Raw genomic sequence first — 45073 nt, 5'->3', positions numbered from 1 at the left:
GCGCCGGCGCCCCCGGCCGGCCCCCCCGCGGGGGGGGCGGGGGGGCCCTTCCCGCGGTTTGCGGGGAGTGGGCCGGGTGGGAGGGCGGCGCAGGGGACGCCGTGAATACGTCCCTGTAGGCTCGGGCGCGCCATCCATGGCGCTTACGCCCCTGCGCAGCCCACCCACCCGGCCACGGACAGGTTCCTGCGGCTGCCAGCCACGAAAGACAGAACAAAATCAAAAGCAAGAGCCGGTCGCTTCGCTCTTCATTCGGCCGGCACTGCCGCGGAGCATCCGCGCATGGCGTGGATCCACTGCAGATCGCGGAAATCCGTCGAAGGCGGGGTGGGTCCGGTGGCGGGGGTGTCCGCGGCATGGATGCCGCGGCCAAGCCCTCAGGGACGGGTTCACGGCGTCCCCCGCCACCGGACCCACCCCGCCAACCTGCAGGAAACCGGCTTTTGACGTTGCAGTTGCTTCGGCTGTTGCTTCGGCTGTTGCTTCGGCGGGTGCCGGGCGCAGCCCGGCCCAAGCCCATCCCCCGCTTCCGGTACAATATCGGGCCCGTTTCCCAACTACGGTTCCCCGGACATGATGGTCCTCGAGGGCGCGCCCGCCCTGTCGCCGTTCCGCCGCGAACGTCTTGAATCCCGCCTGCAGTCCATCGCTCCCTCCCTGCGCATCAGTGGTGCCTGGCACGTCTACTTCGTGCAGCCGGAAGGCTCGGCCGTGCCCGATCAGGCCACCCTGTGCCGCATCCTGGAAGCACAGCCGCAGGCCGGGACGGTCGCCGAAGGGGCCGTGAGCCGCATCGTGGTGCCGCGTCTGGGAACGTTGTCGCCGTGGTCGAGCAAGGCCACCGAACTGGTCCGCGGGGCCGGTCAGCCGGTCAGCCGGGTCGAGCGCGGCCTGCGTATCGACGTGCTGGGCTGGCCGGACGATGCCGCCACCCAGCAGTCGCTGGTGAAGGTGCTGCACGACCCGATGACGCAATCGGTGCTGGACCGCGTCGAGCAGGGCCAGGCCCTGTTCTCGGCGCCGGCCCGCGGTGAACTGGAGCGCGTTCCGGTGGCGCAGCTGGAAGCCGCCAACCAGCGCCTTGGCCTGGCCATGGCCCAGGACGAGATCGACTACCTGCGCGAGCGCTTCACCGCACTGGGGCGCTCCCCGTCTGACGTGGAACTGATGATGTTCGCGCAGGCCAATTCCGAACACTGCCGGCACAAGATCTTCAACGCCAGCTGGACCATCGACGGACAGGCGCAGGAACGCTCGCTGTTCCGCATGATCAAGAACACCCACCAGCAGACGCCGCAGCACACCCTGAGCGCGTACAGCGACAACGCTGCGGTGATCGAAGGCCATCCGGCGTCGCGTTACCGTCCGGACCCGGCCAGTGGCGAGTACCGCCGCGAGCCGCAGGTGCCCAGCGCCTTCCAGATTAAGGTCGAAACCCACAATCACCCGACCGCGATCGCGCCGTTCCCGGGGGCTTCCACCGGTGCCGGTGGCGAAATCCGCGACGAAGGCGCAACCGGCCGCGGCGGCAAGCCGAAGGCCGGCCTGACCGGCTTCTCGGTCTCGCACCTGCGCATCCCCGAGCTGCCGCAGCCGTGGGAAGCGCCGCGCGCGCTGAATCCGCGGATGGCGCCGGCGCTGGAGATCATGACCGACGGCCCGCTCGGCGGCGCTGCGTTCAACAATGAGTTCGGCCGCCCGAACCTGCTCGGTTACTTCCGCAGCTTCGAGCTGCCTGAAGGCGCTGACCTGGTCCGTGCATACGACAAGCCGATCATGCTGGCCGGCGGCCTCGGTGCGATCGACCGTATCCAGGTCGACAAGATCCCGCTGCAGGCCGGTGACGCGGTCATCGTGCTCGGCGGTCCGGCGATGCTGATCGGCCTGGGGGGCGGTGCGGCCAGCTCGGTGGCCTCCGGTGAAAGCGCCGAAGACCTGGATTTCGCCAGCGTGCAGCGCGACAACCCGGAGATGGAGCGCCGCTGCCAGGAGGTCATCGACCGCTGCGTGGCCATGGGCGCCGACAACCCGATCAAGTTCTTCCATGACGTCGGTGCCGGTGGTCTGTCCAACGCGATTCCCGAGCTGCTGCATGATTCGAACGTGGGCGGCATCATCGACCTGGGCAAGGTGCCCACCGACGATCCGTCGTTGTCGCCGATGCAGCTGTGGTGCAACGAATCGCAGGAGCGCTACGTGCTTGGCGTCGCGCAGGAGCGGCTGGCCGAGTTTGCCGCGCTGTGTGCGCGCGAGCGCTGCCCGTTCGCCGCCGTGGGCGTGGCGACCGCCGAGGAGCATCTGGTGGTGGCGTACGGCGCGGTGCCGGGCCATGTTCCCGCCGACGCACCGATCGACCTGCCGATGGACGTGCTGTTCGGCAAGCCGCCGAAAATGCACCGCGACACGGCGCACCCGCCGGCACCGCGCTGGCCGGCGCTGAACACCGGTGGCCTGGATCTGCAGGAAGCGGGCCTGCGCGTGCTGGCGCACCCGACCGTCGCCTCGAAGAACTTCCTGGTCACCATCGGTGACCGCAGCGTCGGCGGCCTGACCGCACGCGAGCAGATGGTCGGTCCGTGGCAGCTGCCGGTGGCCGACGTGGCCATCACCCTGGCGGATTTCGATGGCGTGGCCGGTGAGGCGATGTCGATCGGCGAGCGCACCCCGCTGGCCCTGCTCGACGCCGCGGCGTCGGCGCGCATGGCCGTGGGTGAAGCGCTGACCAACCTGTGCGCGGCTCCGGTGGATGCGCTGGATGGCATCAAGCTGTCGGCGAACTGGATGGCCGCTGCCGGCCATCCGGGCGAAGACGCGCTGCTGTACGACGCAGTGAAGGCCGTGGGCATGGAACTGTGCCCGCAGCTGGACATCAGCATCCCGGTCGGCAAGGACTCGCTGTCCATGCAGGCGCAGTGGCATGACCAGGGCGAGGCACACAAGAGCGTGTCGCCGGTGTCGCTGGTGATCTCGGCGTTCGCGCCGGTTGCCGATGTGCGCCAGCAGCTGACGCCTCTGCTTGATCGCGACGTCGACAGCGAGCTGTGGCTGATCGGTCTCGGTGCCGGCAAGCAGCGCCTGGGCGGCTCGATCCTGGCGCAGGTGCACGCCGACCACGGCGAGCTGCCGGCCTTCGCCGGTGCCGCGCCGGACCTGGACGACCCGCAGCGCCTGCGTGCCTTCTTCGAACTGATCCGGGATGCGCGCCAGTCCGGCCTGCTGCGTGCGTACCATGACCGCAGCGACGGCGGCGCGTTCGCCGCGCTGTGCGAAATGGCGTTCACCTCGCGCCTGGGCCTGGATATCGCCCTCGACGCGTGGGGCGATGACCCGTTCCGCAGCCTGTTCAATGAGGAGCTGGGCGCGGTGGTGCAGATCGCCCGCGAAGATCGCGCCGCTTTTGCCGATCTGGTCGAGCGCCACGCCCTTACCGAATGCGCGCAGCGCATCGCCAGGCCGACCACCGCACCGGTGGTGCGCGTATCGCTGGCAGGCGAGAACCTGGCCGAGTGGCGCTGGGAGCAGCTGTTCGATGCGTGGTGGTCGGTCACCCACGCCATGCAGAAGCGTCGCGACAATCCGGCCAGCGCCGATGCCGAGCGCGATGTCGCCCGCGCGTTCAACGCACCGGGCCTGAAGCCGAAGCTGAGCTTCGATCTCAACGAGGATGTGGCGGCGCCGTTCATTAGCACCGGTGCGCGTCCGCGCGTGGCGGTACTGCGCGAACAGGGTGTCAACGGCCAGATCGAGATGGCCAATGCCTTCGAACGTGCAGGCTTCCGCGCGTTCGACGTGCACATGAGCGACCTGATCGAGGGCCGCGTGGCCCTGCAGGACTTCACCGGCCTGGTCGCCTGTGGCGGCTTCAGCTACGGCGATGTGCTGGGTGCCGGCCGTGGCTGGGCGACCTCGATCCTGGAACGCAGCGCGCTGCGCGATGCCTTTGCCGCGTTCTTCGAGCGCCAGGACAGCTTTGCCCTCGGCGTATGCAACGGTTGCCAGATGATGAGCCAGCTGAAGGACATCATCCCCGGCGCCGAACACTGGCCGCAGTTCCGCCGCAATGCCAGCGAGCAGTTCGAGGCCCGCACCGCACTGCTGGAAGTAGTGGAATCGCCGTCGATCCTGCTGCGTGGCATGGCCGGTTCCCGCCTGCAGGTGGCGGTGGCGCACGGCGAAGGCCAGGCGGTGTTCGACAACGCCGTCGACCAGGCCGCTGCGCGCGTGTCGCTGCGCTACATCGATGGCAACGGTGCCATCGCCCAGCAGTATCCGCTCAATCCGAACGGCTCACCGGATGGCATCACTGGCCTGACCAGCACGGACGGCCGCGTCACCATCATGATGCCGCATCCGGAACGCACCCCGCGCGCACTCAATCTGAGCTGGGCGCCGGCCGAATGGCAGGGTGATTCACCGTGGATGCGGATGTTCCGCAATGCCCGGGTGTGGTGCGGCTGATCGCGCACCACTTCGCGCAGGCGTCGATGCCGATGCGTATGGAAAAACCCGCCGCATTGTCGGCGGGTTTTTCTTTGCGCGGATGAAACTCCTGTCGCCACCATGAGTTACATGCATTTCCATGCGCCAGACAATCGTCACGTGCAACTAACAAAATGGATTGATAAAGGCGTGAAAGAGTGAACTGCTTCACGGCAATGTGATTTGCTGTGTCAAAGTCTTGACGATATGGAAAGTTGCCGTTAACACTTGAACCCCGTTTCAGAACCATTCATCCCGCAGTAACCGCTTGGCGCACGCGCTCGGTTTTCTGTCGCTGCGCGCCGTTCGGCAATACCCCGCAGTAAATCACGCGAATAAACGCCCCCAGGGGACGTTGGACCAGAAGGTCCGGCGGTGGCGTTGCTTTGCCCAAAACCAGTCCAATCAGGAGCCGTACCGATGAATCGGATTTATCGCAAGGTCTGGAACAAAGCACTGGGTCAGTTGGTCGTGGCCTCGGAACTGGCCTCGTCCGACAGTTGCGGCGGGGTCGTCGACCAACGCCGCGATGCGACACAGGCCAGGCCCTTTGTACTGGCTGCCGCACTGGCGCTGGCACTGGGATTGGGCATGACCGGCGTCGCCTCTGCACAGTCGGTGGAGATCGGCGGCAACACCAACTGCGTGGTGCTCAACAGCTCGATCGTCGACAAGTGCCTGGTGGATGGCAGCGCCTCGGCCACCGGCACCAATGCGGTCGCCGTGGGCACCGGCAGCCGTGCAACCGGTGCCAACAGCGTGGCGCTGGGCGCCGGCTCGAAAGCAACGCGTGCCAATACCGTTGCCGTCGGTGATGCGGGCAAGGAACGGCAGGTGACCCACGTCGCCGCTGGCACCGAAGCAACCGATGCGGTGAACAAGGCGCAGCTGGATGCACAGGCGCGGGCCACGCAGGCGGCGTTGGCCGAAGCGACAGCCCAGAGCAGTCGCTACTTCAAGGCCGACGGCGCCGGTGATGACAGCGACGCGGCGAAGATCGAAGGGCAGGGCGCGATTGCGGTCGGCAGCGGCAGCCAGTCGCTGGCCAACGCCACCACGGCCGTCGGCACACAGGCCGTGGCCGCCGGTCTGGGCGCCAGTGCGTTCGGCCAGAACGCGTTGGCCATCGGTGATGCCAGCGTCGTCGTCGGCCAGAGTGCCGTTGCGCTCGGACTGGGAGATACCGCCGTCGGTGCCAGCGCTGTTGCGGCCAGCGAGAACGGCGCAGCGACCGCACTGGGCGCGTTGTCCGAGGCCAGTGCGGACGGCGCAACGGCGGTCGGTGGCGGAGCCGTGGCCATGGGCCCGGGCAGTACCGCCGTGGGTCGTGGCGCAACGGCCGCCAATGAAGCATCGATCGCGGTCGGTGCGTTCAGCACCGCCGTGGGTGAATACAGCACCGCGCTGGGTTCGAACTCGGCGGCGGTTGCCACCGGCAGTGTGGCGCTGGGCGCCGGCTCGCTGGCCGACCGGGTCGATACGGTATCGGTGGGCGCGGCCGAGTACGGTCTGACACGGCAGATCACCAGTGTCGCGGCGGGTACCGAAGACACCGATGCGGCCAATGTCGGCCAACTCCGGGACGTCGCGGCCGTGGCCGATGCCACGGCCAAGCGGTTCCAGGCCACCGGCAGCAGCAACAGCGACGCCGGTGCGCTGGCCGCAGGCGATGACGCGCTGGCTGCCGGTGAAGCGGCCAACGCGCTCGGCGATGGCACCACCGCAGTCGGCGCCGGCGCCACCGCGGTTGCGCAGAACGCCACGGCGGTCGGCAACAACGCCCTGGCCGCCGGACAGAACAGCGCCGCGTTCGGCAACAACGCGCAGGCTGCAGGACCCGGCAGCGTCGCGGTGGGTGGCGCCGCCGTGGACGAGAACGGCAATCCGCTTATCACCAACGGCGGCGTGCCGGTGGAGACCGGTGCGACGAGTGCCGGCGTCGGCGGCACTGCGGTCGGTGCCAGCGCAGAGGCGGCTGGCTTCGCTGCGTCCGCCTATGGCGTGGGTGCCTATGCGGCCGGCGCGCAGTCCTCCGCGTTCGGCGCGGTGGCCAACGCCATCGGCGACTACGCCACCGCAGTCGGCACCCAGAGCAATGCGACCGGCACCAGCAGCGTGGCCGTGGGTGGCCCGGCTGACCTGATTCCCGGTCTGGGCTTCTTCGTGCAGACCCAGGCCAGCGGCGAAGCCGCCACCGCTGTGGGTGCCGGCGCGATCGCCAGCGGTGACCGGGCCGTGGCCAACGGCAGCCTGACCGAAGCCTCCGGCGCCGAAGCCACGGCCATCGGCTACTTCGCCTACGCACCCGGAGAAGGGGCCAGCGCGCTGGGCGCGCAGACCTGGGCCAGCGGCGCGCAGAGCACGGCGGTCGGCTACTACGCCACGGCGCGCGGCGCCAACAGTGTCGCCCTGGGCGCGAACTCTGAAGCCATCCGTGACAACAGCGTCGCCGTGGGCAGTGCCGGCAACGAGCGGCAGATCACCGGCGTCGCTGCCGGCAGTGAAGCCACCGATGCAGTGAACAAGGCGCAGCTGGACGCCGTGGCCAGCACCGCGGATACCACCGCCCATTACTTCCAGGCCCAGCCGGAAGCCGGCAGCGATGCCGGTGCGTTTGCCGAGGGGGAGGGTGCGGTGGCCGCCGGTTCGTCCAGCAACGCGATCGGCGCCGGTGCCATCGCCCAGGGCGCTGGCGCTTCCGCCGTGGGCGATGACAGCGTCGCCATCGGTCGCAACAGCAGTGCCAGTGGCAACGGCGGGGTCGCCATCGGTGGACTGGGCCAGGCCTACGACCAGTACAACCAGCCGATCATCGGCGATGACGGTCAACCAGAACGTGTCGGCACCACCGCCGGCGCCGATGCCACCGCCGTCGGCAATGGTGCGCAGGCAACGGGTGCGTCGGGCAATGCGTTCGGCAGCGCGGCCAAGGCCACCGGCGACAACAGCGTGGCTGCCGGTGGCAAGTCGCGTGCGACCGGCAGCTACGCGGTCGCCGTGGGCGACAGTGCGTTCGCCAGCAGCGACGACAGCACCGCCGTCGGCGGCTACAGCTGGGCCACCGCCAGTGGCGCCAGCGCATTCGGTTCGGGCGCATGGGCCACCGCCACCAACGCATCCGCCTTCGGCAATGCAGCGTGGGCCAGCGGCAGTGGCGCCACCTCCATCGGCTACAACAGCTGGGCCAACGGCACCAGCGCCACCGCCGTCGGTCGCGGTGCCTTCGGCTACGGCGACTACAGCGTGGCGTTGGGCTACCAGGCGCTGGGCAACACCGTCAACAGCATCGCCATCGGCACCAATACGGTGGCCGGCGGTGAAAGCGCGATCGCGCTGGGCGCCGGCAGCAACGCCAACGGCAACAACGCGGTCGCGTTGGGTGCAGGCTCGGTGGCGGATCGTGACCGCAGCGTGGCGGTTGGCGCTGCCGGCAACGAACGCCAGGTGACCCATGTGGCCGCAGGTACGCAGGCCACCGATGCGGTGAACAAGGCACAGCTGGATGCCGTCGCGGCCGAAGCATCCACCACCGGCAAGTACTTCCAGGCCAGCGGCAGTGCTGACAGCGATGCCGGCGCTTACGTGGAAGGTGACAATGCACTGGCTGCCGGCGAGGCATCCAACGCCATCGGCGACGGCGCCATCGCCCTGGGCAGCGGTGCCAATGCACTGGCCAGCAACGCGCAGGCGCTGGGCTTCAATGCCGTGGCCACCGCGGCCAACGCCAGCGCGATCGGTGCCAACGCACAGGCGACCGGCGAGTACGCCACCGCGCATGGCGCGGAAAGCGAAGCCAGCGGTGAACAGAGCGCGGCCTTCGGTGCTGCCTCGATCGCCAGTGGCGCCGGCAGCACCGCCAGCGGCGTGCTGTCCGAAGCCTCCGCGGAAGAGGCGACGGCGGTGGGCTACTTCAGCACTGCCAGTGGTGAAGCGGCCACGGCGGTTGGCAGCGAGAGCGTGGCCAGCGGCACGGCCTCGGCTGCGTTCGGCATCGGTGCGGAAGCCACGGGTGGCTACAGCACCGCCATCGGCGGTTTCGCCAGCGCCTCGGCGTTCAACGCCACCGCGTTCGGCAATTTTGCCAATGCCTCCGGCTCCAACAGCGTGGCGCTGGGCGGCGACTCGGAAGCCTCCGGCGACTACAGCACGGCCACCGGTCAGGGCAGCTTGGCCACCGGTACGAACAGTGTCGCTGTCGGCGGCTCGTTGTTCGGCATTCTCGCCACCGAGGCGTCCGGCAACTACTCCACGGCCGTCGGTGGTGGCGCATGGTCGCCGGGCATCAACAGCACCGCGCTCGGCAATGCGGCCGAGTCGCGCGGCGCCAACAGCGTCGCGCTGGGCGCCGATTCGATTGCGGACCGCGACAACACGGTATCGGTCGGTGGTGGTGGCAACACCCGCCAGGTGACCAACGTGGCGGCAGGTACCGAAGGCACCGATGCGGTCAACAAGAACCAGCTGGACGCCGTGGCGTCGGTGGCCGAGAACACCCGCCGCTACTTCCAGGCCAGTGGCAGTGCCGACAGCGACGCCGGCGCCTATGTGGAAGGTGACAACGCGCTGGCCGCCGGCGAAGCGGCCAACGCGATCGGCAACGGTGCCACCGCACTGGGCGGTGGCGCGACGGCGGTCGCCGCCAGTGCCACCGCGGTGGGCCTGGACAGCCTGGCCAGCGGCAGCAATGCCGCAGCGGTGGGCAGCAATGCACAGGCCACGGGTGAAAACAGTGCGGCACTGGGCAGCGGTGCGGTTGCCAGCGAGATCGGCAGCACGGCGACCGGCGCGGGTGCACAGGCCACGGCGGTGTACAGCACCGCCAACGGCTCGGAAGCGCTGGCCAGCGGTGCGCAGTCGCTGGCCAGTGGCTTCCGCAGCGCGGCATCGGCCGATGGCACCACGGCGGTCGGTGGCTACAGCGAAGCCAGTGGTCGTCTCGGTTCTGCACTGGGTTACGGCACGATCGCCAGCGGGGCCAACAGCACCGCGACGGGCGTGTTTGCCACGGCCAGCGGCGCCAGCGCGGTGGCCATGGGTGATTCCAGTGAAGCCAGTGGCGATGAAAGCGTCGCCATCGGCGGCAGCACCTTCTTCGGTCTGATCCCGGCCCGCGCCAGCGGCTACGGCGCTGCGGCGTTCGGCGCGGGCGCCTGGGCCACCGACGACTACGCGACCGCCATCGGCTGGAACTCGTGGGCCGACGCGGCTGATTCCACCGCACTCGGTGCCAGCGCCACCGCCAATGCTGAGAACAGCGTGGCACTGGGTGCGGGTTCCGTTGCCGACCGCGCCAACAGCGTGGCCGTCGGCAGCACGGGCAGCGAACGTCAGGTCACCCATGTCGCCGCGGGTACCGAAGGCACCGATGCGGTCAACAAGAACCAGCTGGACGCCGTGGCGTCGGTGGCTGAGAACACCAGCCGCTACTTCCAGGCCAGTGGCAGTGCCGACAGCGATGCCGGCGCCTATGTGGAAGGCGACAACGCGCTGGCCGCCGGCGAAGCGGCCAACGCGATCGGCAACGGTGCCACCGCCCTGGGCAGTGGCGCGACGGCGGTCGCTGCCAGTGCCACCGCCGTAGGCCTGGACAGCCTGGCCAGCGGCAGCAATGCCGCAGCGGTGGGCAGCAATGCACAGGCCATGGGTGAAAACAGTGCGGCACTGGGCAGCGGTGCGGTTGCCAGCGAGATCGGCAGCACAGCGACCGGCGCGGGTGCACAGGCCACGGCGGTGTACAGCACCGCCAACGGCTCGGAAGCGCTGGCCAGCGGTGCGCAGTCGCTGGCCAGCGGCTTCCGCAGCGCGGCATCGGCCGATGGCACCACGGCGGTCGGTGGCTACAGCGAGGCAACGGGTCGCCTCGGCACCGCGCTCGGCTATGGCACCGCCGCGACCGGCGCCAACACCACGGCCGTCGGCTTCGGTGCGGCCGCGGCCGGTACCGGAGCCGTGGCGGTGGGCCAGTCCAGCGAAGCCAGTGGCGAGGAGAGCGTCGCCATCGGTGGCAGCACTTTCTTCGGCCTGATTCCCTCCCGGGCCAGCGGTACCGGTGCGTCGGCGTTCGGCGCCGGCGCCTGGGCCACCGACGACTACGCGACCGCCATCGGCTGGAACTCCTGGGCCGACGCAGCTGATTCCACCGCACTGGGCGCCAATGCCACCGCCAACGGCATCAACAGCGTGGCCCTCGGTGCTGCCTCGAAGGCAGACCGGGACAATACGGTGGCGGTCGGCAGCACGGGCAGCGAACGTCAGGTCACCCATGTCGCCGCGGGTACCGAAGGCACCGATGCGGTCAACAAGAACCAGCTGGACGCCGTGGCGTCGGTGGCCGAGAACACCCGCCGCTACTTCCAGGCCAGTGGCAGTGCCGACAGCGACGCCGGCGCCTATGTGGAAGGTGACAACGCGCTGGCCGCCGGCGAAGCGGCCAACGCGATCGGCAACGGTGCCACCGCACTGGGCAGTGGTGCGACGGCGGTCGCCGCCAATGCCGCTGCCGTGGGCTTCAACGCGGTGGCGACGGGTGAGGATGGCGTGGCCATCGGCAACAGCGCCAGCAGTACCGCTGGCGGCGCAATCGCCCTCGGTGCGCAGAGCAGCAGCGCCGGGCCGGCCAGCGTCGCCCTGGGCGCGCAGTCGGAAGCGGAGGGCATCGGTGCCGTTGCGGTAGGTGGCATCGCCCAGGCCACTGGCCTGGCCGCTACCGCCGTCGGCTACGGGGCCACGGCCGACGGTCGCGAAGCGACTGCGGTCGGCAACTTCGCCTATGCCAATGGCTGGCAGTCCACAGCCTACGGTGCGGGTGCCACGTCCAGCTTCTTCGGCACGGCCCTGGGCAGTGGCGCGCAGGCGGCCGACGTCGCCACGGCGGTCGGCCAGGGCACCACCGCGCAGATCGCCGGTGCGGGTTTCGGCGTTCAGGCACGCGCCGGCGAGTACGGTACCGCGCTCGGCAACAACGCGGCCACCGGCCTCAATGGCGTGGCTGTGGGCTTCAACGCACTGGCCGGACAGGATGCCAACAGCGTCGGCAGCGGTCAGTACACCACCGCCATCGGCAGCGAGGCGTGGGCGACCGAGGACGGGGCCACCGTGGTCGGCTACAACAGTTACGCGCAGGCAACCAATGCCACGGTGCTGGGCAGCAATACCTGGACGACCAAGGCCGCCGACAACAGCGTCGCGCTGGGTGCCGGATCGCTGGCGGATCGTGCCAACGCGGTTTCGGTCGGCGCGGCGCAGGACTGGGTTGATGCGGCGGGTGTTACCCACAGCGCGATCAACCGCCAGGTCACCAATGTCGCGGCCGGTACCCAGGCGACCGATGCGGTGAACAAGGGCCAGCTGGATGTGGTGGCGGCCACCGCCGACGCCACCGGCCGCCACTTCCGTGCGACCGGGACCGGGACCGCCAGCGCCACGGGCAGCAACGCGGTCGCCGTCGGTTCCGGTGCCAGTGCCAGCGGCAACCGCAGCAATGCGCTGGGCAGCAGTGCCAGCGCCATCGGCAATGCGGCGCTGGCCGTCGGCGCCAACGCCGGCGCGACCGGTGCGAACTCGGTGGCGCTGGGCAGCGGCGCGCGCGCGCTGGACGCCAATGTGGTGTCCGTCGGCGGTGGCAACGGTACCGATGGTCCGGCGACGCGCCGCATCGTCAACGTCGCCGACGGTCGCATCGCCGCAGGCAGCAGCGACGCGGTCACCGGTTCGCAGCTCAACGTCACCAACCAGCGCGTTGGTGCGGTGGAAACCCGGGTCGGCGATTTCGATTCGCGTATCGCGACCGTGGAAACGTCCACTGCCAATGCGGTCGGTTATGACGACGCCAGCCGCGACCGGCTGACCCTGGCCGGCATCGAGGGCACCACGATCGACAATGTCGGCGCCGGCAGCATCGCCGCCGGCAGTCGCCAGGCGATCAATGGCGGCCAGCTGTTCCAGTCGCTCAGCGATGCCGCCAGCTTCCTCGGCGGTGGCGCCAGTGTCGGCATGCAGGGCGTGTTCGTCGCGCCGAACTACGTGATCCAGGGCGCCAGCTACAGCAATGTCGGCGATGCCCTTGGCGCACTGGACCGCAAGGTCAGCGAGATCGACCAGCGCACCGGGGGGGCGAACCGCTCCCGCACCGCCAGCCTGCGTTCGACCAGCACGCCGCTGGAGGGGGGCGCCGGCAGCCTGGCCGCGGAGACGGCCAGCGCCGATGCCGTCCCCACCGTGGCCACTGCCAGCACTGCCCGGGTACAGGGCGCGCCGACCGCCGCCGCAGCGGGCTCGGGCATCCCGGTCGCCACACCGGCAGCGGGTTTCAACGCGGTCACCGTGGGAGAGGGCGCCGTTGCCAGCGGCGCGTCGTCCACGGCCATCGGCCAGGGGGCCAGTGCGACGGCCGCCAACGCCGTGGCGCTGGGCCAGGGCTCGGTTGCCGATCGTGCCAACACCGTCTCTGTTGGCAGCGAAGGCAACGAGCGCCAGGTCACCAATGTCGCGGCCGGCAGCGCTGCCACCGACGCGGTCAACAAGGGTCAGCTGGACCGTGGTGTCGCCACGGCCAACAGCTACACCGATGGCCAGGTGAAGGCCGTGACCGACAGCTTCGATGTGTTCAAGGGTGAAGTCGATGGCCGCCTGCGTCACATGGACCGTCGCATCGATCGCCAGGGCGCGATGAGCGCGGCGATGCTCAACATGGCCACCAGCGCCGCCGGCATCCGTACCCAGAACCGGGTCGGCGTCGGTGTCGGCTTCCAGGGCGGCGAGTCGGCGTTGTCGCTGGGTTACCAGCGTGCAATCAGCGACCGCGCCACGGTCACCTTCGGCGGTGCCTTCAGCAGCGACGACAGCTCGGTCGGCGTTGGCGCCGGCTTCGGCTGGTAAGCCACTCCATCGCGCCGGCGGCCACCCACGCCGGCGCCACACCCGCAACGAGGGCCTGGGGGGAGGTCACGGCAATCCCGGCTGGGCCGGCCGGGAGTCGTCAAGGAATGATGGCCGCAGTGTTGGTTCGATCCATGACCCAGAAGAGGAATTTCGACGTGATCAAGAAGCAGAACCTTCGCATCAACGTGCTTGCCGCCGCCGTGCTGTCGATGACCGCGGTCGGTGCCGTCCATGCCGCCGGGTTGCCGACGCAGGAACCGGCACGCCAGGCGGGCACCGCACAGCCGGGCACCGACCGCATCATCGTCAAGTACCGCGCCGGCACGGCCGCTGCGCTGGATCGTTCGGCCAAGCTGTCCATGGTGCAGTCGGCGCTGACCCGCGCCAGCCTGTCCGGCGGCACTGCGCGCGCCAGTACCCTGGGCCCGCAGGTCGTGCGCAAGCTCGGCGTCGGCGCCGATGTGATCCGCCTGCAGGGCCGCCTGGCCCCGGCTGAACTGCAGCGCGTGCTGAAGGAGCTGAAGGCTGATCCGGCGGTGCAGTACGCCGAGGCAGACGTGAAGCTGCGCCGCAGCGAACTGCGTGCGGGCGATGTGCAGCCGGCGCTGGTGCCGAACGACCAGTACTACCAGCAGTACCAGTGGCACCTGCACAACGCGACCGGCGGCATCAACGCGCCGGCAGCCTGGGATGTTTCGCAGGGCGAGGGCGTGGTGGTGGCGGTGCTCGACACCGGCATCCTGCCGCAGCACCCGGATCTGGTCGGCAACCTGCTGGAAGGCTACGACTTCATCAGCGATGCCGAGACCTCGCGCCGCCCCACCAACGAGCGGGTACCCGGTGCGCTGGACTATGGCGACTGGGTCGAGAACGACAACGAGTGCTACACCGGCTCGCTGGCTGAAGACAGCTCCTGGCACGGCACGCACGTTGCCGGCACCGTGGCCGAGCAGACCAACAACGGTGTCGGCATGGCCGGTGTCGCGCACAAGGCCAAGGTGCTGCCGGTCCGCGTGCTCGGCAAGTGCGGTGGCTACCTTTCCGATATCGCCGATGCCATTACCTGGGCCTCCGGCGGCACCGTGGCCGGCATTCCGGCCAATGCCAACCCGGCCGAGATCATCAACATGAGCCTGGGCGGCAGCGGCAGCTGCGGCGGCACCTACCAGGATGCGATCAATGGCGCGATCTCGCGCGGCACCACGGTCGTGGTGGCCGCCGGCAACGAGACGGACAACGCGTCCAACTACCGCCCTGCCAGCTGCGATGGCGTGGTGACGGTGGGAGCCACCCGTATCACCGGCGGCATCACCTACTACTCCAACTACGGCACCCGCGTCGATCTTTCCGGCCCCGGTGGTGGCGGCAGCGTGGACGGCAATCCAGGTGGCTATGTCTGGCAGGCCGGTTCCGACGCGGCCACCACGCCGGATTCGGGCAGCTACAGCTACATGGGCATGGGCGGTACCTCGATGGCCTCGCCGCACGTGGCCGCTGTTGCCGCGCTGGTGCAGAGCGCGCTGATCGCCGATGGCAAGGAGCCGCTGGCTCCGGCAGCCATGCGTACCCTGCTCAAGGAAACCGCACGCCCGTTCCCGGTGGCCATCCCGTCGGCGACCCCGATCGGTACCGGCATCGTCGACGCCAAGGCAGCGCTGGCCAAGGCGCTGGAAGGACCGTGCACCGAGGACTGCGGCCCGGTAGCCACGCCGCTGACCAACAAGGTCGCTGTCGGCGGCCTGTCCGGTGCGACCGGCGGCAGTGCCCTGTACAGCTTCGAAGCGGTGGCGGGCAAATCGCTGAGCGTGATCACCTACGGTGGCAGTGGCAACGTGTCGGTGTACCTGGCCCAGGGCCGCGAGCCCAGCGCGAGCGACAACGATGCCAAGTCCACACGTGCGGGCAACGCCGAAACCGTGCGCGTCAACAAGCCGGTGGCCGGCACGTACTACGTCAAGGTGGTGGGTGAAGCCGCCTACAGCGGGGTGACCATCCTCGCCACGCAGTAATGCCATCGCACTGTCGTAGATGAACTGGCGACGCCCGTCACCCCGCGGTGGCGGGCGTTGTCATTTTTCGAAAGGCGGCGCGATGGCGGCGGAAACCACGGCTTAACTGCTAAAGTCGGGCCGATTGACAGGAGAGTCACGTGAACGCGCTCGCTGCAACCACTGCCGACGACGCCGAGAGCCGCATTCTGGATGCGCTGCTGGCGCGTGGGCGGCTCAAGGAAGGAGACCTGGCCCGGGCGCGGCCGCTGCATGCCGAGGCCGGCGGCAGCCTGCTCGGCCTGCTGGTGCGCCTGGGACTGGTGTCCGAGCGGGACCAGGCGCAGGCCAGCGCGGATGTGCTGGGCCTGCCGCTGCTGGAAGGCAAGCAGGTGCCCGAGACGCCGCCGCAGTCCCTCGCCGAAGGCCTGCCGCTGTCGCTGCGCTTCCTCAAGCAGTTCCACGTCTGTCCGCTGGCGCTGGATGAACACGGCGTACGGCTGTGGTTGGCCGATGCCCACGACGTCTACCCGCAGCAGGCCGTGCAGCTGGCACTGGGCGTGCCGGTCACGCCGGTGCTGGGCATGCGGGCGGAGATCGACGATCTGGTCGAGCGCTGGTTCGGCCAGGGCCGCAGCGCCATGGGGGCGATCGTGGAAACCGCCGATGGTGAAGGCGGCGCGGTGGACGACATCGAACATCTGCGTGACCTGGCCTCGGAAGCGCCGGTGATCCGCCTGGTCAACCTGGTGATCCAGCGCGCGGTGGAACTGCGTGCCTCGGACATCCATGTCGAGCCCTTCGAAAGCCGGCTGAAGGTCCGTTACCGCGTCGACGGCGTGCTGGTGGAGGGCGAGAGCCCCCCCGCCAACCTGACCGCCGCGGTCATCAGCCGCATCAAGATCATGGCCCGGCTCAACATCGCCGAGCGCCGCCTGCCGCAGGACGGCCGCATCATGCTGCGCGTGCAGGGCAAGGAGCTGGACCTGCGTGTCAGCACGGTACCGACCGCACACGGCGAGAGCGTGGTGATGCGCCTGCTTGACCGCGAAACCGTGGTGTTCGATTTCCATCGGCTTGGTTTCACCGATGCATTCCTGCCGCAGTTCCGCAAGGTCCTGGAGCAGCCGCACGGCATCCTGCTGGTGACCGGCCCGACCGGTTCGGGCAAGACCACGACGCTGTACACCGCGTTGAGCCAGCTCAATACCGCCGACGTCAAGATCATCACGGTCGAAGACCCGGTCGAGTACCAGATCGAAGGCATCAACCAGATCCAGGCCAAGCCGCAGATCGGCCTGGACTTCGCCAATGCGCTGCGCAGCATCGTGCGCCAGGATCCGGACATCATCATGATCGGCGAAATGCGCGATCTGGAGACCGCGCGCATCGCGATCCAGTCGGCGCTGACCGGCCATCTGGTGCTGTCCACCCTGCACACCAACAATGCCGCCGGTGGCATCACCCGGCTGCTCGACATGGGGGTGGAGGACTATCTGCTGACCTCCACCATCAACGGCATCCTCGCGCAGCGTCTGGTGCGCCGTCTGGAACCGACCCACGCCGAGCGCTACCCGGCGTCGCCGGAAGAGATCGATCGTTTCGAGCTGCGCCGCCTGCAGCCGGAGGGACTGATTCATCTGTACCGGCCGCGCCCCTCGGCACTGGCACCGACCGGCTACCTGGGCCGCACCACCATCATGGAATTCCTGGTGATGAACGACGCGCTGCGGCGCGCGGTGATGCGCCGCGATGGCATGGGCGAGCTTGAGCGCATCGCGCGCGAAGGCGGCATGCGCACCATGTACGAGGATGGCCTGGCCAAGGCCCTTGCCGGGCAGACGACCATCGAGGAAGTCCTGCGCGTGACGGAGGAGAGCTGATGCGCGCCGGAGCCCGGGGCTGACATGCCGAACTACCGCTACAAGGCCCTCAATCCGCATGGCGAGATCTTCGACGGGCAGATGGAAGCGGCCAGCGAGGCCGACCTGATCGCGCGCCTGCAGGACCAGGGGCATCTGCCGATGGAAACCCAGCTGGCCGATGCGGGCTCCATCGGCGGGGGCAGCTGGCGCAATCTGTTCCACCAGCGCCCGCTGCAGGGCCCGGCGCTGCTGCAGTTCACCCAGCAGCTGGCGACCCTGCTCGGTGCCGGCCAGCCGCTGGATCGCGCGCTGTCGATCCTGCTGGGCCTGCCCGAGGACGAGCGCTCGCGTCGTGCGATCACCGACATCCGCGACGTGGTGCGCGGTGGTGCGCCGCTGTCGACCGCACTGGAGCGTCAACATGGCCTGTTCTCGCGCCTGTACGTGAACATGGTGCGTGCCGGCGAGGCCGGCGGCAGCCTGCATGAGACCCTGCAGCGGCTGGCCGATTATCTTGAACGCGCGCGTGCGCTGCAGGGCAAGGTGATCAATGCGCTGGTCTACCCGGCCATCCTGCTGGTGGTGGTGGGCGGCGCGCTGCTGTTCCTGCTGGGTTACGTCGTGCCGCAGTTCGCGCAGATGTACGAGAGCCTGGACGTGGCGCTGCCGTGGTTCACCAACGCCGTGCTGCAGCTGGGCCTGTTCGTGCGCGACTGGTGGATCCTGCTGCTGGTGGTACCGGGCGTGCTGGCCCTGCTGTTCGAGCGCAAGCTGCGGCAGCCGGCCTTCCGCCTGGCCCTCGACGGCTGGCTGCTGCAACGGCGCAGCATCGGCCGCCTGCTCGGCGAGCTGGAAACCGCACGGCTGGCGCGCACGCTGGGGACGCTGCTGCGTAACGGTGTGCCGCTGCTGGGTGCGCTGGGCATCGCCCGCAACGTACTGGGCAACCGCGCGCTGGCAGCCGACGTGGATACCGCCGCCGACGAGGTCAAGAACGGTGCGGGCCTGTCGCTGGCACTGTCGCGCGGCAAGCGCTTTCCGCGGCTTGCCCTGCAGATGATCCAGGTCGGCGAGGAATCCGGCGCGCTGGACACCATGCTGCTGAAGGCGGCGGATACCTTCGAGCAGGACAGCGCCCGGCGCATCGATCGCCTGCTGGCGGCGATGGTCCCGGCGATCACCCTGGTGCTGGCTTCGGTGGTCGGTGCGGTCATCGTCGCCGTGCTGGTCCCGCTGTACGACCTGACCAATGCCATCGGTTGACGATGGACTCTTCCGCACTTCGACCCAACGCAACCGAAAGGACCGATCATGATCGCTAACCGTCGACCCATCCGCCTGTCCTTCACCGCCGCGCGGCACCAGTCGGGCATGAGCCTGCTGGAGATCATCATCGTCATCGTGTTGATCGGCGCGGTGCTGACCCTGGTGGCCAGCCGCGTGCTGGGCGGTGCCGACCGCGGCAAGGCCAACATCGCCAAGGCGCAGGTGCAGACCGTGGCATCCAAGATCGACAACTACCAGATCGATACCGGCAAGCTGCCGGGCGCGCTCACCGATCTGGTGACCGCACCGGCCGGCGTTGGCGGTTGGCTCGGCCCGTATGCCAAGCCGGCCGACCTCAACGATCCGTGGGGGCACGCGCTGGAGTACCGCGCACCCGGCGAAGGCCAGCCGTATGAGCTGATCAGCCTGGGCAAGGACGGCAAGGCCGGCGGCAGCAGCGTCGACGCCGACATCCGCTACCAGCCGTAAGCACGCATGACGTATTTCCTGCCGCGCCGGTTGCCCCGACCGCGCCTGCACGGCAGGCGCCCGGCGGGGCTGTCGCTGCTGGAGATGCTGCTGGTGATCGCGCTGATCGCGGCCATCGGCCTGATCACCGCGGCGGGACTGTCGCGTGGCTTCGCCGGCATGCAGCTGCGCAGCGCCGGCAAGGACATCGCCAACCAGCTGCGCATGGTGCGTGCACAGGCGATCGCGCGCGGCGAACCGCAGCGGTTCGTGATCGAGCCGGCACGGCATCGCTGGCAGGGGGCGAACCAGCGCCAGGGTGAACTGCCGGCACAGTTGACGGTGCGTTTCGAAGGTGCGGCGCAGCTGGCCACTGCACCCGGGCAGGGCGTGATCGAGTTCCATCCCGATGGCGGTTCCAGTGGCGGCCGCATCCGCCTGCAGCGTGATGCCGCCGAATGGCGCATCGATGTCGGCTGGTTGACCGGTGAAGTCCGCTCCGGCCCATGGCAGGCGCAGTGATGCGGCGGGCGCGCGGTTTCACGCTGCTGGAGGTGATCGTGGCCTTCGCTCTGCTTGGGCTGGCGCTGACCCTGCTGTTGGGCAGCCTGTCCGGCGGTGCCAGGCAGGTGCGCGAGGCCGAACTGCGCACCCGCGCCGTCCTGCATGCGCAATCGCTGCTGGCTGCGGCGGGCGTGGATGCGCCGCTGCAGGTGGGGCAGCAGCAGGGCGACTGGGAAAACGGGCGCTATCGCTGGGAGCTGCAGGTGCAGCCCTGGACCGAGCCACGCGCCGGCAACGTCGCGGCCACGCAGTCGCCGGGTGGCCCGTGGCTGGCCGAACTGCAGTTGCAGGTGCGGTGGGGCGACGGCGAGCGGGAACAGCTGCGCTGGCGCAGCCTGCGCCTGCTGCCACCGGACCTGGAGCGCGCGCGATGAAGCGGAGCGCTGCGGGATTCACCCTGGTTGAGGTGATGCTGGCGACCGTGCTGCTTGCCGGTGGCCTGGCGCTGGCGTTCGCCAGCGTGCGCTCGGCAATGGCGGTCAGCCAGCGGGGTGAACAGATCGCTGCCGAAAGCGAGCGGATGCGCGCGGTGCAGGCCCTGCTGCGGCGACAGCTGGCCGGGGCGATGCGCAGCCCGCTGGAAGTGCCTGACCCGACCCGCGAGCCGGTGTTCTTCCAGGGCGACGAGCAACGGATGCTGTTCGTCGCCGATCTGCCAGGCTACCTCGGACGCGGCGGGCCCTATCTGCATGCGCTGCAGGTGGATGGCAAGGCCGGCCAGCAGCGTCTGCTGCTGGACCTGGTCCTGCTGCAGGAGGGCGAGCGCATCGCCGAAACGCCGCCACGCCCGCCCGAGGTGCTGGTGGATGGCCTGCAGGCTGTGGAGATGCGCTATCGCGGCATCGATGCCGGCAGCGGGCAGATGACCGAGTGGCTGCCGCGCTGGGAAGACACCCGTCGCCTGCCTCTGCTGGTGGAACTGCGGATCGTGCCGGCCCGCGGTGCCGCATGGCCGCCCCTGGTGGTGGCCCCCCGCCTGGGCGGCGGTGGAGGGGGGCGTTGATGCGGTCGCGCGGGGCCGCACTGGTGCTGGTGCTGTGGTTGATCGCGCTGATGACCGCACTGGTGGGCGCGTTCGCGCTCAGCGCCCGCGTCGAGCATCTGCAGGAGCGCGTGCTCGACGACGATGCACGTGGCCAGGAGCGTGCCCGTGCGGGACTCGAGTACGCACTGATGCGGCTGTCACCGGATCCGCTGCGCGCGCCGTGGCAGGCCGATGGCCGCACCTATCGCTGGCAGTTCGACGGTGCCCGCATCGAGATCCAGGTGCTGGACGAGAACGGCAAGATCAACCTGAACCTGGCCGACGTGGCGCTGCTGACCGCCTATCTGCAGGCACTTGGCGAACCGGTGGACAACGCGCGCCAGCTGGCCGGCGCGATCGTCGACTGGCGTGACGAGGACAGCCTGCTGCAGCCCGGCGGCGGTGCCGAGGCACAGGATTACGCCGCGGCCGGGCTGCCGTATGGGCCACGCAACAAGCGCTTCGAGACGCTGGGCGAGCTGCAGCGGGTACTGGGCATGAACGGGCCGCTGTACCGGAAGATGCTGCCGCACCTGACCCTCTACAGCCGCCAGGCGCGACCGGATCCGCGATTCGCCAGCGCTCCCGTGCTGACCGCGCTGGGCCTGGATGCCGACCTCGTGCTGGCGCAGCGGAACCCGCCGGAGCGTGACGGCGATCCGGCGGATGGATCTTCAGCGCTTGCCAGCAGCAGCGGCACCTATAGTATCGAGTCCCGTGTCATCGACGGCAGTGGACGCAGGTCGGTGTTGCAGGCAGTGGTTCGCAATGGCTCCGGGGGGATTCCCGGGCGGTCCTACACAGTGCTTCGCTGGGAGCAGGGAATGACGGCAAGATGACGGCTTGGCAGGACAGTCTGCGGCAGGTGCAGGGCCAGATCGGTCCTGGCGCCGGCCGTTTCCTGCGCTGGTGGCGGCACTCGTTGCTGGCGTGGGTGCCGGCGCGCTGGCAATGGGCGCTGGGCTGGGCCCAGGCACGGTTGCTGCTGCAGCGCGAGGGTGACCGGCTGCAGGTCTGGCGCGAAGCGGGCGAGCGCCGCGAGGCTGTGGTTACCCTGCCATGGCCTTCGTCTCCGGCTGCACTGGATCGCGTGCTGGAGCCGCGCCTGCGCAGCCTGCCGCGATTCTGGCTGCTGCCGGTGGAACGGGTCCTGCGGCGCACCCTGCGGCTGCCGGCGGCGGCCGGCGACCGGCTGCACGCGGTGGTCGGTTATGAGATCGACCGGCAGACCCCGTTCGAGGCCAGCCAGGTCAGCTATGACGTGCGTGAACTGGGCGCGGCAGGGGAAGGCCAGTTGCAGGTCGAACTGGTGGCCTGGCCGCTGCGCCAGATGGAGGCCTGGCGTGCCAGCGTGGGCGAGTGGGGCGACGCCCTGGGCGGCGTCGACGCGATCGATGCGCAGGCTGGCACGCTGCAGGTCAACCTGTTGCCGCCGGCCCAGCGCCAGTCGCGGCCCGATCCGATGCGGCGCTGGAACCTGCTGCTGGCCCTGGCCGCGCTGGTGATGCTGGTACTGGCTGGACTGCAGCTGCTGGACAACCGCCGCGCCGCCGCCGACGCACTGCGTGCGGACGTCGAACGCAGCGCGCGCAGTGCCCGGGGTGTAGCCAGTGAACGCGCCCAGCTGCAGGCACTGATCGACGGCGCGGCCTTCCTGGAGTCGCAGCGCCGCCAGCATGCCGGCACGGTGGAAATCTGGAACGAGCTGACCCGCCGTCTGCCTGAAGGAACCTATCTGGAGAAGCTGGCCATCGAGAACAACGGCCTGCAGCTGATCGGGCTCAGCCGCGAAGCCTCGCAGCTGGTGCAGCTGCTGCAGGATGCTCCGCAATGGCGCAAGGTCAATCTGACCGGTGTGCTGCAGGCGGACGGCGCCGGCAGCGGCCGGGACCGCTTCACCATGACCGCCGAACTTCAGCCGTTGCCCGCGGCGGCACCGGCAACGCCGACAGCAGCGACTCCGGAGGCGGCTGATGCCAAGCGCACGCCGTGACCGCTGGCTGGCGCTTGCGCTGCTGCTGGCGGTGCTGGGCCTGGCTTACCTGTTGCTGGTGCACCCTTGGTTCACCCAGCCGCTGCGTGAGATCGATGCCGATGTCGCGGCCCTGCGCGAGCGCCAGCAGCGCGTGCAGGCGCAGCTGCAGCAGCAGCCCCAGATCGAACAGCGGCTGCGCGCCACCCGTGAAGCCTTGCAGCGGCAACCCGGCTTCCTGCAGGAGGCCACGGCCGAAGCCGCCGCCGCCGCGCTCGGCGCGCGCCTGCAGGATGCGGTGGCCACGGCAAGCCCCGGCAACCGCAGCTGCACCATCAGCAACCGCACGCCACTGACCGACAATCGCCGTGATGCCGAGTTCGTCCGTGTCGCCATGCAGGTACGCCTGCGCTGCGGCGTGGCGGAACTGGCGACCGTGCTGCACAGCCTGGAAACCGGCAGCCCGCGGTTGTTCGTGGACAACCTCAATCTCATCGCGCAGCGCTTCCAGCAGTCGCCGAACGAATCCGGGCTGGGCCTGGACGTCTCCTTCGAACTGGCCGGCTACCTGTTGCCCGGTGCCGCCAGTGGCGCTGCGGCAGTACCTCCCGCAGCGGAGCCCGCCGCGGCCGCCCCGGCCCCGGTCGAGCCGCCGCCACCGGCGGCCGCCGAGGGAGAGGAGGTCGCCGATGAAACGTGAGCCCCTCAGCCTGCGCACCGCTTTCCTGCTGGCTCTGGCCGGCTGGTCCGCGGCGGTATGGCTGGCCACCGGTTTCGGACTTGGCAGTCGCCTGCCGGCCGGCGGGGCCGACGCCGACCCCGCAGCAGCACTGCCGGTGCTGCCGGCGTTCGCTCCGGAACGGATGGCCAGTGCGGACAGCTACAGCGCCATCGCCGCGCGTCCGCTGTTCGCCGAAGACCGCAGGCCGCGCCCTTACCTGCTGGGCGGCAGTGAACCCAGCGCCAGCGCCGCTTTGCGCCTGACCGGTGTGCTGCTCACGGACGACTTCGGCCTGGCCACGTTCAGTACGGAGCAGAACCGCTCGCTGCGCCTGCGCCTCAACGGTGACGCGGTCGACGGTTGGCAGCTGGTCGCGCTGCAACCCCGCCAGGCGACGGTGATCGGCCCGGGCGGCAGCCAGGTGCTGGAACTTGCCGTGTTCAACGGGCAGGGCGGGGAGCCACCGACGGTTCTGCGCGGCAGTACCGGTGCACCCGCACCGGGCGTGCCGGTGCCACCGCCGGTAGTGCCGCTGCCGGCGCAGGCCGCGCCGGCACAGGCGGCGACCGCACCGCAGCGTGCAGCGGACGCCACACCCGCGCCGGCGTCTGCTGCCGCCCCCCCGCCGCCGGCCAACAGCAACGGGCCCAGCGAAGCGCAGATGCAGGCCATCCGCGAGCGCATCCAGGCCCGCCGCCGCCAGCTGCAACAACAACAGCAACAACAGTCGCCGCCGCCTTCGGGCAATGGCGCCAACCGGTAGAGTGAGAGCATGAGCCTGCGTTTTCTTCCTTGGTCCTTCGTGCTCGCGCTGCTGGTGGGCTGCAGTACCGTCTCCAGCCCCCATGTGCAGCGCAAGGGCGCCCTGCAACCTGCGCCCAGCGCCGGCCAGGCCGCGGCGGACGTCCAGGCCGATGCGGCGGCCGACAGCCAGGGGGCACCGCAGGCGGTCATCCGCCGTGGCACCGGCACGATGATCAACCGCGAGGCCGCGCGCGCGCCGTCGCCGGCATTGCATGCGGCCGGCACCGGCAGCGCCACGTTCAACTTCGAGGGCGAATCGCTGCATGCCGTGGTCAAGGCGATCCTCGGTGACATGCTGGGCCAGAACTATGTGATCGCGCCGGGGGTGCAGGGCACGGTCACGTTGGCCACGCCCAAGCCGGTCTCGCCGGCACAGGCGCTGAACCTGCTGGAGATGGTGCTGGGCTGGAACAACGCGCGCATGGTGTACAGCGGTGGGCGCTACAACATCGTTGCCGCCGACCAGGCGCTGGCCGGCACTGTCGCGCCGAGCACCGCACCGGCCTCCAGCGCGCGCGGCTTCGAGGTCCGGGTGGTGCCGCTGCAGTTCATCTCCGCCACCGAGATGAAGAAGGTGCTGGAGCCGTATGCGCGGCCCAACGCCATCGTCAACGTCGACAGCGGCCGCAACGTGATCACCCTCGGCGGCACCCGTGCCGAGCTGGAGAACTACCTGCGCACGGTCGAGATCTTCGATGTGGACTGGCTGTCGGGCATGTCGGTGGGCGTGTTCCCGATCACGTCCGGCAAGGCCGAGCAGGTTGCCAGCGACCTGGAGAAGGTGTTCGGCGAGGAAAGCAAGACGCCCAGCGCCGGCATGTTCCGCTTCCTGCCGCTGGAAAACGCCAACGCGGTCCTGGTGATCACCCCGCAGGTGCGCTACCTGGACCAGATCCAGCAATGGCTGGACCGCATCGATACGGCCGGTGGCAGTGCCCGCCTGTTCTCCCATGAGCTGCGCTACATCAAGGCGCGCGATCTTGCAGAGCGGCTCAGCGAGGCATTCGCCAGCAGCGGCAAGCGGGGCGGCTCGAGCCCTGCATCGCTGGCCCCGGGTGCCATTCCGTCGCAGCTGGACAGCGACAGCGACCGTGGCATGGACAGCAACAACAGCAGCAGCTTCGGCTCGACGCTGGGCAGCAGTTCCAGTGGCGGTAACGGCAGCTTGAACCTGCCGCAGCGCCAGTCCGGCAACGTCAGCGTCAGCCTGGAAGTGGAAGGCGACCGGGTCGGCGTGTCGGCGGTGGAGGAAACCAACACGCTGCTGGTGCGCGCGACACCGCAGGCCTGGCGCTCGATCCGCGAAGTGATCGAGAAGCTGGACGTGATGCCGCTGCAGGTGCACATCGAAGCCCAGGTGGCCGAGGTCGCTCTGGATGGCGACCTGAAGTACGGCGTGAACTGGTTCTTCGACAACGCCGTGGCCGGGCGTGCACTGACCGGAGCCTTGAGCGGTGTGACCCTGCCGGCCGCGGCGGGTGGCTCCTGGAGCAGCTTCGCCGGTGCCGCGACCGGCGGCGAAGGCCTGGGCTGGGCGTTCACCGGCCACAATGGTGCAGCGGTGGTGAGTGCGCTGGACAAGGTCACGGATGTACGACTGCTGCAGACCCCTTCGGTGTTCGTGCGCAACAACGCCGAGGCCACGCTCAACGTGGGTGACAAGGTGCCGATCAGCACCACCACGGTGAACACCGGCGTCGGCACCAGCAGCTACAGCTCGGTGCAGTACATCGATACCGGCGTGATCCTGAAGGTGCGCCCGCGCGTGACCCGCGACGGCACGGTGTTCCTGGACATCGTGCAGGAAGTCAGCAGCGCGTCGGATGTGCCGGAGAACTGCAATCCGCAGGAGCGCAACTGCAACCCGCGCATTTCCACCAAGAAGCTGGCTACCGAGGCCGCCGTGCAGAGCGGCGACACCATCATGCTGGCCGGCCTCATCACCGACTCGGCCACCGATGGCAGCAGCGGCATTCCCGGCCTGAGCCGGATTCCGGTGATCGGCGCGCTGTTCGGGCAGAAGAGCCGCACCAGCCGTCGCTCGGAGGTGATCGTGCTGCTGACGCCCAGCATCGTTCGCAATGGGCAGGAAGCGCGCACGCTGACCGACGAGTACAGCCAGCGTTTCCGGGCGATGGAGCCGCTGAACCAGCCGCGCGCAAAGAAGTAGGGGCTTACGGCGGGGCGACACCCGCCGTTCCCATGAATTCCGCTTCGGCTCCGGCCTCTGCACGTGCCGGGTGCAACCCGGCCGACACCCTCCCGGTGCTACGCTGTGGCCACCGACAACCACGGAGGCGGGATGGGGGCGATCGTGTTGTTGCCGCTGTGCGTGGACGATGCGGCGCTGGACCGGTGTCTGGCCGCGCTGGATGCCGGTACGGCACCGGGTACCGCGGTCTGGTTGGCCGACGATGCCCAGACCGGACCACGCGCTCAGGCGGTCGTCGAGCACTGGCTGGCGAACACGCCACTACAGGCCGAGTACACCCGCCGCGCCCGGCCGCTGGGCGAGGTGGCCCATCTGGATGAAATGCTGCGTGCCTGCGAGGGGCTCGATGTGGCCGTGCTGGCACCGGACAGCGTACCGGCGCCGGGATGGCTGCAGCAGCTGCAGGACGCCTTCGCCCGCGATGCGGCCATTGCCACCGCCACGCCCTGGTGCAATGCCGGCGAGACCGCGGCCTGGCCCCGCCTGGGCGAGATCAATGCCGAGCCCACCGATACTGCGCTGCTGGCGCAGACCTGCGCCGCACTGCCGACCCTGCACCCGGAGCTGCCATCGGCGGTCACCCATGCGGTACTGGTGCGCGGCAATGCACGTCGCCGTGCCGGCGGACTGGACGTGGAAAGCTACGCCGGCTGGAACGCTGCGCTGGTCGATCTGAGCCTGCGCATGGCGGGCCTGGGCTGGCGTAACGTGCTGTGCGAGAACGCGTTCGTCAGCCGCGCCGGCGAAGCGGTCAGCCGCGATGGCGATCTGGAGGCGTTGGCCGCGCGGTGGCCTGGCTGGGTGCCACGCCTGGCCGACTTCCTGATGCACGATCCGCTGCACGAACTGCGCGCGGACCTGCAGCAGCGGATGCAGCAGGCGATAATGCCGCGCGAGCAGGGCGATCTGTTCGTCCCGTCCGCGTCGGAGCCAACCGCTTGAATGCCGCCATTGCCGCCATCGTCGTTACCTACCAGAGCGGCAGCACCATCGATGCCTGCCTGTCGCGGCTGCGCCAGTCGCAGGATGTGGTGGAAATCCGGGTCATCGACAACGGTTCGGTGGATGGCACGCTGGACATCGTGCAGCGGCACGCCAGCCACGACCCGCGCGTGCGCTTCATCGGCAACCCGGACAATCCGGGCTTCGCCGCCGCCAACAACCAGGGCGCGGCCGATTCGCACAGCCCATGGCTGGCGTTCATCAACCCGGACCTGATGGTCGAGCCGGAAACCCTGGCCAGGCTGCGCGATCGCGCACACGTGCTCGGTGACTGCCTGCTCGGGGTCGAGCAGGTGGATGAGCACGGCCATGCCGATGAGGCGGTGCGCCGCCGTGATCCGGATTTCCTGGCCATGCTGCGCTCGCCGGGCAGTGGCTCGAAACTGGCGATTCCGCGTGATCCGGCACAGACGCTGCAGCCGGTGCCGGCGCTGTCCGGCGCGCTGCTGCTGATGCCGCGGACGCTGTTTGATCGACTCGGTGGCTGGGACGCCGGATACCGGTTGCACGCCGAGGACCTGGACCTGTGCCGGCGCGCGCGCGAGGCGGGCGCGGTGGTGGCGATCGCCAACGACCTGCAGGTCACCCATGTGCGCGGCGTGTCCAGCCGTTCGCGGCCCTTCTTCGTCGAGTGGCACAAGCATCGCGGGTTGTGGCGTTACTTCCGCAGGTTCGAGGCACCACAGCGTTCGTTGCCGGTGCAGGCGGCCGTCTGGGGAGCGATCTGGGCGCACGCGCTGCTGCTGGTGCCGAGACTGCTGCGCAGATCCCTGTAGTGTCGAGCGTGTCCGGCGGCGGCGCGCATGGGCGGGGCCCCCGGTTCACCCCGCCGGGCGCATAATCCGCCTCATGCCTATCATCCAGTCCCTGCTCGACACCGATCTGTACAAGTTCACCATGATGCAGGCGGTGCTGCACCAGCACCCCGGCGCCCAGGTGCAGTACCGGTTCAAATGCCGCACGCCCGGCATCGACCTGGCCCGCTTCATCGACCAGATCGATGAAGAGATCGACCACCTGTGCAGCCTGCGCTTCAGCGACGCCGAGCTGGATTACATGCGTGGCCTGCGCTTCGTGAAGCCCGATTTCGCCGATTTCCTCGGCCTGTTCCACCTGGACCGCAAGTACATCCAGCTGCGTGCCTCGACCCGGGTGCCCGGCGAGATCGAACTGGACATCACCGGGCCCTGGCTGCATACGATCCTGTTTGAAGTACCGCTGCTGGCCATCATCAACGAAGTCTGGTTCCGCAACACCACCACGCCCGACTTCGCCGAGGGCGAGCGCCGCCTGCAGGCCAAGGCCGCGCTGCTGCGCGACACCCCCGGCTTCGAGCAATGCCGCATCGCCGACTATGGCAGCCGTCGTCGCTACTCGCGCGACTGGCATGCGCGCCTGCTGCCGCTGCTGCGCGATGCGCTCGGCCCGCAGCTGGTCGGCACCAGCAACGTGCATTTCGCCCGGCTGTACGGCATGACCCCGCACGGCACGATGGCGCACGAGTACCTGCAGGCATTCCAGGCGCTGGGCCCGCGGCTGCGTGATTCGCAGGTGGCGGCATTGGAGTCATGGGCGCGCGAGTACCGCGGTGACCTGGGCATCGCGCTGTCCGACGTGGTCGGCCTGGACGCCTTCCTGCGCGACTTCGACATGTATTTCTGCAAGCTGTTCGACGGCGTGCGCCATGACTCGGGCGATCCGTTCGACTGGGGCGACCGCATGCTGGCGCATTTCCAGCAGCGCCGGGTCGATCCGCGCAGCAAGGTGCTGGTGTTCAGCGATGGGCTCGACATCGCCAAGGTGATGCGCCTGTACGACTATTTCCGCGGTCGCTGCCAGGTGGCCTTCGGCGTCGGCACGCACCTGACCAACGATCTGGGCCCGACGCCGTTGAACATCGTCATCAAGATGGTCCGCTGCAATGGCCAGCCGGTGGCCAAGCTCAGCGATTCGCCGGGCAAGAGCATGTGCGACGACCCCGGCTACCTGGCCTACCTGCGCCAGGTCTTTGAACTGCCGGACCCGGCTTAAAGGTAGTCGACCACCACCAGGTAGGCGCCCCGCAGCGGTTGCTGCTGTGGCGCTTCCACGCGGTAGCGCTCGGAGAAGGCGATGTCGCCGGCGCGCATGGCGCTGGCCGACACGGCCAGCTGCTGGCCATGGCGCTTGCCATCGCGCAGCGTCGCGGCCTGGCTGTCGCCCACCGCGGTCACCGCCACCGTCGAGCCCTTGGCCGACGGCGGGCAGGCCGCCAGGCTCAGCTCGCCCTGGGACAGGGCCGTCGTGCAACCGGGCTCGGCGATGCGGCCGCTGAACCGGATGCTGCCACTGCTGGCCTGGGCCAGCGCACTGACGGACATCAGGGCCACGCACAGCAGAAGGGAAGTCCTCATGACACGTTCTCTGGTTCGGTGTGTCCTAGTTAGCGACAGCTCCGGACGGCCTTTAATAGGCAAAATCCGAATCTGCTAGGGCCATCACCAACAAAGAGTGATGCGCATCAAATAAGGCGCGGGTCGCCTGAAAACAGCCTGTTTCAGGTGCGCTCGCCACAGGGTCGAAGACATCATCTGCTGTCGTTCCCCAGCCTTCGCCTGCCTGCGCCAATTCCCGACCGGGCGCTGGACCAAAAGTGCCTATCACGTCACATTTGTGGCGTCAATAAACCATCGTTCAGAAAAATAATGGGACTTTCATCACAGTTCTGCATATACTTGCGTCACGGATTCAGGGGTAGGTATGTCCGAATCCGGCCACAGGTGAGACGCAAGGATGGGTCTTGAAGCCCGGCAGTGCTCCTTGCTTCCTCCTCTACTTCCATCTCTTCAGTAGGGTTAGGTAAAAGCAATGCACAAGATCAACATCATCGCGGCTCTCATGCTGGCCGCTGCTCCGCTGGCCGCCAACGCTGCCGACGGCACCATCACCTTCAATGGCAAGGTGACCGACAAGACCTGCACCATCTCGACCCCGGGCGGCAAGGACTTCGCCGTCACCCTGCCGACCGTGTCCAAGAACACCCTGGCCACCGCCGGTGCCGTCGCGGGCCGTACCCCGTTCGCCATCAACCTGACCAAGTGCAGCGCCGGCAACGTCGCCACCTACTTCGAGCCGGGTTCGACCGTTGACTTCAACAGCGGCCGCCTGATCAACCAGGCTTCGGCCAACGCTGCCGGCAACGTGCAGCTGCAGCTGCTGGGCTCGAACAACCAGTTCCTGCCGGTGAAGGCCGCAGGCACCGGTCTGGCCCAGGACAACTCGCAGTGGGTGACCGTTGCCACCGACGGCACCGCCAACCTGAACTACTACGCCGAGTACTACGCCACTGCCGCCGCCACCCCGGGCGACGTCACCAGCAGCGTCAAGTACACGATCATCTACAACTGATCGTCGCCGTACCCGCACTGGCCGGCGTACGCGCCGGCCAGCGCTCCGCGGCCCCTGGCCCCACACCTCGAGCGTAGTACTTCCGATGAAAGCTCTCTTTCCCCGGGCGCTGCTGCTGGCAGCGTCGACGCTGCTCTTCTGCCAGGAAGCCATGGCAGGCGTGGTGGTCAATGGCACGCGTGTGATCTATCCGGCGCAGTCGCGCGAAGTCACCGTGCAGGTCGACAACGTGGGCGACTCGCCCGCGCTGGTGCAGGCCTGGATCGACAGTGGCGACGCCAACCAGACGGCCGACACCAGTGATGCCCCGTTCGTGCTGACGCCGCCGATCAGCCGCGTCGAGCCGGGCCGCAGCCAGGCGCTGCGCCTGATCTTCTCCGGCGCGCAGCTGCCGACCGATCGCGAGTCGGTGTTCTGGCTGAACGTGCTGGACGTGCCGCCGTCGCCGGACAACGCCGAGAACGGTGAGCAGAACTACCTGCAGGTCGCGTTCCGTTCGCGCCTGAAGCTTTTCTATCGGCCGCAGGGCCTGAAGGGCGTCGCCAACGACGCACCGGCAGCCCTGCGCTGGACCCGCAGCGGTGACCGCCTGCGGGTGGAGAACCCGAGCCCCTTCCACGTGACCCTGGCCGAAGTGCATGCCGTGACCGGCAGCAGCGAAAAGGCGGTCGAGGACAAGGGAACGATGGTCGCACCGAAGCAGAACCTGGAGTTCGCCGCACCGGCGGGCACCACCGAGGTGCGCTTCATCACCATCAACGATTACGGCGGTCGGGTGGAGCACAAGGTCCGCCTCGACAGCACCGGGGGCTGAACGCGCCGCGCTGGCCAGGGCCTGCGCATCCCGCCACCGCCGCCGTGCGGCGAATTGAAGGAATGTCAGTGTGATCGGAAACAGATTGACATTGTCGATCCATCAGGCGCTTTGCCTGTTGGCTGCCGGCGTGGCCTGCCCAGGATGGGCGCTGGCTGCCCCGGCCAATCTCGGCGAACAGGCGCTGATGGCGCAGACTGGGGCGGCGACCGCGCGTGCGCCGGAGTCGGCGCAGTTCAACTCCAGCTTCCTGTCCGGCCAGGCCAAGCAGGTCGATCTGGCCGCCTTCAGCAACGGCAATCCGATGGTTGCCGGCACCTATCGCGTGGACGTCTACGTCAATGGCGCCTGGCAGGGCCGCCGCGACGTGCAGTTCAAGGCGGATGCCCAAGGGCGCGTCGATGCCTGCCTGGCGCTGCCGATGCTCGAGGAAATGGGCGTGGACAGCGAGGCGGTGCTGCTGCAGCAGGACCCGTCGGTGCCGACCGATACCTCCACGTGCGTGCCGGTGCAGCAGCGCATGGCCAATGCCTATGGCGTCTATGACAGCGGCAACCTGCGTTACGACCTGAGCATCCCGCAGGTGTTCCTGCGCCGCGAGGCGCGTGGCTACGTCAACCCCGCGCTGTGGGACCGTGGCATCAACGCCGGCTTCGTCGGTTACAGCTTCAATGCCATCGACAGCGACAGCCGCGTCGAAGGCGGCCAGCGCAACCGCAGCGCCTATCTGGGCCTGAATGCCGGCCTGAACCTGGGCGGCTGGCAGTTCCGCCACGATTCCAACCTGACCTGGACCGAGGGCGACGGCCGCCACTGGCAGAGCATCGCCACCTACGCCCAGCGCGGCATCCCGAAGATCCGCGGCATGCTCACTGTGGGCGAGGCCTACACCACCGGCGAACTGTTCGAGTCGATCGGATACCGGGGTGCCAGCCTGGCCAGTGACGACCGCATGCTGCCCGATTCGCTGCGCGGCTACGCGCCGGTGGTGCGCGGCATCGCCGAGACCAATGCGCGGGTGGAAGTCCGGCAGAACCAGCAGCTGATCTATTCCTCCACCGTATCGCCTGGCAGCTTCGTCATCGACGACCTGTACCCGACCGGTTACGGCGGTGACCTGGAAGTGAGCGTGATCGAGGCCGATGGCCGCCGCCGCGAGTTCAAGGTGCCGTTTGGTTCGGTGCCGCAGATGCTGCGCGAAGGCGTGTCCCGCTACTCGGTGACCGCCGGCCAGGTCCGCAACGAGCTGCTGCGCGATGAACCCTGGCTGGCGCAGGGTACCTACCAGCGCGGCATCGGCAACCAGCTGACCCTGTACGGCGGCAGCGCGCTGAGCGAAGGCTACGTTTCACTGCTGTACGGCATTGGCCTGTCCACCCGGATCGGTGCGTTCGCGGCCGATGTCACCCATGCCCGTACGTCGTTCAACCACTACGGCGACCACACCGGCGCCAGCGTGCGCCTGAGCTACAGCAACATGATCGGCGAAACCGGGACCAACCTGACCCTGGCCGCCTATCGTTACTCGACCGAAGGCTACTACAGCCTGCAGGACGCCCTGTACGGACGCGACGCGGATGATCGCGGCATCGACCCGACCACCCGTGGCCGCCAGCGCAGCCAGTTCCAGCTGACCCTGAACCAGCCGCTGGGCCGCCGTGCCGGTGCGCTGTACGTCACCGGTTCGGTGCGTGACTTCTACGACCGTTCCGGCACCTCCAAGCAGTACCAGGTGGGCTACAACAACGCCTGGCGCTCGGTGAACTACGGTTTCTCGGCACTGCGCACCGAAGAAGGCATCCTCGGCCGGGCCGACACTCAGTACCTGTTCTCGATGAGCGTTCCGCTGGGCCGCGGGACCCATCCGGTGTCGTTCAGCGCCGACCTGGGCGCGCGCGACCGTGGTGGCTACGACAACAGCCGCGTAGGCATCACCGGTTCGGCCGGCGTCGACAACAACTTCAGCTACGGCGTGGCCCTGTCCGATTCCCGCGAGGGCAACACCACCGCGGTCGGCAACGCCGAGTACCGCAGCCGCTACACCGCCTTGAACGCGACCTACAGCCATTCCAGCGATTTCCGCCAGGCATCGGTGGGCGCCAACGGCAGCGTGGTCATGCATCCGGGCGGCGTCACCTTCACCCCGCAGCGTGGCGATACCATGGTGCTGGTCGAAGCGCCGGGCGCGCGCGACGCGCAGGTGACCAACGCACCGGGCCTGCGCATCGATGGTCGCGGCTACGCCGTGGTGCCGTACGTATCGCCGTACCGCCTGAACACCGTGACCCTGGATCCGCAGGGCATGGCGCATGACGTCGAGCTGGAAAGCAGCAGCCAGTCGGTCGCACCGTTTGCCGGTGCCATCAGCTACCTGCGCTTCGATACCCGCAAGGGCAACGCGCTGCTGATCCAGGTGCGCAATCCCGATGGCCGCACCCTGCCGTTCGGTGCACAGGTCAAGGACGAGCAGGGCCAGCCGGTGGGCATGGTCAGCCAGGGTGGCCGCCTGTATGTGCGCAGCGAACAGGATCACGGCCGCCTGCAGGTGGAGTGGGGCGCCGGCGCCGACCAGCGCTGCACCGTCGATTACCAGGTTCCGGCGGGCGCCGATGCGTCCAAGACCGGCTTCATCCCGCTGGAGGCAGCATGCCGATGATTCTTTCCCGTGGCCGCAAGGTGCTGGCCGCACTGGCCGTGCTCACGGGCGCCCTCGTGGCGGCGCCTGCGTTTGCCAGTTGCTACATCACCCAGTCCGGGTTCCAACCCCAAGACGTGACCATGGACATGGGCCAGATCGTGATTCTTCCCAGCACCCCGGTCGGCGGCGTGATCAAGGAACTCATTGTCAACATCAATCAACGCAACAGCGTCGCCTACTGCGATAGCCGGGGCGGCAACGCCAGCGGTCGCTTCGTCAATGCGGCACAGCAGACGCCGGTGCCAGGATTCAGCAACGTATACGCAACCGACGTGGCAGGTGTTGGCATTCGCGTCTATCGCGATTCCGGTGATATCCAGACCTACTATCCTCACACGCTGATCCTGCGAAGCAATACCAACCTCTCGTTGAGCGGAGGCCGCTTCCGTGTCGAACTGATCAAGACGGCAGCTCAGACAGGATCGGGCGTTATCGCGCCGAATGGACGTTTCACCACCTATTACTACGATGGCGATGGTGCCAGCCGGCCCGTGCTGACCTCCACCTTCAAGGGATCGGGCACCACCGTGGTCAGCCCGACCTGCGAGGTGGACGCCGGCAGCCGCAACATCGCGGTGGATTTCGGCAGTGTCCCCAACACCTCGTTCACCGGCGTCGGTTCGCGCGCGGTCAACCGTGACTTCGACATCCGCCTGAACTGCCAGGGCAGCAATGTTGCTGCGTACCAGAGCAAGATCGGCATCCGCCTGGATGCCGACCAGGACAGCTCCAACATGCCGGGCGTGCTGAAGCTCAGTGCGGCTGCCAACAGCGCGACCCGCATCGGCATCCAGATGGTCCAGCGCGATGGCACCACCGAGCGCGAAGTGCGCTTCGGCCAGGCGATCAATGTCGGCACCACCATACCGGGCACCAGCACCATGACCCTGCCGCTGCGCGCCCGCTATGTACAGACCCAGGCCGGTACCGTCGGTGCCGGTGTCGCGAACGGACAGGCGACTTTCACCATCCAGTACGAGTAGCGGCCAACGGCCGTTCCACCGCTGCGCTGCACCCCAACGTTGCCTGTTCCGCAGGCGACGTTGACTGCGTCTTGATCCCGGAAATACCAAGATCGGAGCTGCCATGAACGTATCGCAGCACGAATGTGATGCGCGTCATGAAATTCGAGTCACCCAACACAGCACCTCCGCTGCCGCAGCGTCGGCTTGGCTGAGGTCCGCTGAAAGGACCCGGCATGACAGCGCCCCATCTTGCCATCGCCGGATTGCCGCCCGAGTTCGTCGAGATGCATGGCGGTGGGCTGTACTGGGTCGTCGCTGCCGGAAGCGCGCCGGCCGACCTGGTTGGCGCAGGTGTGCTGGGTTCGGCCAGCGACGTGCAGGACGCCGTGCTGGCGACGTTGGGGCGCGGCGCCGATGCGATGCTGGCCGAGCTGCCGCCGGGGGAGGGGCCGGCGCGGTTGCGTCTGTTCCGTTGCTCGGCCGCTGCCATGCAGCGGACCCTGCGCGGTCTGGCGGTTGATCTTCCCCGCGCGGCCACCGCCGCGACCCGCCTGTGCATGGTGCAGTTTCCGCTGGCGGCGCTGGAAGGCTGGAGCGATGCCCGGCTGGCGGCATGGAACCGGCAGCTGCAAGCCTGGGCGGAGCAGGCCGGCACGGTGCTGCTGCTGCTTTGCCACGGTGAAGTGGCCACCCTGGCGCCGCGCCTGCTGGCCTTGAACCGGACCTGTTCCGGCGTCGCCCAGCTGCATCCGCACCGCGGTGCGCTGCAGCTGCTGCTGCATTACTGGGCCAACGCCCATGGCGTGGTGGCCCGCCGTGCCTTCGCGATCGAAGCGGCAGAAGGCGGGTTGCGCCGCGTGCCAGAAGAGGCGGACAGCGTGCTCTCTGCGGTCGAGGCCAGCGGCGGCGATCGTGATCTGTACCTGGCCGAGGCCGACGTGCTGGAAGGCGCTCCGCCGCTGTCGCCCGCCTGGCGGCTCCACGATGGCTGGGCGGACCTGCTGCCTTCGGCGCTGCAGGCGCGGGAGGCCACCGTGGTGCTGGCGATCCGCAGCAACGACCAGGTGGACACACTGGCACGCCTGCTGCATCGGCTGCGACGCGAGCGCGGCGACCTGCTGAAGCTGGTGGTGCGCGAGGTGCAACCGTGCCTGCGCTACGCCGACGAGCGCCTGCTGCTGCAGTGCGGCGCCAACATGGTGGTGCCGGCGGCGACCCCGCTGCCGCGGCTGCTGACGCTGCTGGAGACGGTGCAGCGGCAGCGTTGGCAGGGGCAGCTGGCGGCCGACCCCGAACCGTTGATCCGTGCCCACCGGCCACCGGAGGTGAACGGAATCGTGGCGGCCGACCGCTTCCGGCAGATCGTCGGCGAACGCATCGATCAGGACGGCAGCGCGGTGGAAAGCGCCGTGCTGGCGCTGCAGCCGGTGGCCGGACTGCGCGCGGAACAGACCCTGCAGCAGTTGAACATCCGCAGGCAGGGGGATGTGGCCTGCGTGTACCGCGGCCAGGTCCGCCTCTTCCTGTTCGGCTGCCGCCGCGATGCGGTCGAACAGGCGCTCTCCAACCTGTACCGGTTGCCCTGGCGCGAGCTGTTCGATGGCTACCAGCGCCTGGCCGAGTACGACATCGCAGCGATGAACGCCCGCGGCAGCGACTCCGAATCCGAGACGCTGCCCGCCCCTGCCGTTCCGTTGCCGCAACCCGCGGCCCCGGTCAACGAGATCGCATTCAACGCCCCCATCCCGTTCCGGCTGGGAGATTCCGCATGACCACCGACCAGCAGCTGTGGACGCTGATCGCCGCCTGTGCGCTGGTGATGATTCCGTTCGGCGTGATGCTGGGCGCGCTGTGGCGCGCGGCGCGTCGCCGCGCAGCGTCATGGCTGCCCCCACGGCACCTGCGGCGGGCGGGCGTGCGGGTGCGCGATGCGCGGAGGCCGTGATGAGCCCACAGCCGACGCCCGCTTCGCCGTTCGTGTGGTCGGACCTGCGCGGCTGGAACCTGTATTTCCTGTCCAAGGTGGTGCTGGCCTGGATGGGCGCGCTGGACCTGAAGATCCTGCCCAACCTGTTGTTCCTGGCCGCCCTGCTGGTGCCACTGCCGTGGCGATGGGCACGCATCACACGCACGGTCGTCGCCGTGCCGGTGGCCGTGGTGCTCTACTACCAGGACACTTGGTGGCCGCCCTTCCAGCGTCTTCTCGCACAGCCGGGCGTGCTCGATTTCTCCGCCGACTACTGGCTGGAGCTGGCGCAGCGCTTCATCAACTGGCAGATGGTCGCGGTGCTGGTGCTGCTGGTGGTTGCCTACCTGCTGCTGAAACCGTGGCTGCGCATCACGACGCTGAGCGTGCTGGGCATGCTGGGTATGGCGGTGGTGGCACTGCCATTGCCGGCGGGCCTGAACTGGGGGACGTCGCAGGCCACCGCAGCGACCGGCGGTGCTGACGCCGCTGCCGGCGCTGCCGGTGCACTTGCGCCGGCCAGCAACGAGACACTCAATGCCTGGCTGGCGGCCTTCTACCAGCAGCAGTCGGGCCTGAAGACGGTGTTCCCGGCGCCGGCCAGCGCTGCGCCGTTCGACGTCATCATCCTCAACATCTGTTCGCTGGCATGGAGTGATCTGGACGAAGTCGGCATGCGCCAGAACACGCTGCTGGACCACATGGACCTGATCTTCGACGATTTCAACTCGGCCACCGCCTACAGCGGCCCGGCGGCGATCCGCCTGCTGCGCGCCAGCTGCGGACAGACCTCGCACACCGCATTGTTCGACCCGGTGCCAGCCGAATGCCAGTTGTTCTCCAACCTGCAGCGCCTGGGTTTCCAGAGCGAGCTGGCGATGAACCACGATGGGCACTTCGACAACTTCATCGGGGAACTGAGCCAGTACGGTGGGTTGCAGGCACGGCCGATGGACATCAGCGCATTTCCCCGGGCGCTGGTCGCGTTCGACAAGTCGCCGCTGCGCCGCGATGGTGACGTGCTGAACGCCTGGTGGAAGCAGCGCCAGGCCGAACAGGCGCAGCAGGTCGCGCTGTTCTACAACACGATCTCCCTGCACGACGGCAACCGCATCGTCGGCGCCGACGGTCGTGCCAACGCGGCTGACTACAAGGCCCGCGCGCAGATGGTGCTGGGTGACATGGCAGGCTTCGTCGAAGCGGTGGAGCGCAGTGGCCGTCGCGCCATGATCGTCGTGGTGCCCGAGCATGGCGCGGCGCTGCATGGCGACCGCATGCAGATTCCCGGCATGCGGGAGATTCCCAGCCCTTCGATCACCCATGTGCCGGTCGGCGTCAAGCTGGTCGGGATGGGCACGCCGGCCAGCGGAGGGCCGCGTCATGTGCCCGAGCCCAGCAGCTATCTGGCCCTCTCCGAACTGGTGTCGCGGGTGTATGCGCTGAACGCGCAGTCGCCGCCGGGAGCGCGTGACTGGGACAGCCTGCTGCAGGGGCTGCCACGTACGCCCTCGGTGTCGGAGAACGAAGGCGCCAAGGTCATCGATTACGGTGGCAAGCCCTGGCTGCAGCTGCAGGGAAGCAAGGCCTGGAACCCGTACCCGGAGGACAAACGCTGATGGCCGACATCCTGGCCGTTGCCAGTACGCTTTCGGTGGAGGAGGACGACATCGATCTGCTGCGTCGCAGCCTGGGCATGCCCGGGTTGCCCTACGTGGACTTCTCGGCGCAGAACGAACGTGCCCGGGCACTGGCACGCTGGCCGTTGCTGGCCGAGCTGGAGCGGCAGCCATGAGCGTACTGCTGTCCCTGCAGGGCGTGCACGGCGGCACAGGCGTCACCACGATGCTGGCCGCACTGGGACAGGCGCTGCACGCGCAGGGCCAGCGCGTGCTGCTGGTCGAGTGCAGTCCGGATCAGATGCTGGGCCTGCATGTCGGGTTGGCCGCGCGGGAGGCCGATGGCTGGGCGCGGGCGATGCTGGACGGCCGCGACTGGCGTGATGCGGCCTTCGCCTGCGCACCGGGCCTGGCAGTGCTGCCGTACGGCCGTGTCAGCGCGGCCGAAGCCCTGCAGATCGAGCAGGCGCTGAGTCTGGCACCCGACACCTGGAATGATCGCGTGCCAGTGCTGTCGGCGCAGTTCGACTGGCTGCTGTTCGACCTGCCGCAGCGGCTGCCGGCACACGCTGCGGCGGTCAACCGATATGCGCGCTGTACGCTGCCGTTGCGCCTGGCGTGCGTCGATCCGGCAAGCCACGTCTTCCTGCAGCGGCAGCACGACGATCCGCGCCGTCTTCTGGCCAACCGGTATGACCCGGCGGTTCCGGTGCAGCGCGATCTGATGCAGCTGTGGCTGCATGCGCACGCGTCGATGCTGGTGCCTCAGCCTCTGCACGAAGATGCGCGGGTGCCGGCCGCGTTGGCCAGCAAGCAGCCGCTGGGGCAGCATGCGGCCGATGCGCTGGCGGCTGCCGACGTCGCCGGCCTGGCATTGTGGTGCCTGGCCGAGGCGGCGCGGCGGCAGGATCGGGAGAGCGGGCGATGAAGGGCGCACGCATCCACTATCTGCACTGGAACCGGCTGCGTGAGCGCGTGTACGCCGCATGGCCACTGTGCGCGCTGCTGTGGTCGCTGCAGGCGCTGGGCTGGGCGCTGTTGAGGCTGGAAGGACCTGCGTGGCAGGCGCTGGCGCCGCGGCTGCGGCGTGCGTTCCCGCAGTTGCAGGGTGAGCGCCGCTGGCGCCCCGGAGATCCACTGCGGCTGCTGATCCAGGCCGCATGGCTGTCGCTGGTGCGGCTGGTTCCGCATACCTCGCTGCGCCGCCAGCGCCTGGCCCAGGCCCGGCGCCAGCGCATCGCCGAGCTGCGCGGAGCGGCAGGACGCGGTCGCCTGCGCTACCTGCGGGCGATGCGTGATGCACCTGCCGATGTCGGCAACAGTCGCCTCGCGGCATGGCTCGCACAGCGGCTGGAGCACCTGCCACCGCGCGCGCGGCACGCGCTGACCGCCGTCACCGGCCTGGCCACGCTGGGTCTGGCCGCGCTGTGCATCACCCAGCCCTTCAGCTACCTGGCGCAGTTCGTGTTCGTGCTGCTGCTTTGGGTCATTGCGCTGCTGGTACGGCGCATGCCCGGCCGCTATGCGACGCTGGTACTGGTGGTGCTGTCGATCACCGTGTCCTGCCGCTATCTCTGGTGGCGCTATACCGCCACCCTGAACTGGAGCAGCACCTTCGACCTGGTCTGCGGTCTGGTGCTGCTGGTGGCCGAGACGTATTCCTGGCTGGTGCTGATGCTGGGCTACGTACAGGTTGCCTGGCCGCTGCGACGGCGTCCGGCGCCCTTGCCGGCCGACATCCGGCAGTGGCCCACGGTGGATGTGCTGATTCCCACCTACAACGAAGACCTGTCACTGGTGCGGCATACCGTCCATGCCGCCATGGGGCTGGACTGGCCGGCCGACAGACTTCGCATCCACCTTCTCGATGACGGCAAGCGCGAGGCGTTCCGTGCCTTCGCCGAGCAGACCGGCGTCAACTACATCACCCGCAGCGACAACCGGCACGCCAAGGCCGGCAACCTCAACCACGCCCTGACCCTGATCGACGGTGAGCTGGTGGCGATCTTCGACAGCGATCACCTGCCGGTGCGCTCGTTCCTGCAGATCACCTGTGGTTGGTTCCTGCGCGATCCGAAGCTGGCGCTGGTGCAGACGCCGCACCATTTCTTCTCGGCCGATCCCTTCGAGCGCAACCTGCAGGTGTTCCGCAGTGATCCGAATGAGGGCGAGCTGTTCTACGGGCTGGTGCAGGACGGCAACGACCTGTGGAATGCCGCATTCTTCTGTGGTTCCTGCGCGGTGCTGCGGCGTGAGGCCATCGATGCCATCGGCGGCTTCGCCACCGAGACTGTCACCGAGGATGCGCATACCGCGTTGCGCCTGCATCGCCAGGGCTGGAACTCGGCCTACCTTCGCATTCCGCAGGCGGCCGGCCTGGCCACCGACAGCCTGGGCGCGCACGTCAATCAGCGCATCCGCTGGGCACGCGGCATGGTGCAGATCTTCCGCATCGACAATCCGCTGCTTGGCAAGGGCCTGAGCCTGTTCCAGCGCTTCTGCTACGCCAACGCGATGCTGCACTTCCTCGCGGGCATACCGCGGCTGGTGTTCCTCACCGCGCCGCTGGCCTTCCTCCTGCTGCACGTCTACATCATCTACGCCCCCGCGCTGGCTATCCTGCTGTTTGTCGTTCCACACATGGCCCACGCCAGCCTGACCAACGCGCGCATCCAGGGCCGGTACCGCCGCCCGTTCTGGGGCGAGGTCTATGAAACCGTGCTGGCCTGGTACATCGCGCGGCCGACCACCGTGGCCCTGTTCAGTCCCGGCCGTGGCAAGTTCAATGTCACCGACAAGGGCGGCACGCAGGCGGGTGACCGCTTCGACTGGCGGGTGGCGCGCCCCTACCTGGTACTGGCGCTGCTGAACGTGCTGGGACTGTGCTTCGCCGTGTGGCGTTTCATCGAGGGGCCCGCCGATGAGCGCGGCAGCGTGGTCGTGAGTTCGTTGTGGGTGCTGTATAACCTGCTGATCATCGGCGGCGCGCTGGCGGTGGCGGCGGAGGTGCAGCAGGTGCGGCGCACCCACCGGGTCACCACGCGCCTGCCGATGGCGCTGCAGATACCCGATGGGCGTCGACTGCGGGGCGTGCTGCAGGACTATTCCAACGATGGCGTCGGCCTGGAGTTGGGACTGGATCCGCAACTGGCCGAAGGCACGCGCGTACACCTGCTGCTCGGGCGTGGCCGGCGCGAGTTCGCCTTCCCGGCGCGGGTACAGCGCAGCGTCGGCCATCGCCTCGGCCTGCTGCTGCAGTTCGACAACGAGCGCCAGCGCGTGGAGTTCGCGCAATGCACATTCGCCCGCGCCGATGCGTGGCTGGACTGGCATGCCGGTTACCAGCCCAAGAGCCTGCCACGCAGCCTGTGGAGCGTGCTGGTGCTGGGCTGGAAAGGCTATCGGCGGATGGGCGACTTCACGCCGTTCGATCTCGACCGCCCCGTGCACTGGAGCGGTCGCCTGCTGCGCTGGCTGGCCAGCTTCGCACCACAACGTCCGCTTCCCTCCCACCCGGCTGACCCAGCCGCTGACCCAGGGCTTCGTCCATGAGCATCCCGACCTCTCTGCGCTGGTTGCTGCTGCCGTTGCTGGTACTGCCAGTGGTGTCCGGCAATGGCGCTGCAGCACTCGTGCCGGCGCCTGCCACCGGTTCCACGCCGGATGCCCCGGCCGCGCAGGTTGCGGTACCGACCCCGACCACAGCAGCATCGGTGCCCGCGCCGCGCGGCGAACCGGCCTTGCCCGATACCTGGGCCGGCAGCGCTTGGCCCTGGCAACGGCACAGCACCTTCGCACAGCTTGGCCGCCGCCAGGACACGCTGCTGTCCGGCGTCCGCAACAGCACCACGTTCGAATTCCAGGTGCGCCGTGATCGCCTCGCGCGCGAAGCGGAACTGGATCTGAGCTTCACACCCTCGCCGTCGCTGTTGCCGACGCTGTCGCACCTGCGGGTCTATCTGAACGACGCGATGATGGGCGTGGTACCGATCAGCAACGACCAGCTGGGGCGCCCCGTGCAGGCCAAGCTGCCGCTGGACGCGCGCCTGATCGCTGATTTCAACCAGGTCCGCCTGGAATTCGTAGGCCATTACACCGATATCTGCGAAGAACCCACGCACAGTTCGCTGTGGGTCAACCTCTCCAGCAACAGCACGTTGAGGCTGGGTGGCCAGCCGCTGGACATGCAGGATGATCTGGCCAATTTCCCGCTGCCCTTCTTCGATCCGCGCGACACCGCGCGGCTGGAACTGCCGGTGGTGTTTGCAGCGGCGCCCACGCTGGCGCAGCAGCGGGCCGCGGCGGTCATGGCGTCCTATTTCGGCAGCCTGGCGGGATGGTGGCGGCAGGCCCGTTTTCCGGTGAGCTTCGGCACGCTGCCCGAGCAGGGCCACGCGGTCGTGCTGGCGGTGAATGGCCGATTCCCGCCGGTGATCGCCAACCATGCGCCTGTGCAGGGGCCGGTGATCGAGCTGATGGCCCTGCCCGAGGATCCGCAGCGCAAGCTGCTGCTGGTGCTCGGCCGCAACGATGATGACCTGCAGAAGGCCGTTTCGGCGATGGCGGCCGGCAATGTCCTGTTCCGGGGCCGCCAGGTCGCGATCGACGAAATGAAGCCGTTGGCGCCACGCAGGCCGTACGACGCGCCGAACTGGGTGCGTACCGATCGCGCGGTGCGCCTGGCCGAGCTGCTGGACTATCCGCAGCAGCTGCATGCCAACGGGGTATCGCCGCAGCCGATCACGGTCAATCTCAACCTTCCACCGGACCTGTTCATCTGGCGCAACCAGGGCATTCCACTGAACCTGCGTTACCGCTACACGCCGCCGTTTGGCAGTGATGAGTCGCGGCTGGGCGTGGCGATCAACGACCAGTTCATTTCCAGCTTCCCGCTGGTGCGCCGCACCGGCAAGCAGGGCGTGGCGGAAATCCGCCTGCCTGTGCTCGCCGGTGATGCCGGCGCCGACGATGGCCGCCTGTTGATTCCGGCGCTGAAGCTGGGTGACCGCAACCAGCTGCGGTTCGACTTCAACTTTGCCAGCGTGATGGGCAGTGCCCAGCGCGACCACTGCCAGACCGTGCTGCCGCCCAACCTGCAGGCGGCCATCGAGGAGGATTCGACCATCGACTTCTCCGGCTTCCATCACTACATGGGGCTGCCGGACCTGTCCGCGTTCGCGCTCAGCGGCTTCCCGTTCACACGCATGGCGGACCTGTCCGAGACCGTGGTGCTGGTGCCGCCGTCCGCCAGCGAGGCGCAGGTCAGCCTGCTGCTCAACCTGATCGGAGGCCTGGGCGTGCAGAGTGGGTACCCGGCCTACGGGTTGCGCCTGTCCGCGGACTGGAAACAGGCCAGTGCGCTGGATGCGGACCTGCTGGTCCTGGGTGCGTTGCCGGATGAGCTGCGCGGCAGCCAGCAGCTGTCACTGCTGATCGACGACCAACGCAGCCGCCTGCTCAACGGCCAGTGGCCATCGCCGGAGCTGGCGGTGCAGCAGGCCCGTCGCGGCAGCCGCGCGGGCGATCCTGCGGTCACCCGCGTGGCGGTCACCGCACAGGCGCCCTTCGCGGCCATCGTCGGCCTGCAGTCGCCCCGCCATGCACAGCGCAGCATCGTCTCGCTGGCGGCCAGCCATCCGGCCGACTATCAGCTGCTCGATGATGCACTCAGCGACACCGGCAAGCGCGAAGCCATTGCGGGATCGGTGGCGATCCTGCGCAGTTCCGGCATCAACAGCCAGTTCGTGGGCGAACACTACTACGTGGGCGCGCTGCCGTGGTGGCTGCTGCTGTGGTACCACCTGGCCGATCATCCGGCATTGCTGGCCGTGCTGGCCACGCTGGTGGTGCTGATGGTCGCCTTCCTGCTCTGGCGTGCACTGCGCTGGGTCGCCGCGCGGCGCCTGGATGCGGGCAAGGAATGAGCCGGACCTCGCCGCCGCTGCTGATGGCGTCCCGGCTGGTGCTGCTGGGTCTGGCCGGGACCGGCGCATGCGCGGCACAGGCGCTGCCGCAAATGCCCGGCGGCACTGCGGCCGAGCAGCGGCAGTGGTTGTTGCAGCAGGTACGCATCGGCGAGGCGACCGGGCGCCAGAGCCTGATCGAAGATGCGTTGGCACGGCTGCGCATGCTGGCACCGGATGATCGTGGAACCCTGCTGGCGATCCTGGAGGTGCAGTTGTCGCAGCAGAAGGTGGAGGATGCGACCGCGACGCTGCAACGATTGCGGCAGGTCGGTGCGGGCAGTCGCGAACTCGCTGCGGGTGATCGCCTCTGGCAGGCCTACCAGGGCGATCTGCAGCAGGAGCTGCAGCAGGCACGCCTGTTCGCAGCCGGTGGCCGCAGTGCCGATGCGCTGGCGATCTACCGCCGCCTGTTCAAT

30 protein-coding genes (1 of these 30 running past the window's edge) are annotated in these 45073 nt (G+C 68.7%); 29 read left to right on the top strand and 1 reads right to left on the bottom strand.

Annotated elements, in window-relative coordinates:
- Window positions 1-573 precede the first annotated feature (573 nt).
- The 17 genes from purL to pncB all read left to right on the top strand — a co-directional run bounded on the left by purL (window position 574) and on the right by pncB (window position 29276).
- Window positions 574-4458, top strand: a complete 3885-nt coding sequence (gene purL / locus ACVOKU_RS12665; protein ID WP_481560084.1) for a phosphoribosylformylglycinamidine synthase — start codon at window positions 574-576, stop codon at window positions 4456-4458.
- A 441-nt stretch (window positions 4459-4899) separates the two neighbouring features.
- Window positions 4900-13356, top strand: coding sequence for an ESPR-type extended signal peptide-containing protein (locus tag ACVOKU_RS12660; RefSeq protein WP_481560083.1), 8457 nt, complete (start codon window positions 4900-4902; stop codon window positions 13354-13356).
- Window positions 13357-13514: 158 nt separating this feature from the next.
- A complete protein-coding gene (locus ACVOKU_RS12655; RefSeq protein WP_481560088.1) occupies window positions 13515-15368 on the top strand; it encodes a S8 family peptidase in 1854 nt (617 codons plus the stop codon).
- A 140-nt stretch (window positions 15369-15508) separates the two neighbouring features.
- Window positions 15509-17230, top strand: coding sequence for a type II secretion system ATPase GspE (gene gspE, locus ACVOKU_RS12650; protein WP_481560082.1), 1722 nt, complete (start codon window positions 15509-15511; stop codon window positions 17228-17230).
- A gap of 24 nt (window positions 17231-17254) precedes the next feature.
- Window positions 17255-18475: a type II secretion system protein XpsF gene (gene xpsF / locus ACVOKU_RS12645; protein WP_065175845.1), complete on the top strand. Its 1221-nt coding sequence runs from the start codon at window positions 17255-17257 to the stop codon at window positions 18473-18475.
- Window positions 18476-18523: 48 nt separating this feature from the next.
- Window positions 18524-18967 carry a type II secretion system major pseudopilin GspG gene (gene gspG, locus ACVOKU_RS12640; protein WP_053520019.1) on the top strand — a complete coding sequence of 148 codons (444 nt, stop codon included), beginning with the start codon at window positions 18524-18526 and terminating at the stop codon, window positions 18965-18967.
- Between the two features lie 6 nt (window positions 18968-18973).
- Window positions 18974-19468, top strand: coding sequence for a type II secretion system protein XpsH (gene xpsH / locus ACVOKU_RS12635; RefSeq protein WP_074901860.1), 495 nt, complete (start codon window positions 18974-18976; stop codon window positions 19466-19468).
- Window positions 19468-19884, top strand: a complete 417-nt coding sequence (xpsI, locus tag ACVOKU_RS12630) for a type II secretion system protein XpsI (protein WP_481560087.1) — start codon at window positions 19468-19470, stop codon at window positions 19882-19884. The genes xpsH and xpsI overlap by 1 nt, the downstream gene beginning before the upstream one ends.
- Window positions 19881-20513: a type II secretion system protein J gene (locus tag ACVOKU_RS12625; RefSeq protein WP_481560081.1), complete on the top strand. Its 633-nt coding sequence runs from the start codon at window positions 19881-19883 to the stop codon at window positions 20511-20513. The genes xpsI and ACVOKU_RS12625 overlap by 4 nt, the downstream gene beginning before the upstream one ends.
- Entirely contained in the window at window positions 20510-21373 is an 864-nt protein-coding gene (locus ACVOKU_RS12620; protein ID WP_481560080.1) for a type II secretion system minor pseudopilin, read from the top strand. Before ACVOKU_RS12625 ends, ACVOKU_RS12620 begins: the two co-directional genes overlap by 4 nt.
- A complete protein-coding gene (locus ACVOKU_RS12615; RefSeq protein ID WP_481560079.1) occupies window positions 21370-22527 on the top strand; it encodes a PilN domain-containing protein in 1158 nt (385 codons plus the stop codon). Before ACVOKU_RS12620 ends, ACVOKU_RS12615 begins: the two co-directional genes overlap by 4 nt.
- Window positions 22508-23206, top strand: a complete 699-nt coding sequence (gspM, locus tag ACVOKU_RS12610; protein WP_164151713.1) for a type II secretion system protein GspM — start codon at window positions 22508-22510, stop codon at window positions 23204-23206. Before ACVOKU_RS12615 ends, gspM begins: the two co-directional genes overlap by 20 nt.
- Window positions 23196-23990, top strand: coding sequence for a general secretion pathway protein GspN (locus ACVOKU_RS12605; RefSeq protein ID WP_263177281.1), 795 nt, complete (start codon window positions 23196-23198; stop codon window positions 23988-23990). The genes gspM and ACVOKU_RS12605 overlap by 11 nt, the downstream gene beginning before the upstream one ends.
- A gap of 9 nt (window positions 23991-23999) precedes the next feature.
- Window positions 24000-26201 carry a type II secretion system secretin GspD gene (gene gspD, locus ACVOKU_RS12600; RefSeq protein ID WP_481560078.1) on the top strand — a complete coding sequence of 734 codons (2202 nt, stop codon included), beginning with the start codon at window positions 24000-24002 and terminating at the stop codon, window positions 26199-26201.
- A gap of 132 nt (window positions 26202-26333) precedes the next feature.
- Window positions 26334-27185: a glycosyltransferase family 2 protein gene (locus tag ACVOKU_RS12595; RefSeq protein WP_111186329.1), complete on the top strand. Its 852-nt coding sequence runs from the start codon at window positions 26334-26336 to the stop codon at window positions 27183-27185.
- Window positions 27182-28021 (top strand): glycosyltransferase family 2 protein, encoded by an 840-nt coding sequence (locus ACVOKU_RS12590; RefSeq protein WP_481560077.1) that lies wholly within the window; start codon window positions 27182-27184, stop codon window positions 28019-28021. The genes ACVOKU_RS12595 and ACVOKU_RS12590 overlap by 4 nt, the downstream gene beginning before the upstream one ends.
- A 73-nt stretch (window positions 28022-28094) precedes the next feature.
- Window positions 28095-29276, top strand: coding sequence for a nicotinate phosphoribosyltransferase (gene pncB, locus ACVOKU_RS12585; RefSeq protein ID WP_053518866.1), 1182 nt, complete (start codon window positions 28095-28097; stop codon window positions 29274-29276).
- Here the strand turns inward: pncB and ACVOKU_RS12580 are convergent.
- Window positions 29273-29638, bottom strand: coding sequence for a hypothetical protein (locus tag ACVOKU_RS12580; protein ID WP_481560076.1), 366 nt, complete (start codon window positions 29636-29638; stop codon window positions 29273-29275). The genes pncB and ACVOKU_RS12580 overlap by 4 nt on opposite strands.
- A 454-nt stretch (window positions 29639-30092) precedes the next feature.
- On the opposite strand from ACVOKU_RS12580, the gene ACVOKU_RS12575 reads away from it, so the two are divergent.
- From ACVOKU_RS12575 to bcsC, 12 genes are all read left to right on the top strand, one after another.
- The gene (locus tag ACVOKU_RS12575) at window positions 30093-30632 is read left to right on the top strand and encodes a fimbrial protein (protein ID WP_053518870.1); all 540 of its coding nucleotides are present in this window, start codon (window positions 30093-30095) and stop codon (window positions 30630-30632) included.
- A gap of 85 nt (window positions 30633-30717) precedes the next feature.
- Window positions 30718-31446, top strand: coding sequence for a fimbrial biogenesis chaperone (locus ACVOKU_RS12570; RefSeq protein ID WP_053518872.1), 729 nt, complete (start codon window positions 30718-30720; stop codon window positions 31444-31446).
- Between the two features lie 91 nt (window positions 31447-31537).
- The gene (locus tag ACVOKU_RS12565) at window positions 31538-34102 is read left to right on the top strand and encodes a fimbria/pilus outer membrane usher protein (protein ID WP_065175834.1); all 2565 of its coding nucleotides are present in this window, start codon (window positions 31538-31540) and stop codon (window positions 34100-34102) included.
- Window positions 34093-35127 (top strand): fimbrial protein, encoded by a 1035-nt coding sequence (locus ACVOKU_RS12560; protein ID WP_481560075.1) that lies wholly within the window; start codon window positions 34093-34095, stop codon window positions 35125-35127. The genes ACVOKU_RS12565 and ACVOKU_RS12560 overlap by 10 nt, the downstream gene beginning before the upstream one ends.
- Before the next feature lie 215 nt (window positions 35128-35342).
- Entirely contained in the window at window positions 35343-36881 is a 1539-nt protein-coding gene (gene bcsE, locus ACVOKU_RS12555) for a cellulose biosynthesis protein BcsE (protein WP_481560074.1), read from the top strand.
- On the top strand, window positions 36878-37054 hold the full coding sequence (gene bcsF / locus ACVOKU_RS12550) for a cellulose biosynthesis protein BcsF (protein WP_481560073.1): 177 nt from the start codon (window positions 36878-36880) through the stop codon (window positions 37052-37054). The genes bcsE and bcsF overlap by 4 nt, the downstream gene beginning before the upstream one ends.
- A complete protein-coding gene (gene bcsG / locus ACVOKU_RS12545) occupies window positions 37054-38691 on the top strand; it encodes a cellulose biosynthesis protein BcsG (RefSeq protein WP_481560072.1) in 1638 nt (545 codons plus the stop codon). The genes bcsF and bcsG overlap by 1 nt, the downstream gene beginning before the upstream one ends.
- On the top strand, window positions 38691-38867 hold the full coding sequence (bcsR, locus tag ACVOKU_RS12540) for a cellulose biosynthesis protein BcsR (protein WP_080375313.1): 177 nt from the start codon (window positions 38691-38693) through the stop codon (window positions 38865-38867). The genes bcsG and bcsR overlap by 1 nt, the downstream gene beginning before the upstream one ends.
- Window positions 38864-39619, top strand: coding sequence for a cellulose biosynthesis protein BcsQ (gene bcsQ, locus ACVOKU_RS12535; protein ID WP_481560071.1), 756 nt, complete (start codon window positions 38864-38866; stop codon window positions 39617-39619). The genes bcsR and bcsQ overlap by 4 nt, the downstream gene beginning before the upstream one ends.
- The gene (gene bcsA / locus ACVOKU_RS12530; protein WP_481560070.1) at window positions 39616-42243 is read left to right on the top strand and encodes a UDP-forming cellulose synthase catalytic subunit; all 2628 of its coding nucleotides are present in this window, start codon (window positions 39616-39618) and stop codon (window positions 42241-42243) included. Before bcsQ ends, bcsA begins: the two co-directional genes overlap by 4 nt.
- Window positions 42240-44615 (top strand): cellulose biosynthesis cyclic di-GMP-binding regulatory protein BcsB, encoded by a 2376-nt coding sequence (gene bcsB / locus ACVOKU_RS12525; protein ID WP_481560069.1) that lies wholly within the window; start codon window positions 42240-42242, stop codon window positions 44613-44615. The genes bcsA and bcsB overlap by 4 nt, the downstream gene beginning before the upstream one ends.
- On the top strand, window positions 44612-45073 hold the beginning of the coding sequence (gene bcsC, locus ACVOKU_RS12520) for a cellulose synthase complex outer membrane protein BcsC (protein ID WP_481560068.1). 3120 nt of this gene lie beyond the right edge of the window; 462 of the gene's 3582 nt are visible here — the first part of the coding sequence; the start codon lies at window positions 44612-44614; its stop codon lies off the right edge, out of view. The genes bcsB and bcsC overlap by 4 nt, the downstream gene beginning before the upstream one ends.

It is taken from the genome of Stenotrophomonas sp. STEN147 (genome assembly GCF_056757995.1).
The sequence above is the reverse complement of the archived record's forward strand: the minus strand, read 5'-3'. Positions and strand labels throughout refer to the sequence as shown.

Bases quoted from the DNA above. Each gene is read 5' to 3' on its own strand.
- gspG (WP_053520019.1), top strand. From the start codon at position 18,524: ATGATCGCTAACCGTCGACCCATCCGCCTGTCCTTCACCGCCGCGCGG.
- bcsB (WP_481560069.1), top strand. From the start codon at position 42,240: ATGAGCATCCCGACCTCTCTGCGCTGGTTGCTGCTGCCGTTGCTGGTA.
- ACVOKU_RS12560 (WP_481560075.1), top strand. From the start codon at position 34,093: ATGCCGATGATTCTTTCCCGTGGCCGCAAGGTGCTGGCCGCACTGGCC.
- ACVOKU_RS12625 (WP_481560081.1), top strand. From the start codon at position 19,881: ATGAAGCGGAGCGCTGCGGGATTCACCCTGGTTGAGGTGATGCTGGCG.
- gspM (WP_164151713.1), top strand. From the start codon at position 22,508: ATGCCAAGCGCACGCCGTGACCGCTGGCTGGCGCTTGCGCTGCTGCTG.
- bcsF (WP_481560073.1), top strand. From the start codon at position 36,878: ATGACCACCGACCAGCAGCTGTGGACGCTGATCGCCGCCTGTGCGCTG.
- bcsE (WP_481560074.1), top strand. From the start codon at position 35,343: ATGACAGCGCCCCATCTTGCCATCGCCGGATTGCCGCCCGAGTTCGTC.
- xpsF (WP_065175845.1), top strand. From the start codon at position 17,255: ATGCCGAACTACCGCTACAAGGCCCTCAATCCGCATGGCGAGATCTTC.
- bcsG (WP_481560072.1), top strand. From the start codon at position 37,054: ATGAGCCCACAGCCGACGCCCGCTTCGCCGTTCGTGTGGTCGGACCTG.
- ACVOKU_RS12580 (WP_481560076.1), bottom strand. From the start codon at position 29,638: ATGAGGACTTCCCTTCTGCTGTGCGTGGCCCTGATGTCCGTCAGTGCG.
- gspD (WP_481560078.1), top strand. From the start codon at position 24,000: ATGAGCCTGCGTTTTCTTCCTTGGTCCTTCGTGCTCGCGCTGCTGGTG.
- bcsA (WP_481560070.1), top strand. From the start codon at position 39,616: ATGAAGGGCGCACGCATCCACTATCTGCACTGGAACCGGCTGCGTGAG.
- ACVOKU_RS12575 (WP_053518870.1), top strand. From the start codon at position 30,093: ATGCACAAGATCAACATCATCGCGGCTCTCATGCTGGCCGCTGCTCCG.
- ACVOKU_RS12615 (WP_481560079.1), top strand. From the start codon at position 21,370: ATGACGGCTTGGCAGGACAGTCTGCGGCAGGTGCAGGGCCAGATCGGT.
- xpsI (WP_481560087.1), top strand. From the start codon at position 19,468: ATGCGGCGGGCGCGCGGTTTCACGCTGCTGGAGGTGATCGTGGCCTTC.
- ACVOKU_RS12605 (WP_263177281.1), top strand. From the start codon at position 23,196: ATGAAACGTGAGCCCCTCAGCCTGCGCACCGCTTTCCTGCTGGCTCTG.
- pncB (WP_053518866.1), top strand. From the start codon at position 28,095: ATGCCTATCATCCAGTCCCTGCTCGACACCGATCTGTACAAGTTCACC.
- ACVOKU_RS12570 (WP_053518872.1), top strand. From the start codon at position 30,718: ATGAAAGCTCTCTTTCCCCGGGCGCTGCTGCTGGCAGCGTCGACGCTG.
- bcsQ (WP_481560071.1), top strand. From the start codon at position 38,864: ATGAGCGTACTGCTGTCCCTGCAGGGCGTGCACGGCGGCACAGGCGTC.
- bcsR (WP_080375313.1), top strand. From the start codon at position 38,691: ATGGCCGACATCCTGGCCGTTGCCAGTACGCTTTCGGTGGAGGAGGAC.
- ACVOKU_RS12660 (WP_481560083.1), top strand. From the start codon at position 4,900: ATGAATCGGATTTATCGCAAGGTCTGGAACAAAGCACTGGGTCAGTTG.
- ACVOKU_RS12595 (WP_111186329.1), top strand. From the start codon at position 26,334: ATGGGGGCGATCGTGTTGTTGCCGCTGTGCGTGGACGATGCGGCGCTG.
- purL (WP_481560084.1), top strand. From the start codon at position 574: ATGATGGTCCTCGAGGGCGCGCCCGCCCTGTCGCCGTTCCGCCGCGAA.
- xpsH (WP_074901860.1), top strand. From the start codon at position 18,974: ATGACGTATTTCCTGCCGCGCCGGTTGCCCCGACCGCGCCTGCACGGC.